This window comes from Pseudomonas sp. FW305-20 (genome assembly GCF_058788075.1).
Genome location: NZ_JBYTAJ010000022.1, coordinates 1 through 57,671 on the forward strand (window position 1 = coordinate 1; position 57,671 = coordinate 57,671).

Consider the following 57,671-nt stretch of genomic DNA (forward strand, 5'->3'; position numbering starts at 1 on the left):
CCCCACACACACACAAATTTTCGAAAGCCACTCAACAGTGCATCCTTTGACATTGTCATTGTTATAACGGGTTGATCGCAGTGGAAACTGACCGAACGAAATACGCAATCGCCCAGCATTGTGGTAAAGGAGGTCAAGAACTGACTCTTTGCGGAATCATACGGGCGAAAATGATTTTGGTCCCGCTGGTACCGCTCAATGGGCATGATCCAAATGTTTATTTGAAGGAGGCTCTAACTCGACTGACTACGCTGCGCGCGAGTGAGTGAGATCGAGTAATTGCTGTCGTTTCGATGATTTCCTGACTAACTTGAGCAAGCCGAGTTTAGCGGACGTTTACGTTCATGTGTTTGAGCGTGGCTACCGATAACGGCGCCGTGGTGTCGATGACGATAATCTGCGGGCCGATGTTGACACATTGCCAGCGGCATCCGCCACTTCCACGGTCAGGCTGTGATCACCATCGGCCAGGGCTGGAGGGTGAAGGTCCACTTGCCCCCCTCACCAATCACGACCTCACCAATCACTACGCCATTGTCGAGGTTCTGCATAGTGTCGCCCGGACGACCGCTACCGCTCAGGATAGGTTGATTGTTGCTACCGGAAGTATCGCTGATATTCACAGCGTCCGGAGTGGGCGGAGCAACCGGTGGTGGTGTGGCGTTACGGGCGCTTGTGCACTGCCGCCACCACCGCCCCCACCGGCCTTAGCGGCAACACCCAACAACCCCAGAGCACCAATCCCAAGCACCGAGGTCGAAAAATGACCGCCTGACGCAGACAACGAGCGCGGTTCAAATCCAGCAAGACTTGCACGATCCAGGGCGAGCGGCGAAGAAATGCCATCCTGCAGAAATGCAGCTTCGAGTCCGCCCTCCGCGTCGACCACCACATACGGGTGATAGGTGGAATCTTGAGACATGCCGATGAGCTGTCCTTCGAACTCATAAAAGTCCTCGATAATCCGCCGAGGAGCATCCGGGTCTTCCCCCTCAAGTGATACGTGCAGGTCCTTACCTACACGCTTGGCAACAATCTTCTCCGGTGCGGCCCCATGCTCGCCAGCGAAAAGAATATATTTGCCACCCTTGATTGCCTGAATTCGTACAGTCTTCTTGGATGGCGGCGGCAAATCTCGCGTCAATGTCACAGTTGCGCTATCAACCACAGAAATACTTACGTTAGTCAAGTTCACACAGAGTTACCTTTCTAAGGGGGGGGGCGGCCCACTCGAAATTTCCACCGAAATAGCCTGGAGCACTGAGATTTTCCAATCCCGGTCAGACTAAATTCCGCAGTTTTTTTGTCGACATAGGATCTGTCCCAAAGCCCCCCCCACTGGCTCTCCGTCCCAGAAGCAACTCGATAAACGGCAGTTGACCTGCCGGTGGTGGCACCCTTGGTCATTTCGAAGAGGAATGCGGCCCGGCCAACGATATCCGGAGAATGACGTTCGCTTACGAGAACTCGAGTTGTTGTGACTGCGCCACCTAGTGATTCAAGCGCCGTTGTCTGGAACAGCTATTTCACCTGCAAAAGCAGATGGAATGGGAGGTGTCTAGAGGCCGTCATCGCTCAGTACGCACAATTCGGGTGACCTGATGTACACGAGCGAGCATTGGAGAGGGACTATCAAAATTACCGATGACTCCATCGCCCTCACATCCTCATGGCGATGGACCTACATCAGTACAATAAAATACGGGCGCACGAGGCGCCTGTAATTTCCAGTGATGCCAACCACTCGCGCCACTGACTGTGAAGCGAATAAGCCTATCTGGACAGGCATCGCTTAAAAGCTGAAACTAGCTCCCAAGATCGGCCCGGAAAGCTTCAGATCATAAGCAACGCCGTCGCTCTCCCGATCGATATAGAGATGGCGATACCCACCACTGACAGACCATTGCTCACTCACTTTAAATGAGACAACAGAGGTAATTTGCCACGTCTCGCGTGAAGCATCACCGATGTCGCCGCCGCCTCCATCACCCCACAGAACGGCACGCCAACGGTCGCTCAATTGCGCACTCACGCGAACAGCCAACAAAGGGTCAACCCAGCTGTCGTGCACGCTAACGTCATAATCGGGTCGCGAAATACCCCGAAGCGATACATCGACATCATTTGAAACCCAGCGCAATCCCAAGCCCGCATCCAAACGAAAACGATCGAGACTTAAAACTTCATAAAGCCCATACCCTGCGACCGAAGCGAGAGAGGTCCCGGTGTCAATGTCAGAAAACAGCCTGGCGAATGGCGTGCGGTCGCGAAACGAAAGGTCCATGTAAAATACGTCTCCCACCAACGACCATCGCCCCTTGCGGGCGGACACGGTGCCCATGAGGGCGGCATCAAGCGAATCCACTGCATCACTGGCACTCAACTCTGATGTCGCTGTTCCAAAAGGTGTTTCCACACCAGTGGTAGTCTTGGGCAACCAACCATAGGAAGACACATCGATCTGCCATTCGCCCTCATCTGCACATACCGACGCCGAAGATAATGCAAAGCCAATAGCCAATAGCTGGAAACCGCTAGCAAACTTCATTCAAAGGTTTCCCTCAGGAGTTAATTTCAAGATAAGGTTTCGATGACCGGCGGCTGCCAGCGGCCATCCAGGGCAGAAGCTTTTGGCAAATAGAGACGCATCACCACCCCCATCGGTCCAGCGGGCGCTGGCAACCAATTGGATTCAAGCGTTTCACCCGGACTCGAATGCTGAAGGTAAATCACGATGTCCCCGTTATCATCAACCTTAAACTCTGGGAGCATCGAAGAGTTGATCAGATACCGATCCAAGGCGTTGTGCACCAACAGTCGCGCCACACCGTCATACATGGTGATAGACCAGAATGCCTCTACGGGGGGCAGGTTGCCCTTGATAAATCGCAAGGCGTAGCGCTTCTTCGATGTATCAAGTGGATTGCCATCTGAATCTACGAGGTAAGTCGGGTAGAACGCCTCTTGAACCGAGTTACCGTAGATCCCGGCCATCGCCCCCATCGCGCGCTCCATAAACCTGCCCCTCATCTCCTGGGGCGAACCAAACAGCCCCGCAGACGTTTTGAGTTTGAGAACGTTAGCCGCCAACTTCTGCTGCGCAGACACCCCTGCAGACTCAACTTGCAATGCGCTATCGAAGCCCGCCGAAGGCCAATGGGCGCCCGCTTGCAGGCCAAGCCTGGAAAACTGAACTCGTAACGCCTCATCTCCTGACAACGCGGGAGCGAATTGCAGCAGAAAGGCGGCAAGTGGCCAAAAATCAGTGACTATTTGCAACTCCGAAATCACTGGCCACACCACCGCAGGCGCCGAAACAGGCGCTGGAGTTGCGGCATAAGCGGAAAGCAGCTGAACCTTGTACCCCGCCTGAATTCGTTTTACCTCCTCCAGATCATTTGAGGAAAACAATTGTGTGCGAATAATCCCTAACCCCAACTCAGTGGTCATGCGCACTACGCGCTTGACCCCCTTGGGAATTGCCCCCTGCCAATCAGGACCTGCTATCAGAAAATCACCGCCACCATTTCCATCTTCTCGCGTCCCCAGATACCCGACATTGTGGGTATACAAATCAACGAGCTGCATGGAATAGTAGCGCCCCTCATCTATCTTCGGCAGGGTGACTACAAGCGGTTCCGTGCGTAGATCCATAACCAGGAAAGAGTACGGTGTGTCGGAGTTGGGCGTAATAATCCCGGTATCCGCGGGGGTGTATACGCGGGCAACGCTATTAAGCGTGTTGATACGGCCCTTGTACTGAGTTCCGCCAAGCTCTATCGCATATTGATATAGCGTCAGGTAATTTTTCACCATCGGGTAGAGATAGATAAACGCCTCGCGCGCAAGGCTGTCCAGACTCTCCTGTGCTTTAAGCGAGAATGCAGGAAGAGCCGCGGCCAACAGAGAAAGTTTCAGGAGCTCGCGGCGCCTCATTTGACTACCTCCACATCCGGAAAGCTCCAAGCCCCGTTGAGAATTTCAGCGCTCGGCCGATAAAGCCTTACCATCCAGTTCCACCCGGCAGGAACGGGCAAGCAGTTAGCTATTTTGCCGTCGCAACCACCAAATTGAACATTGACATTGCCATCGGCATCACGCGCGGCCGTCAGATTATTGAGCGCGTAGGCATTGTAATTATTGGGTGAGAGGTAACCGTCGGCGTTATAAACGGTGATCGACCAAAACCCGTCCACTGGCACCTTCCCAACTTTCAACCGGTACACAGTCTGTCCATCGTTTTTTGGGACTGTTCGGTTCAGATACAACGCATCGCGAGAAGGATTGCCGCCCCAGGCCATGGCCGCACCAATCAAATGTCGAACTGGCTGAACTTCGCTGCGCGAACCAAACATGCCCTTGGTATCGGGCAGTAGCGCCGCCAATTTCAACAGTATCGCGCGAGTGCGATCCTGGCTTGCCTTGTCCCACTTTGGAAGCTCGAGCTGACCGACACTAGCCTGCGAAACCTTTATGCCATCCTGAAGTGCGTAGACATGATCCAGATCCGCCGCATCATTCGGGTTCGCAAGAATGCGAATGCCTACAAAGCCATAACGTGTACCGATGGTTTCGCGACTGAGCGTTACCTTACCGGCGCCGTAGTGCACATCATGAGTGTAATGATCCTCATCGATGACCTGGAGCGAAAGGAAACGCTTGCCAGGATCCGGCAACGTGATAGTGACCGGCCCGGCATCAAGGTCGAACACACCACCCGAGTACAAGGTATCGCGATTCAGTCGAATAATGGTTTGATTGTCGATTGGCGCCATCGCGCGCTCATGCCCAAGCTTGCCGAACCCATATTTTGCCGCAACTCCAGAGAAGTAAAGATCGCTTTCAGCTCGCACAAAGTTATCGCTATTCACTTTGGTTTCTGCAGCTTCAGCAGACAAAATACCCACCGCTAGCAATGCAATCACAAGGGTGCTTTTTCCAAATAGAGCCATTCGATTATCGTCCTCAACGCTATAGGATTGTTCGGATAAAACCCGCCTGGGCGACGCCTTCCAGCCTGAGCCGGTCAACGATGCCAAAGGTTTTCACGGAGACTAGACGAAAACGCAGTACGAGGAAGAGATGCGAGTCGGCATGCCCCCCCCCCGCAGAACAAGATTTAACCGCCTTCGAGTATCCCTTCTCAGCCATTGGAAAACATGACATAAAAAGCCAAATATTTGACATTTAACGACACGCCCCAAAGAACAATCCCACAGACGACTACAGCTTGAATATCTCTTCTCTAGTACTTGATACAGAACTGCTACGTTCCCACAAAGGCGAATTGCTCGCCCTCAGGCCGCCGCTCCCAAAGCAGAGAATACTCGGATGTAATGGTCAACACCTTGTAACCCGGACTGTGTAGTTCCCGCTTACGACCTGAAGTAATATCTTCAGTATTGAGTTCGTAAATAGCTGCGACAATTGAAGTGACAAAAATCCCTAGAAATGAGGTCACACGCATACACACTGACAACACTGGAAATCGTCCCGCATCAGCCTCGGAAACGACAAAATGGACACAAACTCAATTACCACTTTCTAAAGCCACACTCCGCCCCCCAATTCTATTTAAGCCGAATAATTACACGTAAGTTATTCAGGGAGACAAGCAGTCACTACGAGATTCGTCTGTATTTCAATTGCGCCCATCCTTCAGAACGCTCAGGAAAGGGCTGCATGACAAGTAGTCAGCGCCACACAGCCTTTCATACTACAAAAATGCCAAGTCAGGCAGCCGCAACAGTAGCCCTTGCGAAACCTCAGAACACGTCTTTCGCACCTTCCGAATCCAGCGGCTCCTTCTCAATTGCTGCGACATGCACATCTTGATAAACACATTCACCCTCTACACCAGTGAATACCTGCCCAACCGGATCACTGAAATCAACTATCAGATCCTCCAGTTCCAACGAAACTTCAGAACTCCCCCCCGGCAAAAGAAGAAAATCATTAACCTCCATTAAAACCGACTCACCACCACTTTCGAGCACCTCCCCCTGCGAGAGGTTAGCAATAACATTCACCGATACATTCAACGCGGTCGAATCGGCAAGCTCGACTTGAGCACCAGGCATTAGCTCGGAACCGAGCAGCTGGTCGCTGGCGGAAGTGGCTCCAGACAAGCCGCCCACGCCCTGAACATCCTCAGCACTCACTTCCATCGACATCGCCTCCGGCATGGGATGAGGATCAAGCGACGCGGCAAGCGTCCCCACCCCAGGCAAGACCGCCCTCTGCACTGCCGTATCTGAACTAAAGGTCTCAGACTGACCCGTATTGCTCATCACCTCGGGCTGATCACTCAACCCCTCGCCTTCACTGACTGACTGAACAGTGCTTTCGCAGATTTTTACGATTTCAGCTGTATCAAGCAGCGCATCAGGAACGACTAATCGCAGGCTTTCATGTGAAACCAATGCCACATTTAAGACACCACGCAACAGGCGCTGAGCATCTGGATCGCTCGCCACCCCCTCACCGACATCCAACACAGCGCTATTAACATCCGCTATGAATGTTGCGGGATGCATTGACTCCAACTCGTTAAACGACCAAGCACTGAAGTCGATGCCTGTCACAGCCTGCTTCTGATTCAACAAAGCCGCCGCCACATCCGCAACAGACAAGGTGGGATTTTTCATATTTGCTCTCCTCTACGAAGGGAATTGCCACTCCACCACTACAGAGCGGAGCCAGAGGGATTCGCGCACCCTGTCAACGAATCCGGCGGTCTGAGACAGTAAATTCCTCATCCCGCACGAGACATGAGATCAGTCCGAAAAAGACCGACTGGCTGAGCCGAGCCTACAAAGGATCAGCAAAGCGCCAATAACGATCCACCTAACCAAACAACGAAAGGAAAACTGCGGACCAGATATCGATCGATAAATTTCTAACACCTCAATGAGATTCGTCCTAATCTCATGCTCAGGACCACACAAAGAGGAAGGGATCATGGCAGCTATCAAAATTGCAGCACTGGGCCTTACGCTTTCTGTACTGGTTGGTTGCAATGGGATACCTCAACCGACAGCTCCGGACGAAACATTCCCGGGTTACTTCACGGTCAGCTCCGGAATTCCTGTGCCTTACATGTTTCAGGGCAGTGCCGTGCAGTGGAACCGTCAGTACGCGGTCAGTGCTGCGCATATTCCGCTGCTCTCCGATGTTGTACATCGGTGCAGTACTGGCTGTGACCTTGTTTTTATTCGTCGCGATGCCGACGGGTCTGTACCGACGTGGCGCCCAACCATTGTTGGCGAGAAATTGCAAACGGTTGGGTTAAGTCCATTCCTTGTGACAGTCAAGGGCTCTGGTACCAGCAAGGGACCACGTGTCAGCTTGAATCGCGAGGGCGACAACACGCCCTACGCCCTCAATGACGCCCCTGTAGTACAAGGTATGTCTGGTGGGCCGGTTTATGGTGCCGATGGCGCCGTGGTTGGGATGACAGTAGGGATTTTCTTGCCACAAGCACCACTGCTGCCTTCGTTGAAAAACAGCAAAAGCCTGAGTGTTTATGTGCCTTACGACATTATTCAGCGCGAGTGGCGCTTGTTCTCGGAGCGACAAGCCGAGGTAGAAATGAAGCAGATCGACAGCAAAAACCAGATGGTAAAACTTTGAAGTTTCAGTTTAACTGGGAGCGGGCTTGATCGCGATGATGCTAACGATTACAAGCACTTCGTGACTGTACGAAGCGCTCTTGAATCCATCGTGAGCACGCTCACTCCTACATAACGGAAGTCAAACACGCTAACCGCCAATGGCCCCCACCTTCGCAATAAGGCGCTCAAGCTCCGCTTCCACTACTTCGGCCTGGGCCAGAACGGCAACCTGGTCGACAGGCAATTCAGTGCACAGTCGTTCGATATGATCACAAGCTTCGATGATTTCATTCGCCTGCAAGATACGCGCTGCACCTCTGATTCGGTGAGCAAGATTCGACAAGGAGTCTGGCGAAAAACCCTGTAATTGCACCTTGAGTTCTGAGAGATCACGCGTGTAGCTACTATGTGCCTCAGCTATCAACGCTTGAGTCATCGCGCTATCACCCCCCGTCAAATCATGAAGTATCGCTTCGATGCTTTGTCCGCCAGCAACATTCGTAGTTTCCCCTTCCAACTTCGGCTGAGCGATACCCTGCACTCCCGCTACAATCGTAAGCACCGTCGACAAAGCGCTCAAACTTACCGGCTTGAACAAACAATCATCCATCCCTACTTCATGACATTTTATCTTTTCATCGGGCTGCGCATTGGCCGTGAAACCGATGATTGTGCACCGTGGCCAAGCGTTATGTGCTTCCTCCAGGCGAATGGCTCGCACCATCTCGTAGCCGTTCATCACAGGCATATTGCAATCAGTAAAGATCAGATCGACGTTACCCTCCCGCCATAACCTGAGCCCCTCTTCACCGTTCTGCGCGCTCCGGACTGTCTGACCGTGGTATGCCAGTTGCTGGGTCAGCAGCACCCGATTGGTAGTCTGATCATCAATCACTAGGATATTCAGTGCTGGAAGCTCCTTCTCACTTGTCTCTTCCTGAATCTGCCCCCCCCTTGGTATCGCGGGAAGCACGCTGAAAGGCACAGCCAGAGAAACGCAAGTGCCTTTACCCAGCACACTTCGCGCAGATACTTCGCCGCCCATCAACTCGCACAGCGACTTGCAAATCGCCAGCCCCAAGCCAGTCCCCCCCCTGGAAGTAAGGCCGTGATTGGCCTGCACAAACGGCTGAAACAGCTTGCTCAGTTCCTCCGCCGAGATACCAATTCCCGAGTCCTCCACAGCAAGCTGCACCGACAAGTGCTCATCGTCAATCGGGGTGCCATTGACAGTAACCTTGACCTCACCGGTGTCAGTGAATTTGATGGCATTGCCAACCAGATTGGAAAGGATTTGCTTGAAACGCATTGGATCCACCAATACGTCGCAGTTTACGCTGGAGTCAATGTGCAAGCTTAGCGTCAATGCCTTCTGACGTGCCAAGCCGTCGAACACACGCGCGACAGACTCCACCAGCTCGCGCAAGTTGGCCCGTTTCGGACTGAGGCTGATATGACCGGACTCAATACGCACCACATCAAGAATGTCCCCGATCAATTCCAACAGCCCCCGAGCGGAATCGTAGGCTATCTCTATCGCAGGCCTGTCCAAACGGCCCTCATCGGCGTGCCTCATCGCCAGCTCCAGCATTCCGATCACCGCACTCATCGGCGTGCGGATTTCATGGCTCATCGTCGCCAGGAATATGGTCTTGGCTCGACTGGATTGATCCGCAGCCTCAAGCGCTGTGCGCAACTCTTCCATTAACAGACGCCGATCACTAATGTCGATCCATCCGCAAATCACACCCTTTACCACGCCTTGTGAGTCGCGATACGGATGAATCCAGTGATAAATATTCAGCAACCTCCCTGGCAAATGCAGCTCTCGGTCAATTTCCAAAGGCTCACCTTTCTCCATGACAGACATATAGTCATCATGAAATTGCAATGCCTCCTGGCGGTTGATTTTTAAACCCTCTAACGTCGACTTGCCGATAACTGCATTTGCTGTCGCACCAAACACCGCCAGATAATTTGAATTGCACGTAACCATACGCCCTGCCCGATCTCGCACATAAATCGGGTGCGGCGTTCCATTAATCAATGCGTTCATGAAGTTCAGTTGATCGTTCAGTGCAGTTTCGGCTTGCTGGCGAAGCTTGTACTGAGAGCGGATATAGAAATTCCAGGCAAACGACAGCAAGATAAAGGCAAAAGCTGCACCACCGATCTTGTAGATAAGCCCACGATAATCCCACCAAGACGCTTTCGACACATCGACCTTTGGACGCCAACGATTTTGAAACATGTCGATTTCATTAGGAGATATCTGCAACAATGCCTTGTCTAGGATAGAGGCCAGTTCCGTATCGCCCTTTCGCATCGCAAATGCCAAAGACGCGGGGATATCTTCAATAATATTGGAAATTTTCAAGTTACCATCGTGCAGCGTCATCGTGTAGTACTGAGCAACTGGCAAAAAGGCGGCCGTGGCATCCGCCTCTCCATTGACAACCATATCCATCGCATCTAGTAATGTCGCAGCCTCTACGAAATTAAAATCAGATGACGGCTGCATCAATTCTCGAAGCGCATGATTAAGCGGCAAGGCAATACGCTTGTGTTTCAACTCCTCCAAGCTAATTGGTTGACCCGGAGCATTTAACGTAATGATCGCGTAGGACGTAAACACTTGCGGCCGGGTGAAGCGCATCGCCATTTCTCGCCCAACGGTCGGAACCAGTGTGGCCAGATCAGCTTCACCCTTTTCGATAAAGTTGACATGGTCACTCAACTCATCCGCCAGCACAGGTTTGAAAGTAAGCCCAGTCCGCACAGAGATTGCCTTCAGCAAATCGGCGCTGACGCCACTGAAGCGGCCTTCTGTATCGAAGTACGACAAAGGTGCGGTGTCGCGTGTCACGACATACCGAACCAGCGGATGTCGAGTGATCCAGCGCTGCTCCGAGGGAGACAGCTCCACTTTGGAAGATATGATCGATGCCCCGCCACCCGACCAACGCTTGAGAATCTCCGCCGAATACACATCACGAACTAGTTTCAGGGTGGTGTTGAGAACTTTATCCAGACGATTCGCATCTGAACGAACGGCAAACGCAAAACCACCGGTAGGAATATCCAATGCAGCGTGCATTCGCACATAGTTGAAGTAGTTAAGATTTACATGGTAGTTGCTTGAGACCATGTCACCCAAATACATATCGGCATTTCCAAATGCCAATGCTGCCAGGGCTTTCTCTCGAGACGCATAGGTCACGAACTGTGCACTAGGATAAAGCGCTTTAAGCTGTCCAACCGGCAAATAATCTTCAGCCATCGCGATGTGCATGCCGTTGAGCCGAGAAGGTATAGCGCGCACCTCCGCCTTTCGCACATAGAGTACCGGCTGATCATCGATGTATTTTTGAGTCAGTTGAACCCTGTACGTAGCCAGTTCGTAATCATTCGCACTGCCTACAATATCTATCAAGTCCATCTCAAGGGCGCTCAACGCGGCCGAGCGATCCCTGAATTGAACAACGCGAACCTCAATATGCAGCAGCCTACCGATAATACCCAGCACATCGGCTGTCACCCCTTCGTAGTAACTGCCACTGGAGATAATCTCCAACGGAAAAAAGTTTGGAGGAGCCACACCCAATACCAGTTCCCGTTTGTTACGCACCCATTTCCAGTCTTCACTGGACAACTCCACCGTTCTCTCTTCCACGCTCGAACGGTCAATCAGCTTGAGATCGACCGAATCTTCAAATGGCGCAGAGGCCTGCACAGACTGAAAAACAGACAGAGAAAATAAAAAAAGAGAACACGTAAAACACTGTAGGCAACGCAGCAACTGAAAAGACATCTTGGATACTCAATAGAGCCCCCTCAAAATCCTTTGAGGCTTTGCTCGAGCTTAAATAATTCAGCATCAGTGCGAACACCTAGCTTGCGGAAAGCGGCCTGTTTTTGACCGCTTATCGTCTTCATGCTTCTGGAAAATTTGCGCGCTATCTGCGACACCGACATACCCTCCAGGCAGCAGCGAAGCACTTCCTGCTCCTTGGGTGAAAGAATCGGATCGCTCAGCAGGACATCACCACCGATAACATCATCCCTTGCTAGCGTCTCCCGAACGGCATTGGGGTCTCTCCCGAGCTCGTAAGCCAACATTGGTGAAATATACGTTTCACCTCCGGCGACTTTACGAATAGCGTCGACCAGCCCCTCCACGTCCTCCGACTTGCCAAAAAAGCCATTGGCCCCTGCATTCAAGGTCAAATTGACTACCGATGGTTTTTCAGCCGAGGAGGAAATGAGGATAAACATGCCTGGAAAGCGTCGCCGAATCAGACGGAGCAAATTCAAGCCATCAAGCTCGTCGTTGCCCAGTACATAATCGAGGATCAAAAGGTCTATTTCCATATTCTGCAAGGCGTCAAGCAGGTCCCGACTATTGCTATAGGCACCCACAACGTTGAGGTCGGCCTCACGAGAAAGGCGCGACTTGATTGCCAATTGAATTAATGAATGATCATCCAGCACAGCGATGCGCAAAGGTGTCACTACGGACCATTTCAAATGTTTTTTCTCCATGCTGCTGTAAACGCTAGCCACGGCAATACAACACACAGGAATACGTGGCCCCCCCTGCCCCGCTCACACGCCGGCACGCCCGCATCACCTGAACATGAAAACCAGAGACCAGCGTCAGACAGTGTCGTCGCGGTCCCCCGATCTTAGGAGTCTAGTTCAAAGCCGTGGATTCGCGTGAAATTGAATGCAATTGCCTATTTGGAACACCAAGCAGACACTAGCAAACTGGTTCATGCCAACTGACGCCAGCCCCACCCAACGACGCTGGCAACAATCCCCAAAAAGGCCAAAGACCAGCGTAGCCAGGCCAGCGATGTACCGTTCAACAATGCTTGAGGGGGAATGCTGGTCGATCTGCGCTTACCGCAGGTTATTAGCCCGCGTTTTGCCCCAATAGCTGGCTGGAAGCTTCATCGTCCAACGGATAGGTGAGAACGGCAATATTCATTTGCATTGAACCGTTGCGTTCGGCAAACAGCTGATCAATGTCAAGCACATAGATCTTATCTACGGCGGCAAGTGACTCGATAAAGCCATAGTGACGACAATTCTCGATTTGCGAAGCCCTGGACTGCAGGTGGATTTGCAAACGCCCGTTGGCCAGTTTCGACTCCGCGGTGCTTTTACCAACCACGAGCGGCAGAGTCCCCCCCCCCTGATCCCGAACTTTTAGATAGTACGTCATCCCGCCTTTTAACGTGGTGATGTAAAGATCTTCATTCTTTCCTGGATAAAGGGGGGGCCTCGTCAAGGTAGGCTCCCATCGTGTGGACACCAGATCGAGTGCACAAGGATGTATAGCCACCTGGTAGCAACGCGGTCACGAACTCCTGGTCAAGGTAAACGTAAGCCGGACTACTTGCAGGATTGCCGGCTGCCCGGTAATAGATCACCTGCGCCAAGAAGCGCATTCTGTTGTTCGGTAAAGATATAGCGTCCACTTTCAACTGCAGGAACGGTCAAACTTGAACTTTCCTGCTCATCGAACGGAAAGAAGTACAGCATATTTTGCTTATTGAGAAAGGCGAATTTCATTTGAAATGACCAAAGTTAGAACAACAATATCAAGTGCAAGACAAAACCGACGGCCTGCCTTACGCCATTCCACAGCGAAATCCCAGCTCTAAGCCTGATTCGCTGGCAGATCTCCCAGACGACGCGGGAGCGCTCGCCTGACCGAGTTACATTTATCTTTTATTCACTCTGCACAGACTTTGGCTGCCAAGAAGCGAGCGCCCCGCACAGCCATTAGTGTGACTCTCATCCACTGAATGAAACATAGGATTAGTCCCAAAGGCGCTTTAAGTTTGGAAAAAGTTGCGTTTACGAACGCCCGGAAAGAGACAAAAAAAGGGCTGCAGAGCAGCCCCAAAAGGAAGAATTAATAAAAGCGTGCTGATCCGCCGCGAAGCAGGTGGTAATGACTACCAACCTCGCGCAAGGCCACGGCGAATCGCCGTGGCTGAAGCCGGATGATCACTGAGCGCGTTATTGGAGTTGCACCATGACCCCGTCCTGCACCAGTAACTGCGCGTCCAACGCGGTGTGTTGGTAAACCTCGTAGACAATGCCCGAAGCCGTCAGTTGGCCAAGCGCCTCCCAGTCGCCGACATCCATGCCGTTAGGCAGCAGGTCGTTGAGCAACACCACGTCACCAACGTTCCCCTTCACCGCGAGCCGCGTGCAGTCATCGGTGTTGAACGCACGATGGTTACCCAACTCGAGCACATCGCCCAGGGAGACCTTCACGGTGTTGTCGCCGGTACCGGTGAGGTCGATGACCTCGATCGAACTCAGGCGCGCTATCACGGACGACAAGTTCAAGAACTGATCGGCACCAAGCAGGTTCAGGGCGTCTACGCCGCGGTTGCCGTCGATCCGGTCGATCTGGCCCAGTACGCTGACATCATGAACGGAGAACAGATCGTCACGGCGTAGCCCATAGACCTCGGTGATTTCTCCGGTCTGAACAGTAGTGGCCCCAACCGGAGCTTGGCCAATAGTGACAAAGTCGGACACATTACCGCCCTGGGTGACGACCGCAGCGCTGACGGAACCGATCGAACCTACCTCCAACTTGGCGAAGCCGGCAGCGACGTCTTCCTGAGTCAGCGTATATTCGAAGCGATGCGCACCATTGTCAGCGACCACGGCAATACGCTCCCCCACCCTGACATGGGACGGATCGAACCCCACCTGTAAGTGGGTATCCATCAACTCTATCGAGGCCAGTGCACGCGGCACCATGACGTCAAGCAGCACAGCTTGCTGAGTGACGGTACCAGAAGCACCGAACTGATCGACTACCCTAGTCTGGATCACCCAACTACAGGAGATATGAGCACTGCGATCCTGTATGACCCAGCTGGTGCCGGCGACCAAGGCATCAAACCAGGTTTTTCCGCCGTCATGGGAAACCTGAAGTTTCAGTCCAGGCGTCAACTCAGCACTCAGCACGCCTTGCAGCAGTCGCCCGTAGGACCGTTATTGGTGATGAAATCGTTACCGTCATGTCCCGATCCTTGCCCATATGCGACAGGTAGGCGACCTGGGTCGGGCCGGTTTTGATAACCAGATCAATCGGGTCGGATACCGGGCTGCGTTCACCACCCCGGCTCACGACGACTGCGCTGAAACTGTGTTCGCCATCAGCCAATGGCGTCTCTGGTATGAAGCTCCAGTCGCCTGAACCAGACGCCGTGACACGACCAATCTCGAAGCCCTTGTCCTCGACGACCACCGTACTGCCCGCTTCAGCCTTGCCGCTGAGAGTCGGTCGGTTGTCATCAGTGGTATCGCCGGAGATCAGCTTGCCTTTCTGCGCACCCTGGTCGTCATAGACCGACTCGATGCTTGGTTTGGTAGCTGCCGAGGTGGTGACGATCACCACATAAGCATCGGAAGGCGCAGACCTGTTGCCAGCCCGGTCTTCGCTGACCACGGTGAAGCTGTGCTCGCCTACAGTCAGCGCTACGTCCGGGACGAAGCTCCAGTTTCCATTGCTATCCACCTCTACACTGCCCAACAAGCCAGCATTGTCGGAGATATGTATGGTGCTGCCTGCCCCCCCTACCTGTCAGGGTCGGGGCGGTGTCGTCGGTCGAACCGCCATCGCCGACCGGACCTTGCAGGTCGCCGACATCGTCGGTGACCGCATCGATGCCAGGCTTGATCGGGGCTGTAGTGTCGATGATGACCACATACTCATCCGATGGCTCGGAGGCGTTGCCGGCTTTGTCTTCATTGACCACGGTAAAGCTATGCTCGCCTTCGGCCAGTGCTACGTCCGGGGTGAAGCTCAAGTTGCCGGCAGCATCCACCGGCGCACGACCGATCTCGACACCGTTATCGAAAATCACCACTTCGCTGTTAGCTTCAGCCTTGCCGCCGAGGGTCGGCTTGGCGTCATCGGTGGTATCACCGGCGAGCAGATTGCTTTGCTTGCTACCCTGGTCGTCGAATACCGACTCAATGCCTGGCTTGCCTGGCGGCGTAGTATCGACGATGAGCACATACTCATCCGATGGCTCCGACGCGTTACCCGCCGGGTCAGTGATGACCACTTCGAACACGTGCTCGCCCTCGGCCAGCGGTGCTTCAGGGGTGAATTCCCACTTGCCGTCTTCACCGATCTGCACTTCACCAATGACATTGCCATTGTCGATGATGGTCACGGTGTCACCTGGATTACGTTCGCCGCTAAGGGTCGGCTGGGTGTCGTCGGTGCGTTCACCACTTGCAACCGGGCCCTGCTCGTCGCTAACACCACCCATGCTCGGTTTTTCCGGGGCGAACCTGTCGACGATGACCACGTAACCAACCGAAGGCTCAGATTTGTTGCCGGCCTTGTCTTCGCTAACCAAGGTGAAGCTGTGCTCGCCTTCGGCCAGCGCTACGTCCGGGGTGAAGCTTCAGTTGCCATTCTCGTCCACCACTACGCTGACCACCAGATCACCGCTGTCCTAGATATGCACGGTGCTGCCTGGCCCACCTTACCCGACAGGGTTGGAGTGTTGTCGTCGGTCGAACCACCATTGGTGATTGCACCCTGGATTGCACCGATGTCGTCAATGATGGTGGCGAGGATCGGCTTGCTCAGCGGCAATACATCCGGATCAAGATCGCTCGCGGGCGGCACAATCGCCTCGTTGCTGCTCCCACCTCCGCCACCTCCACCGCTGCCGCCAAAAACAGCGCCGGCGCCCAACGCGCCCAAGGCACCGAGCCCAAGCCCGCACGTAGGAAGAATCCCGCCTGCCGACATCACCAGGCCAGCACCGAAACCTGTAAGTGCGTTAGAACCCAACGCCTGAGCAGAAGACACACCGTCAATCAGAAAAGCGACTTGGCTATCGTGATCGCCATCGACAGCAACATATCCATAGTAGGTAGAGTCCTCGGACATTCCCACCATCTGACCTCCATGCTCAAAAAAATCTTCGATGATCAGTTCTGGCTCATCTGGATCTGTGCCTTCCAGCGCAACATGCAAGTTGTTGCCAACACGCTTTACCGTGACATTCTCTGGAGCAAACCCATTCTCACCCTCCGAAGAATGTATTTGCCGTCCTTGATGGCCTTGATACGACCTGGTTTACCCTTGCTAACTTTCGACAAGTCCTGGGTTGACGTGATCGCATTACCGTCAACTACGGAAACACTGATGCTCATTGCTTCCACACCTTTCACCTTTGCATGTTAATGGCGTCGACCCAATTCTTGTCGACGTATGAGTTGAGGCGTACGCCCTGTCCTGGGCGATCCTTGACGCAATAAAAATTATCGACATGCAGCCCGAGCACCAGATATAGGACCTGTCTCAAAAATCGCTCGGGACCTGGAGGTGAAAGAGCGCGAGATGACAGATGCCGCGCACCGATAAAAAAACCCTGGCACAGGGCCAGGGCAAAGAAACGAGGGCACGGGAACAATCGCCCTCGGTAGGCGACTCAAAAAACGTATGCGACACTAGATCACGAATAACCAAGCATGAAATCAGGCCTTGAAAACGACAGGAAATTCAGCACTGCACAACAGTTGACTCTTAAGTTTGCCAGCGGACCGACTGCCCCTTATCGAAAAGCCAGGTGACCAGCTCAACGCTACTCATGGGACGTGCGAAGTAATATCCCTGACCAATCTCACACCCCATAGCCCTGAGACAGTTCAGTTGCTCCTCGGTCTCTATACCCTTGGCCACTACCGACATATCAAGATCGCGAGCAAGCTTGAGAGCACTGTTGATTACAGTTCTATAGCGGTTTTCCTGCACCATGTTACGAATCAAACCGGCGTCCAGCTTGATCTCACTGAAAGGCATATGACACAAATGCCCCGGGGAGGAAAACGCCACCCCAAAATCATCGACGGACAACCCGCAGCCCATCATCCTAAAGCGAACCATATTTTCGAGACTGACGGCCGACGCTGCGATCAACGAGCTCTCCGTCATCTCGAAGGTCAGACCATGAGCTGACAGTTCGTGACGCTGCAAACCAAGTCGAATAGTGCTCGCAAGCTCAGGATCAAGCATCTGAGAGGCATTGAGATTAAATGCCAAGTGAAAATGACGCCCGCGGGACTGGACCAACTTCTGTGTAGCCAAACCCTGATCCAGCAATTCAGCGAACATGGCATCGAGTAGACCGCAGCGCTCAATCACCGGCAAAAAAACACTGGGCGCCAGCACACTACCGCCATCACGCACCCACCGCACAAACACCTCAGCTCCGACACTCTCTCCCGTCTGCAACTGCACTTTCGGCTGGAATCTTGCCCGAAACTCTTGACGCTCGAACCCCATCTTCACTTCAGCCTCGGACGGTTGAGCCATATGCAATGGCGAATGCCGGATGGATACCCCTGACAACGCAAGGTACTTGTCGAGGATGCGCTTGAGCGGCCGGAACCTGATCGGCTTTTCGATACTGCCCAGCAACTGGAGACCCTGCAGAACAAGAATGCGCTCGACCACTCTACGAAGGCCTGGCTCCAGGTCACTGACGATAACGACAGCACGAACCAACCCAGCCTCTCCCGCCTTGCGAAGAAACATAAGCCCGTCCATACCAATCATGCGCAGATCGCAGAGCGCGACATCCACCGCCCCATGCCGATGCAGCAACGATAAAGCCTCGCCCCCATCGGCCGCCCGCAACACGTGGCAGAATCCGATTCGCTGTAGAGCCCTGACCGCAAGCTCACATTGAAAGGCATGATCCTCCAGCACTAGAAAACGCAGTTCAAACACACACAATGCCTCTCTCACCCCGAAATGTCCCCGGAACCACCTTACTCAGCGCTCACTAACACTAAGCCAACGCATGATCGCACCCGCGCTGGCGTATTGGCGAATGATTGCCGCGTACCCGTCGAAGCGATTGGTAACTTCACTGACCTGGTTGTTGTAGTGATCACTCTCAGAGATCAAAACATCCAACAAGGTCCGCCGCCCCAGGTGATACCACTGATCATAAAAAGCCTCGCGGACCTTGTTGGATTCCTGTGAAAGCCCGCGATAGAGCTCAGCCCGCTCGATGAGTGTCCGTGCATCGTGATTCGCAGTACGGATACGGTATTCAAGGTCCAAAAGCTGTTGCTCAGTCCCCTGCCGGGTAGCCTCGGCACGCTGGCGCGCCGCGCGCTCGGCTGCACGACTGGACCCGCCCTTGAACGCACTCCAGGACATGCTCAGGTTGGTCTGCCAAGCGGGCTCGCGCCCAAACGCATCCTCACCCGTAGATTTACCGACGACCCAATTCAATTGAGGCAAGGACGCCGAACGCACCACCTCCGCTTGCAGGTCAGCGGACTTCGCCTCAGCCTCGGATTGCTTGACCACTGGATGGCTTACCGCTTCAGCCAGCAACCAGTCGAGTTCAGGCAAGCGCAACTGCCAGTAGGAAGAGCCTGGAACGGGCGGCAAAGGCCTTTCACCGATCATCTTGCGCAAATTGATCTCGATATCGCGCACTTTTGACTCTGCCGTGCTACGTGTTGCCTCCGCCTGCAACAACCGGGCACGCGCCTGGGTCAGCTCGCTGACCCGCCCCGTATCGACTGCAACTATCCCCCGCAACATCTTTACCAACTCAGCCATCCGATCAACGTATTTCTGGCTGATGGTGACTACGATGCGCTGCTTGCCAAGCTCGACCAAATTCGATGTCACATCGAATGCCGACGCCTCCAGTTCAGCCTCAAGAGCAGATCCAGCTGCACCTGCCAGGTAAGACCGGCTTTCAATGGTCTTGCGTATACGCCCCCAGTCGAACAAGGGTGTAATAACGTCAACACTGAACGATTGCCCATTGGAGCTGCCACCGCTTCCGGAGCCGAACTCAACCGACTTACTGCGCGTACCAATATCAACCTGCGGCAGCCGCTGCCCTTTTGCCTCATCGATATCGGCTTGAGCTGCGGATTGCTCAGCCAACGCACGCTTTACTGTAGGACTGCGCTCAGCTGCAGCCTCCACTGCGCGTAAGAATACCCCTCGCAACTCTTCCTCTGAATGTGTCATCACTTGACCTGAGGGATTTACCGCTCCACGCCCATACTCCAGCGCCGATACCGAATACACAGCCTTCCCGGATGCCTCAGATACGTTTGGCACCTTGTTCGCGGACGACTGGGTAACCCGTTCGGAGCTCGACCCTGATGCTGCGAGCGTTTGGCGCGAGTTCACAGCGCCTGGGTTAACCCTCTCAAATTGCAGCAAGCCTTCTTCTGCAAAAACCTTTGAGCTAAACAGTCCCAAAAAAGCAAAGGCAATCGTCGGAAAGATACAAAACGGCCTCCTGGCCGCAACGCCTTCATTAAGCGTACTGTTTCGCTGGAAATAACTCATACATGACCTCTAAACCTCTTCCCGCTAGGAAGAAGTGGAACTTGGCATAGCACAGTGAAAGCAAAACCGGTTCAGCCTGGACACCAGGCAACCGTGTGCGGGATGGCCTCGGTTGCGCACTTTGGCCCCGAAGCCCCTGTTGAGCCATTTTGTGGCGCCACCCCCTTTCACTGAACAAGACTTGTCCCAAAAGCCCCGTCTGTACTTGCGCGCCTCCTACCCATGCGCATGCGCAATGTTTTAGGACAACTCTTGTTCTCCCGCCCCGCTTCGATCTTCAAAATTTCGCCAATACATTTACCAAGTCGGCCAGGTGGCACGCCGCCAGACTTCTAGCCAGCCCCAAGCGACGGGGAACCTCAGAGGAAACAGTCATGAAGGCTGCAACTGCACTTAAGCCTGGCGATGAAGCCATCGCGCTCGCCAAGGAACAAACCAACGTCGATGACACGCTATTGCAAAGCGTTTCCTGGATTTGCAACCACTATGGCCTGGGTAAAAGCCCTGAAGCACTCGTTGCCGGTCTGCCACGCGGTGGCGTGCTTACGCCATCACTTGCGCTAAGCGCATTGGAAAACATTGGAATGACCGGTGGCTTGATCAAGAGGAATTCGCGAAACCTGCCCTTGCAGGTGATGCCAATGATCCTGCTGCGTAAAGGCATGGCCGGCTGCATCCTGCTCTCCCGGAATCAGGAGAAGGACTCTGACGGCAAGTCACAGTCGGTTTATTCCGTCATTCTCCCTGAGGTTTCCGATGAGCCAGTCAAGCTCACGCAACAGGAGATGGATGAGCTTTACGCTGGCTACGCAATTCTCGTCAAACCGCGCGCCAAGCCTGACAATCGGGCAGGCGAAACCTTGCCTGCACCCACGGGGCACTGGCTTTTCAGCACCCTTTGGCGCTACCGCCGTTATTACCGCAGCGCAGCTATTGCTGCGATCCTGGCCAACGTCCTCGCACTCGCCAGCATCTTCTTCACCATGAACGTGTATGACCGCGTGGTCCCCAACCAGGCCTTCGTCACATTATGGTCGCTCGGTATAGGTGTAGCCGTAGCAATGGTCTTCGAGGCGCTGATTCGCTTCGTCCGTGCTCACCTGCTTGATGTAGCGGCGAAGAAGGCGGATCTAGTGCTTGGTTCAATGCTGTTTCGCCAGGCGCTATCGGTACAGATGGAACATAAGCCGGCCTCATCGGGCAGCTTTGCAAACCAGTTGCGCGAGTTTGAATCAGTACGCGACTTCGCTACCTCTGCGACCCTGGCAACCATTTCCGACTTGCCCTTTGTGCTCATGTTCCTTGGTGTCATCTTCGTCATTGGCGGGCCGCTCGGGTGGATCACCCTACTCGTGCTGCCACTGATCCTGATCATCTCCATCTGCATTCAATGGCCACTGGCTCGCACCATGCAGGAGAACCTGCGCGAGTCCTCTCTCAAGCAAGGCGTTCTTGTGGAGTCTGTAGAAGGTCTGGAAGTACTCAAGGCAACTGATGGACAGGCGCATATGCAACGCCGCTGGCAGCACTTCAGTGCTTTGCAAGCAAGCTCTTCGATGAAATCGCGCCGGCTATCGAGCGCCGCCACGGGTGCGGTTGCCTTCCTGCAACAGCTGCAGACCGTAGCCCTGGTTATCGCTGGTGTTTACCTCATCAGCTCAGGTGACCTGACCATGGGCGCATTGATCGCGACCGTTATGCTTGCAGGCCGCACTACCACTCCATTGGGTCAAGTGATGGGTCTAGCCGTTCGCTTTCAGCAAGCCAAGGCCGCCCTTACCTCGCTGAACAGGCTCATGGCACTGCCGGTTGATCGCGATGTCCAGCAGGACTACCTGCCAAACCCATCCTTAAGCGGGCAATTGTCCCTCAAGAGCATTGGATTCTCTTACCCGGCTCCACCCACGCAGCCAAACCCGCCGGTGCTGGAAGATATCAACCTGTCCATCTCCCCCGGTGAACGTGTGGCGATTCTGGGCCGTATCGGGAGTGGTAAGTCGACCCTGCTACGCGTCATGTCACGCCTGTATCAACCCGTGAAAGGCCAAATGTTCAGCGATGGCCTGGATGTCAACCAGATCGATCCCGCAGACTGGCGCAAGGTCGTGGGCTACGTGACGCAGGATGCGCGCCTGTTCTACGGCACCTTGCGCGAAAACATCATGATTGGCAGACCCGAGGCCAGCGCCGAAGAATTGCTGCGTGTATTGCGACTGACTGGCCTGGACCACATAGCAGCCGCACACCCGCGCGGCATCAACCTACCCATCGGCGAAATGGGTGATGGGGTTTCCGGCGGTCAACGCCAACTGATCTCCCTGGCACGCACGCTGTTGGCACGCCCAAAATTATTGCTCATGGACGAGCCGACCAGCTCAATGGATACCCAGACAGAATCGGTATTCCTGGAGCATCTGAAGCGCTCTACTGAAGGCCAGACACTCGTAATGGTCACCCATCGCGCGTCAGTTCTGAGCTTGGTACAGCGAATTATCGTGGTCGATGGCGGAAAAATTGTTGCCGACGGACCCAAAGACACCATTTTGGCCGCCCTCTCCGGGAACCCTGGCTCCAAGCAAGAGAAACCTGCCACAACCGCAGACAAACGCCCGATTCCGATTCACACGCCTGACTTGGCAGTCGTGCAGGCAACCCAACAATCGCCACAGGAGGCCCAGTGATGTTTGGCTGGATGAACAAAGATCGTCGTAACGCAGAGATATCCTCTTCGGACGCCGCATTCATGAACGACGTACAGGAATCGCTACTGGCCCAGACAACCCCTGGTTCACGACTGGTCCTCTATATGATTTTTCTAGTACTCGTCGTGGGACTGACTTGGGCATATTTCGCCCCGGTGGAGGAAATTACCCAAGGTGAGGCAAAGGTCATTTCCAAAAGCCGCGAACAAGTCATCCAGAGCCTTGAAGGTGGCATTCTGGCAGACCTGTCGGTACGTGAGGGCGATGTGGTGGACGCTGGCCAGGTGCTCTTGAAGATCGATCCAACGCGCGCCAAGGCCAGCTATCGCGAAGCATTAAGCAAGGTAATTGCCCTTAAGGCCGCAATTACCCGACTGCGTGCCGAAGCCTACCAGCAGCCGTTGGAATTCGATGAGCAAGTGCGCCAAGACCCGGCAGTTGTCGAACAGGAGATCAAGGCCTACAACGCACGCAAACACGCACTGACAGAAAGTGTCGCCTCGCTGGAGCGCAGCTATTCACTTTCTGCCAAAGAGATCAGCTTTTCTGAGCCTCTGGCTGCAAAGGGCTTGCTTTCAGAAGTGGAACTACTGCGAATGCGCCGACAGGCCAACGACATCAAATCGCAAATTGTCGAGCGCTATAACCGGTACAAATCTGATGCAAACTCCGAGCTTGCCAAACTTGAAATGGAGCTATCGCAGACGAGCGAAAACCTGGTGGGCCGCGCCGACGTGGTCGAGCGCACCACGATAATTGCACCCGTACGAGGTACAGTAAAAAATGTGCGGGTAAGCACGATAGGTGGGGTGATCCAACCAGGGGAGCACATCCTCGAGATCGTGCCGCTGGAAGATCAACTTTTGGTCGAGGGGAAGATTCGCCCTTCCGACGTTGCATTTTTGCACCCCGGACTTCCGGCCACCGTAAAGATCACCGCTTATGACTACGCAATCTACGGCGGCCTCACCGGCAAAGTGGAGCACATCAGTCCTGACACCCTGAAAGACGATCAGAAAGCCGCTGCTGGCCGACCGGACGATACCTATTATCGAGTGCAAATCTTGACCGACAAAAGCGTATTGCAAGCAGGAGGCAAAGATCTTCCAATCATTCCAGGCATGGTCGCTTCGGTGGAAATCCGTACGGGTGAAAAAACCATCCTCGACTATCTGCTCAAGCCTGTCTTCAAAGCACGCGAAGCATTTCGCGAACGTTAATCAAGCAAAAAATCGGCGCCTGTACCCAGATCGGGTACAGGCGCCTTTTGTTTTCCTGCGGAGAATAAAAAGCATGCAACATCTGGTACCCGTCAATATCCTTCGCCAACGCTGGTGCGCCGCGATTTTTTTCACCAGCAGCCTCATCTTGTTCAGCGCCCTGTCCATGGATTTGATTTTAGACAATCTATTGACAGGATTTATGGCCAGCGCCGCCGCACTTTGGAGTCTTGGCGAAGGAATGTGCTATTCGAATCAGTTAAAGATTCAGCCAGTTCCTTACTGGGTCGGGGGACTTGAGCCAACATCTAACTTTCGCGAGCGCAGCCGGAGGTCAATCGTGCTGCTCTCTCTTTCGGCAGCCTTCGTACTTGCCGGCTGCATTCGCCTGGCGCTGGTGATTACACGAACTTCTACTCCAGACCTGAGTGCTTGACCTTTACATAGCCAACCTCAGCTCCGGGAGGAAGTCCCTCAGTGGCATGATCGGGATACAGTTCCCACAGATACACCACATTGCTCGCTGCATTCCCGTAACTATTATCCGGCGTGCTACCAAAGTAACTGCCATCAAACTCCTTGAATCCGTAACTGTTGCACTGTTCTATGATGCTTGTCAGTTCACTCTGATCAAACAAGGCGAGGTCTTCGCGCTGGCATTGTTCGGTCGCCGCGGCATTGGCCTGGTTGTTACCAGTGCCATCGAAAAATAGCCCTAGCGCAGGGTGATGCCTTCGAGCTCTTCCTCCTCTTCCTCTTCTTCCATGTCGTAGCTCAACGACAATTCTTCGGGCTTGGCGGTGTAGACGCGCTCGGTGAAGCCCTGGCTGTCAGTTGTCCCTTTCCAGACCTTGCCCAAGGCGGCCGCGATCTTGTAGGGCACGCTGGCCCAGGGCTGTTCGCCATCGTTGACAAATATTCGGAATTGCTCGTGGAACTCAAGCGGTGGGTCGATGACCGCTGGCAATGGCATTATTCGTGCGGCCTGCGTAGCTTTGTTCTGAAAGTATTCGAAATGCGCCGATTTGATGTGGTAGTCGCCCGCCGTGCCCGATTCGATGCTGCACGGATCGAGGGTGATGTAGCTACCGCCGGCGTTGAGGGTGATTTTTTTCTTCGCCGTGATACGGATTTCGTCTTCGCTGCTGGTGATGTTCAGCCCGTGGCGGGCCATCAGTTCCAGCTTGTCGTTCTGCGCCTGCATGCTCACCGGCCCCTGATTGGCGATCAGGTTGATGCCCAGTTTGCGCACGAACACGCTCAGGCCCTGACCTACGCCCACAAACAGGCGCTGGACCACGCTGATGTCGGCCTCGGCCCCCGCGTTAATCATCAGGTTGTCCTGCGCCGCCAACTGCAAGTGCTGGCCGCTGGTCAGGGCGATGCCGGGGGGGAGCGCTGAGCAGCAGCACGGACGACTTGAGCTGCTCTATATCCTGACGAAGCAGATTCAGTTGCGCCGCAACGTCGGCGGGTTCGGCGTTAGCGGCCTGGGCATCGACGGAGAGCTTTTGCAGTTGTTCATCGGCCTGCTGCAATCGAGCTACGGCCGTATCCATACCGAGCACCGGCCCTTGCGCCGAGGGCTGCCCGTCAGCACTGATGAATAAACCCTTACTGCCGCGACCAAGATTCAGCTGACTCTTACCGCCATAGTCCGTACTAAGCTTGACGTGCTCCTGCCCCCGCGTGTCATCCATGCGCAATTTGTTATTGGCCGGCGTACGCAGCACGTTGCGTTTGTAGTTGCGCAAGGTCACGTGATCAACGTGCTGGCTGTCGTGCAACGCATGGGCAATATAGGGACGGTCCGGGTCGCCCTGCTCAAAGGCGATGGCCACTTCGGTGCCGGAAATCAGCGGCAGGTGCAGGCCATGGGTGTCACCGGCGTAAGGTCGGGCCAGGCGTAGCCACAGGCTTTCTTCGCCGGGCTTCCAGCTGTCGCGGTCGAACAGGAAGTTAACTTTGTAGCGCCCTTCGATATCGATATGGCCGTAGGGGTCGTGTTCCTGCGGGCTGGTGACACGGGCCGGGATGGTGCCGGCGATTTGTGGTTTGTTCTGCAGCGCAGGCCTGAAGCACACGGTTTCCGAGTACGGAATGGCCTCAAAGCTGACTTCAAAACTGCGATCGCGAGCAGCACGGGTGGTCAGGTGGGTAATCACCGCGCCGAGGGCAAAGGCTTGCGGGGCTCCGCCGGAGATTTTCAGGACCTGACCGGGTGCCAGGGTCGCGCTGCTGCTAATCCCGCTGAGCTGGGTCTGGCCATTGAGATAACGTTCGTGACGCAGGCGCACATAGAAAAAACCGCTTTCGCTTTGCAGGTCTTCGTCATGGGCGTAAGGGTCGCCCAAGGCCGTGTAAGGTTCGGCGTAGTGATAGGCCTCGTCGTAGGTGGTGCTTGCTCCACGGCTTTGATCGATGTCGCCGTTCAGTTGAGCGGTGGCGACGCGGTGATAGTAGGCGCGGATGTTGACGTGCTGCTCCACCACTTGATGGCTGGATTGCAGGTTCCACACGCCGTCCTCCCCGCTGCTGCCCAGCCCGGATTGCGGGCGGTAAGGCAGTTCGACGTCAAACTGGTAGTGGTCATCGTGAAACTCCACCACGTCAATGTTCAGGCGTTCGTCACGGGTAAAGCGGTACCAGATGCCAACGCCGGCCAGCAGGCGTGAGATGAAAGCCAGGTCGCTTTCGCCGTACTGCATGACCTGTTCGCGCTTGGGGTATTCGCGCACCAGGCTGAAAAGAAATCCTGGCCTTCAAAACCGTGACGGCTGCGCAGGATACTTTCGACGATCTCGGGCACCGATTGGTGTTGGTAGATACGATACTGTTGGCCCCGACCGAGCAGAGCCAGGCGCGGTTCCAGAGTAATTTCGTAACGGGCTTCATCAACGGAGCCTGACAGGCGTTTGAAACCGGTGATCACGCCGTGCAGCGTGCGCAATGGCTTAGCCTTGGGTGCATTCAGGCCCAGAAAGGGTAAGTTGTGCGGCGCACCGTGCAACTGAAACTGGCGTCCTGGCCGAGCGCTTTCCCGGCGTCGACATCACCGTCAAGGCAAGTAAATTCCACGCGGTAGTTGAACTGTTGCTCAGGCCCTCTGTGCCCTGGAAGGCCAGGACGTCAAGCCGTGCATCAACGTTGCGAACACTGAGCGAGTGGCGGCTGTGGTCCAAAAAAGTGCGCAGTTCATTAAGCATGATCAGGCCTCCATGGCGTTGGGCAACGTCGTGTCTTGGGCGTCGGTGAAGTGCAGGACGATGCCTTCCTCATCGCTGTAGCCCAGGGTCACAGCGGAGGTTTTCTGCCGGACGGCCTGACGTTGCAGAAGTTGCTGGCTGAGCACTGGCAGGATCTGCTGGTTGAGCAGGCTGTCGATGTTGCGCGCCCCGGTGTCAGGCAGCAGGCAAGCGGCCACCAGCGCCTCGTTTAAGGCGGCTTCGATCTGGCAATTGAGCCCGTAATGACGCTGCAAACGCTTGGCAACCTGGGCCAGCTTGAGCGCGACAATGCGCGTCAGGGCATCAGCTCGCAGCGGCCGGTAGATCAGGGTCTGGAAACGCGCCAGCAAGGCCGGCTGGAAGTGTTCGCGCAGGATCGGACGCAGCAACTCGTGCAGGGTGCTGTCCGGCGCATCAGGGAACTCTTGCAGGCAGGATTGCAGTTCATCACTGCCGAGGTTGGAGGTCATGAGAATAACGGTGTTGCGAAAGTCAATTTCCCGCCCTTCGCCATCGCGCATGCAGCCACGGTCGAATACCTGGTAGAACAGGTTGAGGACGTCGGGGTGCGCCTTCTCTACTTCGTCGAGCAGTACCACGCTGTAGGGACGTTGGCGCACCGCTTCGGTAAGCACACCGCCCTGGCCATAACCGACGTAACCGGGTGGCGAGCCTTTGAGCTGGCTGACTGTGTGGGCTTCCTGGTACTCCGAGAGGTTGATGGTAATGAGGGATTTTTCGCCACCGAAAAGCCTGTCGGCCAAGGCCAGCGCGGTTTCGGTCTTGCCGACACCGCTGGTGCCCACCAGCAGGAATACGCCCAGCGGGGCCTTGTCATCCGTCAGGCCGGTCTTGGCTGCGCGCAGGCGTTGGGCCAAAGCACCGAGGACGTGATCCTGACCGATCACCTGTTCACCCAGTTGTTGTTCCAGCTCCAGCAGGTTGGCTTGTTCATCCTTGAGCAAACTGCCCAAGGGCACGCCGGTCCAGTCGGCAATCACTTCGGCCACGCTGCGTGCGTCGACGTCGAGGGACAACAATGGCTGGCTGCCCTGTATGTCGCTCAGTTGTTGTTGCAGGTACAGGCAGGCATCCACCTGTGGCGGCTCTGCCTGGCGGGCGTCCAACAATTGCTGGGTGAGCTCGAGTTCATGCCGGTACTGCTTATCAAGTTCAGCTTGTTGATGGTGCAGATCGGCTTGTTGCGCGGCAATGATCGCCAGACGCTCGACGGCAGGGCCACCACTCAGTTGCTGGTCTTCCACCAGGGCTTGTCGCTCCAGTTCCAGAGCCGTCTGCCGGGCCTTGAGGCGGACCAACAGCTGCGGCTCGCAGTCGAGACTCATACGTACCCGTGCGCTGGCAGTGTCCAGCAGATCGACGGCTTTATCCGGCAGTTGGCGGCCTGTCAGGTAGCGCCGCGACAGATTGACCGCCGCCTGTACTGCCGCGTCCTGAATGTGCACGCCATGGTGACTGGCGTAGCGCGCTTTGAGGCCGCGCAGCATCAGACTGGCATTGGCGTCGTCCGGCTCGTCGACCTTGACCATCTGGAAGCGTCGTTCCAGGGCGGCATCGCGCTCGAAATACTGTTTGTATTCGCTCCAGGTCGTGGCGGCGATAGTGCGTAACTCGCCGCGCGCCAGGGCAGGCTTGAGCAGATTTGCCGCATCAGCGCCGCCAGCCTGGTTGCCGGCACCGATCAAGGTGTGGGCTTCGTCAATGAACAACAGCACCGGATGCAGCGATTGCTGCACGGCGTCGATAACGTTTTTCAGGCGTTGTTCGAACTCACCTTTTACCCCGGCGCCGGCTTGTAGCAGACCGAGATCGAGCGTGCGTACGCTGACTTGTTTAAGGCTGTCCGGGACATTGCCCTCGGCGATGCGTAAGGCAAGACCTTCGACCAGAGCAGTCTTGCCCACCCCAGGTTCGCCCACCAGGATCGGGTTGTTCTTGCGCCGGCGACTGAGGATATCGATGACCTGACGGATCTCATCGTCACGCCCGAACACCGGGTCGATCTGTCCAACTCTTGCCTTGGCGGTAACGTCCAGGGTGAATCGGTCCAAGACGGCCTGCAGAGCCTCGGACGTAACGGTGCCTGATGTGACTGGCATCTCGGTGCGTTCCAGTGCAGCTTCCTGCTGAATCCGAGGGCGCTCTTCGGAGTGTTGGTCGAGCAGTACAAACAGGCGCTCTAACTGGGTGTTACTGATACTGAGCAGCGGCCAAGCAGCTTCACAGTCGAGCAGGCCAGGAGTCTCCAACAGCGCACCGAGTAAATGTGCCGAACGCAACGTGTCATTGCTGCCGTCGAGGGATGCCTGTAACCAAGCGTTCTTGATCAGTTGTTGCAGCTTGCCGCACAGCTGCGGCTTGGCCTGTACACTGCGTGGCAGGATGTCGAGGTGATCAAGAAGGCCACGCCAGATCGCGTCCATATCCCATTCGTACCGACGGGCGATGAGGGACAGGTCCCCCTCGCCCTGCTCCAGCAACTTGAGCAGCCAGTGTTCAATGCTGATCACCCCATGGGCGCGGCTCTGGCACAAGGATGCCGCCGCACTCAGTGCCTGGGCGCAATAGGGGTTGAGGCGGCGGAGCAAACGGGTGGAGTTCTGGGCCATCGGGTACATCCCTGTTCTGGATTCTTGGCGTATCGTCAAAGAAACATGCAGTTCGATGTGTTTGGCTGAGCGCCCGCGAACGGACGCTCAACCCAGCACACCGAGAACCAACAGGCGGCAAGCCACCTGCCAGTCCTCTCGCTTCAGGCGCTTTGGCGTTCGTTCCAGGAATCGGAGTGAATGATGTTGCCGTCCTTATAGGTCCAGGTAATCTTCTCGTAGCGCAGTTCAACCTGTTCCAGGTGGTTGTGTTTTTCCTTGTTCGGGTCTTTGACGTCGTGCATTTTTGGCGCGACTTTTACGACCTTGACGTTTTCCAGTTTGGTGTTGAAGTACTCGACCTCCTGACCGGCGTCATCGATTCGGTACCACTTGAACTCTGCAGTCTTGAGGGTCTGACCGGTGGTCACTGCTTTGTACAGGTACGGGCTGGAGGCATCGATTTCCTTGGAAAACAGGAACGGGGTGTGCACCCGGGTGCCGGTCAGCTTGCCGGTGTTGTTGTCGGGAGGGATGTACAGGCTGTGGTCCTGGGCGATCACCTCGATGCTGCCTTCGCGCTTTTGTACGTCCACAGACCCTTTGATCTCAGCACCGCCGTCATCTTGTAGCCACAGGTAAACGGGAATAGCCATGTGAAGCTCCTTTTCTCAAAATATAAATGCCGCGGGATGCGACAGGGGGGGTGTGCCCAGTGCCGCAGCGGGTAGCAAGCACGCTCCCACCTCCGGCACCAGACGGATATCGACGCGCCTATTGGCGGCTCGCCCAGCCTCGGTGTCATTACTGGCCACCGGCTGTTTCGCGCCAAAGCCCTGGACGGCGAAGCAGCTGTCGGGGATGTCGCCCATGCGTTGCATCCAGTCGCGTACCGAAGCAGCCCGGGCTCGGGACAGCTCAAGGTTTTGCTCAGGGCTGCCGGTGAGATCGGTATGTCCGGTGATGACGATCAACCAGCCCGGCTGTGCCTTGATGGTGGCCAGAGCACCGATAAGCACTTTGGTCGAGCCTGGTTTGAGTTCGGCGCTTCCCGTGCCGAACAACGACAGGCTGTCGAGTCGCACCGGGTCGGGGATCTTCGTCATGATGAGTGCCTCGGGCGGTTGCGTATGGCTGGCGATGGTCGCCAGCAGCGGCAACCGCAATAACTCCCCGCGATACAGGCCCAGGCCCAGTGCCAGTGGTTCGCCCTGCCGGTAGTAGCCGTCAAGGCGCCCGGCGTCCTCGCGCAGCACGGCTACAGCGTCCTCGCGCATGAGGAATTGAGGTTGGTCACGATGTTCGACCGAGGGAATGGAGGTATAGCGTCGCAGGTCATCACTGACCTGGCGCAACAGCAGGTTGTTCTGCCAGGCTGAGCTGGCCAGGGCCACGACGCCGGCCACTGCGAACAGCCACACCGCTACGGCAATCGCCCACAGGACCGGGCGGCGTCGAGTGTGGAGCGGCAACAGGCTCAGCAAGGGGTCGGGAAACGGCAAGGCGGAACTGGGCACCGACAACGGTTGCCCGATGCCCATCAATCCCACTTTGTCACGTAGCCATTGCTGCCACAGATTGCCGGAGACCCGCTGGGGCAGCACCGGCACCAGGGTAATGACACATGCCAGTGGATGGCAGGCATCACGAGGCTCGAAATGCGGGAGTAGTGTTTCCTTCAGCCAGGTCGCAGCGCTGCTGACCTGAACGCTACTGCACAAACGTGCGGCGTAGGTTGCACCGTTGGCGGCCTGCCGCTGCCAGTCAGTGAGACTGACACAGGCACCGGCTTCGCGTACGAGAGGGTTAGGTTGGCCAGTGTCCCAACTGAACCAGGCCCCTTCGCCTTTTGCGGCTTGCAGATAGCTCATCAGCATCAGCGGTAGTGCGATACCACGCTTGCGTACCAGCGCGAGCTGATGACAAAAGGCGCGCAACCGACCGGCCAGTTCAGCTGAGTCGGTGTGTTCGCCCGGGCTGACGACGAACATCACGCTGAGCTGTCCACCCCAATCCGGGCGCTGAGCCTGTAGGCCCATGGTCACCGAGAGGAGTTGATCCAAGGCGGGTACGCACACGTAACAGCCCTGTGAAGTGGTGCGCAGGGCCAATTGCTCAGCGGGTACCGCGCCGAACAGGCCAGTCAGACCATCACCACAGACCAACACCACCGGCTGACGGTAGGCAGACGGCGGCAGGGATGTACCACCGGCCAGCACCAGCCACTGACTCTGCCGTGCAAAACGGTGCCCTGCCCGAATCCAAGCCCAAGCGAGCACGATCACGACGACCAAGGCCGTCACGATACGGGTCCAGACGGCGAACGGTATGACCATCAACAGCGTCAGTACCAGCACACCGGCCCACAAGCAGAGGCCACGTGTCAGCTTGAGCGTCATCACACCCCTCACGCCTGCTCAGGAACAAGCGTGGCGATCAGACCGCCCAACCAGTGATCCAAACCCCACCAGGCACCGACCAGCAGCAAGCCCGCGATGAGGATTTGAACCAGGGGCGAACGCAGCCCGCGCAGTGGGTTCATTCGCCGGTCAATGCCTTGTGTCATGACCACCTGTTTGAGTCCCAGGGGAGCGACCCGAGCATTCAGGGCGGCCAACACTTGCTCACGCTCGGGGTCATTCACGTCGCGGTAGCGGCCCCAGTCGGCATGGGCATCGCCCTTAGCGCAGTTGAGCGCGGTCTCATCCAGCAAGGCACACTGGGCGTGACTGATCAGCTCAATACTGCGGGCGTTTACGTCAGCCTCCTTGAGGCGCTGTTGAACCTGCTCGACCAACTGCTCACAGCGTTTCCACAGGTCTGGACTGTCTTGTACCGAAGCGCCCTGACGTAGCTCGACGACCAGCAGGTAGCTGTCTTGCAACAACGCATCGAGATCCTGCGCAGTAACGGTGTTTTTTTGGGGGGCGGTCAGATTCATGCGCGCAGTACCGCAAACAGATCAAGTTTGATGTCGAGCAACGTGCTCGGCACGTAGAAGGCGCAGGTCCCTTCGGCCAGCATGGCTTGCCCCTTGGCATGCCCCAGATCGAGGGCGAAGTACTGGTTCTCAAGGCGCAGCGGAATGGCCGCCGGCACATGACTGAGCGGCTGCAACGGAACGCCGTCGAGCGCGGCGTTGACCAGATGATCAACCTCGTCCGGCGTCCCCACCTTACACAGACGTGGGAACTGGTTCTGCAACTGCGGCACCGGCATGCGGCAACGTACCGACAGATAAAAATCGGCACCATCACGCTCACGCAGGCGTGCATCGTTGAGCGTGACTTGCCAGCGGTTGGCCCCCACCTCGTCCAGCTCCAGGGCGATAACCCGTGACGGCAGGCTGGCTTCGAGCAACGTGGAAATGGTGCGCATCAAGGGTGGGAACACGCTTTCCAAGTGTTCATGCCGGTAGACCGGAATCTTGTCGATATCGTGTTCCAGCGAAAAGGTCAGCAGGCTGCCGGCCAGCTTGATCAACTCCAGGTATACCTGCTCGGGGTGCCGTGCCGGGTGTGCCTTGAGGTCGGCCAATACTGGCTGATAGGTGTTCAATGCGTTGAGCAGCCAGAACAACGACACATCGGCCACGGCAAAATCGGCCATGCGCTGGTTGCTTTCGCGGCGCATACCCATCAGCCGTTGCCGCTTGGCGGACAACTGGGTCAACAGGTTGTCCAACTGGGTCAGCAGCCCTGGATGGGCGGCGAAGCTGAGCAACGGCGGCACATAGTCCGGATCAAGATGCCAGGCACCCTGTCCGTCGCGCACCAGGCGTGCGACCGGGCAGGTCAGGTAATCGGCGTTCTCGTCACTCTCCAGGCGCAGGGTCAGGGCGTACTCCAGCACCCCCATCGACTGCACTTCGTCGGCGTAGATATCCTGCACTTGCCGCCAATCCTGGTGATAGCGCGTTGGCCGGTCGGCCCTCGCACCTTCGAACACACAGTTGTTGCCATTGGCATGTTCCAGCGGTAACGCCAGTAACAACGTCGCGTCCTGGGCGTCATCGGGCAGCAGGCGGGTCAACTCCAGCGCGGGGGGCAGACGATCCACGTGATCGGTATCGACCAAGGTACCATCGGGCAGGCGTGCGCGTACTTGAGTGGCCTTTAGCTTGCCTAGGCGCAGGGCTTGCAGGTCAAACGCCACCCCCAAAACACCCCAGGGGTGTACCAGCGACAGATGTGCCAGACTCTCATTAGCCCACGCCTCCCAGCGCGCCTGCTGCTGGAATTGTTGCGGGGACAGCAATGCCCCCGCAGCCCAAAGGGGACGGTCGATCTTCATGCCATCATTTCCCTACGAAGTGGTTTAGGCTTTTGCCTTGGGCATCTGCGAAACCAGCGACAAGTTGACGTCCATGCCTTCGACCTGAAAGTGCGGTACGGCGTACAGCTTGACGCGGAAGAAGCCGGGGTTGTCCTCGATGTCTTCTACCGTCACCTTGGCATCGCGCAATGGGTGGGAGGCCTGCAGGTCGTCGCCGGGGTCGGTCATTTCGGTGACGAGGCCACCGATCCACTTGTTCAACTCCAGCTCCAGCATACGACGGTCCTTGGTGGTCCCGATGTTTTCGCGCTGGATCAGCTTCAGGTAATGGGCAATACGCGACAGCAGGAAGATGTACGGCAGGCGCGCATTGATTCGGCTGTTGGCCGTGGCGTCGGCGGTGTCGTACAGGGCTGGTTTTTGAGTCGAGTTAGCCGAGAAGAAACACGCATAATCGCGGTTCTTGTAGTACGACAAGGGAATGAAACCGAGATTGGCGAATTCGAACTCGCGGGTTTCCGGGATCATCACTTCGGAGGGGATCTTCACCTGGTTGCCCGTTCCCAAGTCATACAGGTGAATCGGCAGTTCGGTAACCGCGCCACCTGATTGCGGTCCGCGAATCTGCACACACCAACCGTTGTTGATAAAGCTCTTTACCATGTTGGCCGCGAAAGCGAACGAGGCGTTGGTCCACAAGTATTTCTCGTGATCCGGCCCCTTGACGCTTTCGATATAGTTGAAGCTGCGCACGGGGATAGTGTCCGGGCCATATGGCAGGCGACCCAACACACGAGGCATGAGCAGGCCGATGTAACGAGAGTCGTCACTTTCGCGGAATGCCTTCCATTTGATGTACTCGGCACGGTCAAAGTAGTTGCCGATATCTTTGATGGCGGCCACTTCTTCCATCGTCTGCTTGCCAAAAAACGCCGGACCGACAGAACCAATGAACGGCATGTGGGCGGCCGCAGACACCTTGGCAATGTTGCGCAGCAGGGCAATATCCTGCGGACTGCGGCTGAACTCGTAGTTGGAAATGGCCGCCGCAATCGGTTCCCCGCCCGGGGTATCGTATTCCTGGGTGTAGGTATGCAGGTACAGGCCGCTTTGGGCGATTTCCGGCGCATCTTCGAAGTCTTGGACCAGGTGATCCTTACTGATGTCCAGCAGCTCGATCCGCACGTTCTGGCGGAAATCGGTCTGGTCGATCAGAGACTTCACGCCGCGCCAGGTTGATTCCACGCGCTGAAAGTCCGGATGGTGCATGACCGCATCAAGTTGGCGACTGATCTGTGCATCCAACGACGCGATATGCTCATCCAACAGGGTTTTGTCCAGGCGCTCGACTTTATGCGAGGACTGCTTGAGCAGGCTCAAGAAACACTAACGGCCGCCGTTACCCGTTCATCCGCAGACGCCTCGGACAGGGCCTCGGCGTTTTGAAACGATTCGATGCCACTCAGCTGCGCAACCGGGCTGAGATTGATCTTGGCGAACAAGGCGCCATAGACACCTTGGCTGCTGTCTGCGTCGTGGGTCTTGGCCTGCTGCGAGGATGCGGATGATTGTGCTACGGACATGATGAGAACTTCCTTATTAACGAACCGAGGGCAATTAACATGCTTCTTGTGGCGTCAGAGCGGCCAGTTCGGCGCGTAGCTCGTCACTCAGCGCGTCGTCCTTGAGGATGCGTTCCAGTTCATGACGAAAGGTGGCGTTATCCAACAGGTTGGATTTGAGGTCGCGCAGCAGGTTGCGCATCGCCAGCAGGGCTCGCAGCTGTGGAATCTGCCGCGCTACCTGTTCAGGTTCGAAGTCTTTCATGCCCTGAAAACTCAACGCGACAGCGGTGTCGACGCTGGCATCGGTCAAGGTATTTTCCACCGTTAGTTTCAGGCTCGGCGAAAACTCGGCCAGCACACTGTCGAAGTTGTTTTTGTTGATCCCGACCTTGCCTCTTTCAGATAACGGACGCTGCTCGTGACCATTACTGTAATCACCCATCACCATGAGTTTGAGCGGCAATTCGACGTTTTTTTGTGCGCCACCGGTGTGCAAATCAAGCTTGATGTTGACCCGCGCCTTGGGCACTTCGTTTTGGAAGCTGTTCGATGCCATGACCACTCCAGATATCTCCCTAACGGGAGGTCAGATAGAACCCGTTAAGCTGGAACTCATGACCACAGCCGAGCCGACGCTCGTATCGCGAGTCCGAACAGAGTGCGTGAATTCCATTTCTTGTTCCTTGGATAAATGCGCCTGAACCTGCAGCACATTCAAAAATGCGGCCCAGGCTACTTAGCCACTCACTCGTTACGAAGGCGGCAACTAGATCCTATCCATGCGACCAAAGTGGAGGCGATGAGATTTGTCTCGAAAATCACAAAAGCGCATCAATCTGAAATTTTCCATCGAGCGTCACCGCCCACGACCAACGACAGGCGTAAGTGGATGTCGAATTTGGCTTACAGGTGTCAGCGCCGATACAAAACCGACCGACGGGTAAGCTTTCAAACAGCGCCTTCAGGCCACCGGTTTTTTGCGCTGACTTTTCGAAAGCTGTAGGCAGCACTCCCGACAATCTTGGGACAATTCCTAAAGACACGGTGCTGGCGCATCACAATAATTCAGGCACTCCCATCAAATGTATAGCTGCCATGTCTTTACTACCGATACGCAGTCTTGTCATCGAAGAGCATCCCCTCAAGCGAATCGTTGCGACTCGAGCCTTTCAGGACCTTGGATGTGATGACGTCATATCTGTGACCAACAGTGCCACTGCTATGGAAATACTCAAAAGCAAAGGGCGGGCCGATGTGGCCTTATGCAGTCTGAGGGAGAAGTGTATGCAAAGCCTCGCTGCCATCGAGGAGCTGTGTGCCAGTGGATTAGTCAATTCGATGATTATTTGCAGTAATCTTTCGGCTGACTTGCACAGTGCTATAGATCGGATGCTAACCATGCATAAGGTGCAGGTGCTGGGATACGTTGATGCTTCGGTTCGCCCAAACACGATTATGCCCCTGCTGGAACAGTTCGAGCGAAGCACAGAGTTACCCCGAGATAAAATTTCACAGCCGACCAGTATCAGGTCATTTAATGAAACGGATCTGAAGAAAGCCATTTCAGCTAACGAGTTCAGGGCATTCTTCCAGCCGAAATTCAATCTCGTCACGAATGCTGTCGACAGTCTTGAAGTTTTGGTGCGGTGGGAGCACCCACTTCATGGAATATTGTATCCGTCTGACTTCCTGCCGCGTCTGAACAGCTTCGATTTGATGGACGACTTGCTGTTTGCACTGATCGAGCAGGGTCTGTCTTTCCTGGAAAAAATCTCACATACCGAACCCTTAATGCGCCTTGCATTCAACGTGCAAGCGGAACAGCTTAGCAACCCAGAGCTAGTCACAAAAATCACCGACTTGCTTCACAGGTATCAATTACCGGCATATCGCTTGATCTTCGAAATCACCGAAAGTGGCCTGCTAGAGTCATCTCCGACTGTACTTAAGAACCTGATTCAATTACGAATCATGGGATCCGGGTTGTCTATTGACGATTTTGGCACCGGGTTTTCATCCTTGGAACGGCTTTGCCGCTTGCCATTCACAGAGATAAAACTCGACGCCAGTTTCATTCACGACCTTGATAACAGCGTTAACAACAGAGCAGTGGTCATCAACACGCTCGCTCTGGGTAAATCCTTGAATATGTCGGTAGTCGTGGAAGGGGTTGAAACAGAAAGTCAGCGCGAGTCATTGATAAAACTTGGATGTATCCACGCTCAAGGATACCTCTGCGCTCGACCTATGAGCGGTAAGCAATCACTACTCTGGCTGGATACAAACCGCGTAAACCTCAACAGCGTTTAATGTATGGGGTTGACTACTCGCTCGACTGCTTCCGCTCCACTTATAAAATATTTTTTCGCCAACCGAACGGATAGAGGAGAACAATGCATGATCAATCCACGGCTGCGTATCTTGCTGGTTGATGAGAAACACTCCAGGCGCCTGGGCATAGAAAAAAATCTTGCCAGTCTTGGCTACAGTTGTGTGGCCCCGTTTGCATCCCAACGTGATTTACTTCAAGTGATAGATTATGCGCTCAATGATTTTGATTTGTTGATCATTAACGAGTCCACCCTCAGGGGCGCGGGACAAAAATCTGAATACGCTATTCGAAACTGTCCATACATTAAGAATTTTCTGATTTATCAGTGTAATGAATTACATTTTGTCGCCCCTGCCAACGTTTCATCCGCATCATCATGTTTTGTCTTTCCCTACCTCCCTGATCGAGGCGTTATCAGGAACGTCCTGAATTTTGTAGACGGAGGGAATGCCCACGCTCCGCAGGTGATGCGGCCCGCAGTTGCGGCCTTGTTCGCAGCCACTGATGTCGTTGCCTGATCAAATGAGAATGTCGTCGCAGCCCAACTGGCGAGCGATCGCGGCGATAGAGCCGGCATCAACAGGTTCGCATGCGCATTGCCAAAGGAAGCGCGTCGCCCGCAACCAAGACTTTTCTTTGCTGTTGTGCTTGTTGGCGTTCTGCTCAGCATGACGACGTTAAAGGTCTTGTTCATGTCGCGGAATGTCAATTAATTCGCTGACAATTTCATTAGTCTCGTCGAAGCATTTAGCCGCTATCCGGAGTGCACGGCATGAAATCCTTCACAGACAAAGTTGCAGCCATTACGGGAGCTGGATCAGGTATTGGGCGCGCACTTGCATTGGCCTTGGCCGAGCGGGGTTGTCACCTGGCACTATCCGATGTCAACGCGCAAGGGCTGGAACGCACACGGCAGGCACTGGAACTCACCGGCGTTAGCGTTTCCACTTCGGTAGTGGACGTCGCCAATCGCGAGCAGATGCACGCCTGGGCAAATCGGGTTGCTGAGGAACATGGCAAGGTCAACCTGATCATTAACAATGCGGGTGTCGCACACGCTGGCACCGTCGAAGGCAGCAGCTATGAAGAGTATGTCTGGATAACCGACATCAATTGGTGGGGGGTGGTACACGGCACCAAGGCATTCCTGCCGCACCTCAAAACTTCTGGCGATGGACACATTGTAAATATCTCCAGCATCTTCGGCCTGTTTGCCCAACCTGGCATGAGCGCCTACAACGCCACCAAATTTGCCGTCCGCGGCTTCACTGAGTCTTTGCGTCAGGAACTGGACCTGGAGAATTGCGGTGTATCTGCCAGTTGCGTGCATCCAGGTGGGATCAAGACCGGAATTGCTGCACACGCCCGCATGAACCAGAGCATGGCCAGCATCACAGGGCAGGATGCGGACGACGCCCGCAGTAGATTCAATGACAAGCTGCTGCGAACCACGGCGGATAAAGCCGCCGAAGTCATTCTGCGCGGTGTGCAACGCAACCATCGACGCATTCTGATCGGATCGGACGCTCGGAGCATTGATCTGATGCTGCGTCTGCTGCCGGTTCTCTACCAACCGCTGGTGACAATCGGCATGAAGTTGGCCGCTCGCTTCGCCTGACACAACGGCTCTGACTCGTTATGCGTTCGAACTCCGACCCTCCATCCCGTAACACTGCTTAATGCCAATGTGCGAAAAGAGAAGCCGTCAGCCGTTATGCATTATCCGACGCTAAAACCGAGCAAGTTGCGCCCACCTGCCATACCAACTACGGCCATTTCTCGACCACAGCTTTTGCAGATGCTAAACGAGGCAACCGAACGGGATTGCTTGCTGAGCCTGCTCAGCACCCCAGTTGGTTATGGCAAAAGCATCTTACTGGCCCAGTACGTCGCAAACCTCAGGACACCCTGGGCCTGGCTCCGTTGTGATAGTGGCGACAACCGGCCCCTGATTCTGCTCATGCATTTGCATCAAGCAATGGGCCTAGCTACGCCAGTACCCGGTTTAAACACGGTCAACGAAGAAACGCTGTGGGCTGCGATCATCGACGGGTTGGAAAAACGAAAGACTCCCTACACCCTGATCATCGATGACTTGCATTGCTTACGCGCACCGGCCGCCTGCCGTTACTTCGACGAACTGCTGCGCCACGCTCCCGAGAATCTGCACATTATTGCCGCCAGCGAGGGCCTGCCAGCACTCCGGCTCAGCCATCTACGCCGGGATGGACGTTTGCAATTATTGGACACGCACTGCTTGGCATTGGACAGCAGCGAGATAAAGACACTTGCGTCTGCTCGCGGAGTGAAACTCAGCGATGATGCGGCGTACCTGCTGCGTGCCAACAGCGAGGGCTGGATCAGCAGCGTATTGCTGGGTCTCAGCGCACAGACCGAGCAGCCGACTTTGTCGTCTTCTGACACACAGATTTCAGCCGCTACCGCCAGACGTTTTCATGCTCTCACCGCACAATTTTTCAATGAAGAAATTTTAGGTTCATTGCCTCACGAGATTTTGCGCTTCCTTGAACAGCTGTCCGTGGTCAACACCTTCAATGTCGAACTCGCCACCTGCTTGACGGGGCGCTCCGACGCCGCGACGCTCCTCGACCGACTGGTGCGAAAGCACCTGTTTGTCCAGCAATGCGACGATGAACAATTGCATTACAGGCTTCATAAACAAATGCGGCAGGCACTCTATCAACAGCTACGCCTGCGCACTCCCGGTGCCCTGACGCAATTGCATCAAAAGGCAGGTAAGCATCTGCTTCAAAAGCAATGTTACGCCGAGGCTGTGTACCAGCTCGGGCGCGCCCTGGACTTTGACGCCCTGCTGGCTGCCATCGACCGGCACAGTTTTGATCTGCTACGGGAAGGCCAGGTCAACGCGATGGTCGACTTTCTTGCCGATATGCCTGGGCAAAGCATGGAAGATCATTTCACCCTGGCAATTACCGAAGCCAGCACCGTCATCGTCACTAACGATATTGACCGCGCTGCGGCGTGCCTGCGTCGACTTCAACGCCTGTCAAGAGACCAAAAGACGCCCGAACAGCGTAACGAGCGATCACATCAGACGTTCGCTTTCCTGCGTAGCCGGCTGGCATTTCTCGGCGGCAATTTCAATCACGGTATCGCCCTTGTCGATGAGGCGCTGCGGCGATACCCGCAGATGAATGCCGCCACTACCGTGCTGTTGTTCAATCGAGCCAGCTGCTTGTTTGCGCTGGGCCAGCTGCATCGGGCCCGACATGACACAGAGCAGGCACTTTGCGAACTCACTGCCATGAACTTCAGTGGCTACACCAACCTGCTTCATTTACAACTGGGCATGATCGAACTGGCTCAAGGTCACCCCCTCAAGGCTGAGGAGCGCTTTACCCAGATGATTCAAAATCGTGCCACAGGGGCGTCGCACGGATTTTACGACCTTTTCCAATACCTGGGCAAAGGCGTCTTGCTGTTGCAGCAAAACAAATTGCAATCAGCGGCAGAGCATCTTGCTCATGCCAAGACCATTGCCTTCGACATTACCCACAGCGCCGGTCTGCCTTGGGTACTGCATTATCAAGCGCTTTGCCTTGCTGCCCAAGGTCGGCTTTCTTGCGCACGAGAGCGCTGGGATGAAGCACGCAAAATCGCCCGTCAATTGAAACTATTCACCCTCTATCGTCTGGCTGGCGCCTCTCGCGTGCGCCTGGCCGTTCGCGAACACGATCAGGGCTTCATTGATGATTGGCTCAAGGAATGGCGCTGGTGCAATCGCCTTTACGGTACGAACCTGATGCCTGAAGAATGGCAGGCTTATGCCTGGGTTCAACGTCATCTGGGCCAACGCGCATCGGCAACGAGCATCTCCCACTACCTATGGTCGCAATCCATGACTGAGGACAATCTCCAACTCAGCATCGACCTGCATTTGCTCGATGCCAGCCTGTATCTGGACGCTGCGAATCACACAGCAGCCCTGCGCAGCCTGGATGCGGCGTTGCAGCAGGCAGCGAAGCACGGTTTTACTAACTTGCTGCACTTGGAGGGGCGTCAGCTACTTGAACTGTTCCGCCAACTGATCTCTCCTCAGATCCGCCGTCAACACGGTATCGAAGCTTCATTACCCTCGCGCGCGCAACTCGCACAGCTATTGCAAGGATTGACGCCAAAGAGTCAGTCCTACCAACCATTACTCGACCCGTTGACTCGCCGTGAACAAGACGTACTCCAGCGCATGGTCAATTGCCAAAGCAATCAGCAGATTGCCGACAGCCTGTACATCAGCCTCAGTACAGTGAAAAGCCACATCAATAATCTGTTCCGCAAACTCGATGTGGTCGATCGCAAAGGCGCACTTCAAGTGGTGCGAGAGACAAAACTGTTGAACTGAGGCGCTTCGGAGCTTCGCTCCACCCTCCCCGCTTTTTCCCCACCTTGCTCCACCCCAATTTCCACCCGTGGTTGGGCGCGCATGGTCATCGGTCTTTGTTACAAAACCGCCTGGTTTATTCCGCCAAACGAGAACGCTATGACCGACCAGTTGCTCAACGACCGCGACCTTCGCTTCCAGCTCTTTGAAATACTAGACACCGAGGGTCTCCTGAAAAGGCCCCGTTACGCGGAGCTGGACCTGACAGTACTTGATGCAACACTGCAGACGGCACGCGACGTTGCCGCCCAGTACTTCGCACCTCACAACCAGAAAGGTGATGCTAACGAGCCGACCTTCGATGGCGAGAAGGTCACCCTCATTCCAGAAACCAAAGCTGCCTGGGACGCTTTTGCCTCGGCAGGTTTTCTCGCCGCTCACCATGACTTCGAAGACGGTGGGCAGCAGTTGCCGGAAGTGGTACTGCGCGCCTGTATGGCCTATTTCAATGCAGCCAATATTGCGACCCTTGGTTATTCGTTTCTAAGTATTGGCGCTGCCAACCTTATAAAAACCTTTGCCAGTACCGAGCTGCGTCAGCGCTTCCTGCCGCCGATGCTAGAGGGGCGTTTCAGTGGCACCATGGCGATGACCGAACCAGGTCAAGGCTCGGCGCTCGGGGATCTGCGCACCAGCGCTCGTGCGGCCGAAGACGGCAGCTATCGCATCAGCGGCAGCAAAATGTTCATTTCCGGCGGCGATCACGAACTGACCGAAAACATCGTGCACCTGGTGCTGGCCCGCATTGAAGGTGCACCTGCCGGCGTGAAAGGCATTTCGTTGTTTCTCGTGCCCAAGTACCTGGTCAATGCCGATGGCAGCGTCGGAGCGCGCAATGATGTGGCCTTGGCGGGTTTGTTACACAAGATGGGCTATCGCAACGCCACGTCCACGGTGCTCAACTTCGGTGAAAAAGACGGGGCCGTCGGGTATCTCGTGGGTGAAGCCAATAAGGGCCTTGGCTACATGTTTCAGATGATGAACGAGGCCCGCATCGGGGTCGGCCTTGGTGCCGCAAGCCTTGGGTATCAAAGCTACATCCATGCACTCGACTATGCCCGCAACCGGCCACAGGGACGTCTTCCTGGCAATAAGGATCCGCTAGCCCCGCAGGTACGCATTGTCGAGCACGCCGACGTTCGGCGAATGCTGCTGCAACAGAAGGTGTACGCCGAAGGCAGCATGGCGTTGTGTCTGTATGCCAGCACCCTGGTCGAAGATAGCCACACCGCACCAGACGCAGACCAACGCCATCAGGCCGCCGAGATGCTCGACCTGCTCACGCCCGTGGTCAAATCATGGCCTTCACGGTACGGCCTGCTGGCGTCCGAGATTGGTATTCAGGTGCTCGGAGGTTCCGGTTATACCCGTGAATACCAGCTTGAACAGTTTTATCGGGACAATCGCCTCAACCCGATACACGAGGGCACTGAAGGCATTCAGGCCATTGATTTGCTCGCACGCAAGCTGGGCCCACAGGGTGGGGACGGTTTTGCATTGTTCCTCACACGTCTCCAGGCCAGCCTGAACGAGGGGCATGCGCGCCACGACTGCGCCTCGCTCGCCACTGCACTGCGCACAGCAATGCAGATCATCGAAAGAGTCACGATCGAAATGCAGATCAGGGTATCCGCCAACCCCGCTCTTGGCCTGAGCAATGCCACTGCCTATCTCGATATGTTCGGCAAGCTGGTCGTCGGCTGGATCTGGCTGCGTCAGGCACTTGCCGCCAGCCGTGCGCTGACATCCGGTGCCGTGGGCAGCGAGGCCGACTTTTACAAAGGCAAGCTCCATGCAGCGCGTTACTTCATGGAGTGGGAACTGGCCGGTTTACAAGGCCAAGCACGATTGCTCAGCACTGGCAACCGCGTCTGCTTCGACATGCAGAACGATTGGTTCTGACCCTCCCCTACCCCACGACATAACCAAAAGGAATTTTATGAGCGACCTCATCCACTACCAATGCGACGACGGCCTGGCCCTGATCGGCCTGAATCGCCCCCCGGTCAATGCCTTGGGCCAAGCGCTTCGTGCCTCCTTGAACGAGGCCTGCGAGCGTGTCGTCGCCGACCCGACCGTACGGGCGGTTATCCTGCACGGTACGCCATTCAGCGCCGGTGCAGACATCAGCGAGTTTGGCAGCGCTGCCAGTCATGCCGATCCCTCCTTGCCTGACATGCTGGTACGTTTGAGTCAAATCGACAAGCCGCTGATTGCAGCAATTGGAGGCGCTGCACTCGGTGGCGGCCTTGAGCTAGCCCTGGCCTGCGCTTATCGAATTGCAACGCCTGATGCACGCGTCGGCCTGCCGGAAATCAACCTTGGATTGCTCCCGGGAGCAGGAGGCACCCAACGACTGCCGCGCCTGATTGGCGCCAAAGCAGCACTGGATCTCATCATCTCAGGACAATCAATCACCGCAGACAAAGCTGCAAGCCTCGGCATTCTCGATCGTTTATCCAAGGCTCCCTCCAGCCTGCTGGAAGATGCCTTTGACTTTGCCCGCGAACTGCTCGAATCCGGCGCTCCTGTGCGTCCGATCGATCCGAACGCTGCACCGGGGAAACATCTCGAAGTCGATTTCTTCAAGGATTTCCAAGCAAAAAACGCCTCGCGCTGGAAGGGGCGCCAAGCCCCGCAACGCATTGTTGCTGCAGTCCAGGCGGCTTGCGAACTGCCGCTCAACGAAGGGCTAATTCGCGAAAGCGAGCTATTTAAAGAGGCTGAAGCCTCGGCCGAATCCAGCGCGCTGCGTCATGTATTCTTCGCCGAACGCGAAGCGGGAAAGATTCCAGGAATAGACGCCACCACCACGCTGCGGAAGGTCTCCCAAGTAGCAATCATCGGTGCTGGCACCATGGGTGGAGGCATTGCGATGAACTTCGCCAACGCCGGTATCCCGGTCATCTTGCTGGAAGCCAGGGCTGATGCGCTGGACCGTGGACTGATGCAGATCCGCGACAACTACGAAATCAGCGTACAGCGCGGAAAGATGACCCACCTGCAGCTTGAGCGGCGAATGGAACGAATCCAGGGCACGCTTGATTATGGCGATCTGATCGATGCCGATCTGGTGATCGAAGCTGTATATGAATCACTCGAGATCAAACAGAAAGTATTCCGTACGCTGGACAAGGTTTGCAAACCAGGCGCCATTCTTGCCAGCAACACGTCGACACTGGATGTTGACGCCATCGCTGCCGTCACCCGGCGCCCCCAGGATGTTATTGGCCTGCACTTCTTCAGCCCGGCCAATGTCATGCGTCTGCTCGAGGTGGTGCGTGCCCGAGAGACTGCACCTGATGTGCTGTTGACCACACTGAAGCTGGCACGCCAGATCGGTAAAATTGCGGTGGTGTCGGGGGTGTGTTTCGGTTTCATCGGCAATCGCATGTTCGAGCCTTATGGCCGTGAGGCCTACCGCCTGGTGCTGGAGGGCGCTACCCCCTCTCAAATTGACAAAGTACTCACCAATCACGGTTTAGCCATGGGCATGCTGGCGGTGCAGGATCTCGCCGGCATTGATATCGGCTACTTGATCCGCGAATCACGTCGCAGCGAAATCAGTCACGACCCTAGCTACTGCAAATTGGGAGACGAACTCTACGCGTTGGGCCGCTACGGACAGAAGACTGGCGCCGGGCTTTATCGCTATGAAGAACGAGACCGTCAGGATGATCCCGAAGTCATTTCACTCGCCGCGCGACTTGCGAATGAACTGGACATTCAACGTCGGCATATTCCGGATCAGGAAATCCTTGAGCGGTGCTTGTTCAGTCTGATCAATGAAGGCATCCAGTTACTCGACGAAGGCATCGCCTTACGCAGTAGCGACATCGATCTGGTGTTCATCAATGGCTACGGCTTCCCTGCCTGGCGAGGCGGTCCGATGCATGAGGCCGAATGCATCGGGCTGAGTCATTTGCTGTCACGCCTTGAACACTACCGCCAAGCGCTGGGCTCGCACGGTGAGATGTGGTTCCAACCCGCACCGATGCTCGAACGCCTTGTCGCTGCTGGCAAGACCCGCATCGAAAGACTCTGACCCCTAGAAAAGGAGGGTGTCCCCAATGGGGCATTACCTCCTGAAGACCAAAGACAGGACATCGACACCATGAAAGAAGCCGTCATTCTCTCAACTGCTCGCACCCCGATTGCCAAGGCATTCCGCGGAGCTTTCAACAACTTGAGTTCGCCGAGCATGGCCAGCTATGCGATACGCGCAGCTGTGGAACGCGCCGGTATCGAGACCACGGAAATTGAGGATCTGGTCATGGGCACCGGCATGGCAGGTGGCACGGCCGGCTGGAACCTCGGACGCATGAGCGCACTGGCTGCCGGGCTACCGCTGAGCGTGAGCGGGCAAACCATCGACCGCCAATGCGCCTCGGGGCTCATGGCAATTGCCACCGCTGCCAAGCAGATCATGGTCGACGGTATGAAAGTTACTGTCGGTGCAGGCCAAGAGCATATCAGCCTGGTGCAGGGCCATTATCTTGAGTGGGCGATGACCGAGAAAGACCCCATGGTCATTGGCCATGCGCAACATGCCTACATGCCGATGCTGCAGACAGCAGAGATCGTTGCCCAACGCTACAACATCAGCCGCGAAGCGCAAGACGCCTACTCTCTTCAATCGCAGCAGCGTACCGCAAGCGCCCAGGCCGCAGGGTTGTTCAACAATGAAATCGTGCCGGTCACTGCGTCCAGGAAAGTGGTCGACAAGGAAACCGGCTTGGCCAGCTTCATCGATGTGACTCTTGATAGCGACGAAGGCAACCGGCCATGTACCGTGCTGGAGGACCTGACCAAACTCAAGCCAGTGATTGAAGGCGGCTGTATCACTGCCGGTAACGCCAGCCAACTGTCCGATGGCGCGAGTGCTTGCGTGATGATGGATGCGCTACTGGCTGAAAAGCGCAACCTCGAACCACTGGGCTTGTACCGTGGCATCAGCGTGGTCGGTCTGGCGCCGGAGGAAATGGGTATCGGTCCGGTGCTTGCCATACCAAAATTGCTCAAGCAGCACGGTCTGACTGTCGATGACATCGGCCTGTGGGAACTCAACGAGGCCTTCGCCTGCCAGGTCCTTTATTGCGCCGAGAAACTCGGTATCGACCCGGCGAGGCTAAACGTCAACGGAGGCGCCATCTCGATCGGACATCCCTACGGTATGAGTGGTGCTCGCATGGTTGGTCATGCCCTTCTGGAAGGTCAGCGTCGGGGTGTCAGATTCGTGGTGGTCACCATGTGCGTTGGTGGCGGCATGGGCGCCGCCGGGTTGTTCGAGGTGCTCTGATGGACGTTCGGTCGATATTTTCGCTCTCCGGTAAAACCATACTGGTCACGGGTGCCTCCAGCGGAATTGGTGCCCACCTGGCTCGGCTTGCGAGCCAGGCGGGAGCACGCGTGGTGATTGGGGCACGTCGCATTGAGCGCTTGGAACAACTCGCTCAGGACATTCGGTGGCTCGGTGGCGAGGCGCTGGTCGTTGCTCTCGATGTTACCGACCGTGCCAGTGTCGAAGCTGCTTTCGATGCGGCCGAAGTGCATTTCGGTGTAGTCGACGTCGTGCTCAACAATGCCGGAATCGGCAACGCTATGGGCGCGCTGAACATAAGCGAAGAACAATGGCGCAACATGCTGTCGACCAACCTCGACGGCGTCTGGCGCGTTGCCCAGTGCGCTGCACAACGACTGGTCAAGGCCGGTCGTGGTGGCAGCATCGTCAATGTCGCGTCGATACTCGGGCTGCGTGTTGGTACGGGTTACAGCCACTACTGCGCAGCGAAGGCTGGTGTTGTGCAACTGAGCAAGTCATTGGCACTGGAATTTGCACGCTACCAGATCCGCGTCAACGCCATCGCTCCCGGTTACTTCAAGACGGAAATGAACGACGCCTACTTTGACGGGGACAACGGACAATCCTACATCCGCAATGCTGTTCCGATGCGCCGCCTGGGTTGCCTTGAGGAGTTAGAAGGACCTTTCCTGTTACTCGCCAGCGAAGCTGGATCATTCATGACAGGTGAGGTGCTGGCAGTAGATGGAGGGCATCTGGTCAGCAGCCTGTAACCGCGCAGGCAATCCCGGCGGTTTCCAAAAGTCGGGAGACACCGATGCTGAATGTGCAGGTGCGTGGCCGGCATATACAGCATCGGTGTGTGCTACCAGCAGAGTATCGCCTGGTGCTCATCGAAGTGATGGACATTTCCAGACCATTACTTGACATAAAACGACAGTCCGCAAAGCGATAGTTCGCGATCTCACGCAATAGAAGACTGTCGTTCAACTTGTCGCAAAATGTCAACTGCAAGTCATATTTGGTCAGGTTATGTATACCTGCACTTCGCAATACTCCTGAGCTCAGAATAATAGCAATGAGAGTGTTCCATGCAGAATCAATACGACGTCTTGATCATTGGTGCCGGTCTTTCGGGAATTGGTACTGCCTGCCGCATGGCTATGGAAATGCCCGGCGCCAAAGTCGGGCTAATTGAGCGCCGTGAAGCAATCGGCGGGACATGGGACCTGTTCCGCTACCCTGGTATCCGATCTGACTCGGACATGTTCAGCTTCGGCTACTCGTTCCGCCCATGGCACGATTTGAAAGTCCTTGCCGATGGACCGTCAATTCGTCGCTATGTCACCGAGACCGCCCGCGAGTACGGGGTCGATAAAAAAGTTCTGTTCGGCCTTAAAACTACCGACGCCTCCTGGTGCAGTGAAAAGCAACGCTGGACCGTGAGTTGCCTGGAAGAAGCCAGCGGCAAAACCGATACCTTTAGTTGCAAGTATTTGATCAGTTGCACCGGTTACTACGACTACGACGCAGGCTATCTACCCGATTTTCCAGGAGAGGAGCGCTTCAAGGGCAAGCGCGTGCATCCACAACATTGGCCAGAAGACCTGGACTATCGCGGCAAGCGTGTGGTTGTCATTGGCAGCGGCGCTACTGCGGTAACGCTGGTGCCAGCAATGGCACCTGACGCTGAGCACGTAACGATGCTACAGCGCTCACCCAGCTATGTATTCAGCGTACCCGGCCATGATCGTTTGTCTGAAGTGCTACAACGATTCCTGCCAAAGCGAGCGGTGTTTGCCTTAGCTCGCAAGCGCAACATTGTCTTGCAGCGCTTTATCTACAAGATGTCCAAACGTTGGCCCGGACTCGTACGCTCCTGGCTGCTTTCTGGTGTGCGCAAGCAGGTTGGCGAACACGTCGACATGCGCCACTTCACTCCACGCTATCAACCTTGGGACGAACGCATCTGCGCGGTCCCGGACGCAGATCTGTTTAAAGCCCTGAAGGCTGGCAAGGCGTCCGTGGTCACCGACCAGATCGAAAGCTTCACGGAGACCGGCATCAAGCTCAAGTCAGGTCAGGAACTACCGGCGGACATCATCATCACTGCCACTGGCTTGAAACTTCAAACATGCGGGGGCATGGATCTAGTGGTGGATGGTAAGCAGAAACAGCTTAACGAGCTGATGACTTACAAGGGCTCCATGCTTCAGGACGTTCCGAACATGGGGTTTGTCTTCGGTTATACCAACGCACCCTGGACGCTTAAGGTCGACATGACCGCCAGCTATTTGTGCCGTCTTTTCAATCATATGAAACAGAACAACATCGGCGTGGTGATTCCCCGAGCCCCCACTGGAGAAATGCAAGCTGACGAGACGGTCCTCGGCTCGATGCAGTCTGGCTACATCCAACGCTCGGCAGCAGTACTACCGCGCCAAGGACGCCAACTGCCCTGGCGCGTACTGCATAACTTTGAAAGCGACCAAGTGATGCTACTCAAGCAATCAGTCGTAGACCCAAGTCTGGAATTCAGAAGCGCTTGAAGCGAACAGAAGGGGCTCCCCGCCCCTTTTTCGAACCATGGCCCGTCGTCTCGTCAATGCTCGTCGCGACGGGTTTCTTTTGAGCTGCCAGGCGGACGGTCAACAATTGAATCCAGACATTATCTTTATCCATGGTATGTGGTCACGTCATACGGTGTGGCGTGATTGGGAAATTTTCTTCAGGGCTCGGGGCCTTAATTGTTTGACGCTTGATCTTCCGGGCCACGTGGAACATGGCTCGGATACGTCGCTTGCGAGAGTTGCACTCAATAGTTACGTCGATGCAGTGGTCAAAGCGGCGGACGGCAAGAAACGACCGGTATTGATCGGCCATTCCCTAGGAGGACTCATTGGCCAACTGGCTGCCCAACATCTGGACCTTGCCGGGTTGATACTGATCAACAGCGCGGCACCCGCCCAGATATTTCCGATGCGCCTGCGCATGCTACCCGGGTTGTTTCGGCACTTCTGCAAATGGGCGTTATGGAGGAAGACGTTCCGTTTGTCTGCCTGGGAAGCGGACTACCTTATATTCAATCGGGTGCCTCAGGGAGAACGGGCGGGCTACCGCAAACTGCTAATTGCTGAGTCCGGAAAAGTGGCCTACGAAGTGGGGTTTGGTGTACTCAACCTGGCGCGTACCAACCGGGTCCAAAAGGAGCAAATCGGTTGCCCAATGTTGGCCTTGGCAGGGGGGAAAGATCGAATTATTCCCCGCTCGGTGAGCCGTCGAATGTCACGCTGGTACGGCGACCAGCTCGAGTATCGCGAATACCCAGTACAGGGTCACTGGCTATTAGGGGAGCCAGGCTGGCAAGGCCATGCCCAGCAAGTCGTCGACTGGATTGAGACCTTGGGCGGCAGCCAGGGTGTCAGGGAAAATCTGACACCCTGAACGCTCAAACCTCTGGTGATCGGCGACGCTGCAGATGCGCACGCAGTCGTTGCCGGGATTTACCAGTCGGGTGTTGTTGCGCCCGCCACTCCCGCGGGCTGCAACCAAACCACCGTTGAAAGGCACGGGAAAACGCGCTCAACTCCGAGTACCCCAACATGGCAGCCAGTTGGGTCAGATTGATGGTCGAGTCTCCCAGATAGCGCTGAGCCATCGATTGACGCGTCTCATCCAGCAGCACTTGGAAAGAGGTACCCTCCTCTGCCAGATAGCGTTGCAGCGTACGATGACTCAGGTCCATAAAGCCTGCGATCTGCTCAATCGTAGTGCGACCGCTGGGAAGCAGGTTACGCAATAATTGGCGAACATAGGCCGGTAACTCCTGTACCGACATTTGATCCAGCGCATCCAGGTGGTGCTGAATCAACCTGTACAACTCCTGATCACCGGAGCTCAAAGGCGTGTCCAGGAGTTTGGCATCAAAAAGCCAGGCATTACACGGGGCATTGAACTGCGGTGTCAGCCCGATCAACCTTGTATAGGCCTGCGTATCGCACAGCGGTGCCGCCCGCAGCATCAAAGCTCGCGGCTGCCAGCGACTACCCAGCAAGGTACGCATCAGCTGCATGGCGGCGCCCACGACCAGTTCCACCGTCAATCGATGGCTGACAACATCCTTGACGTCAGCTGAGTCATAGTGAAACAGCGCGTGGTCACCCTCTACCTCCAGTCGTATTTGTGCGACGCTCGCATGCAAATGGAAATAGTGGCTTAACTCGTTGATAGCGACACCCACGCTACCTGCGTTTCGGATGAGATAAAGCAGAGGCCCCAAAGAACTGACGCCTTGATGCATACCGAATCGCATGCTGAAAAGCGGATTGCCTGAGCGCTGTGTGCCAAGCGCCAGCAGTGCCGCAAACTTGCGATAAGGAACGAGACTCTCTGGATGCTCAAGCACGTCATCTGGAAGGCCCACCTCTTTTATAAGATCCTGCGCGCACAGGTTCTGGGTGGCGGCGAACTCGGCAAGCCCATGTAAGGCAGAAGCGCGTACGAAATCGGTTGCAGGGATCATCTTGTTGATATCCATCAGGCTAATGTCGTCGAACCATCATTCGCGCCTTCTTGGCAGTAACTGACTACTCGTAGACGCATTCTGTCAACTTTCACAGAATGACGCGATCCCATTTTACCTGTCAGGCCCTCTGGTTAATGACTCCGTTCAAGGTCTCTGCAAAGGCTCTATATAGGCTCATCCACGTATGAATATTTACGGGAAGTGAGACCTGTCGTGAGTAAAAAAAACCTTTGATAGCGGTTACAAATTTACATAAAGCATTGTTTTATCGCGATTTTATTGAGGGAAATCACAATTCTGATCAAGGGTCACAAATCAAAACGGGCACTGTACAGTGCCCGTTTTTTTTCTGCTGAAGACTCACCCAGGTATCGATAGCGTCTGTCCTAAAACCGATAAAAAATCCTAATAAAGGTCTAGCAAACGCTTACCTTCCCATCCAAAGTCTCAGGAACCTCTTTTCCCGTGAAATTCTTGAGCAGAAAGTGCGAAAGCGCAGGAATGAGTACCAGTGCCCCAAGCATGTTCCAGATAAACATGAAGGTGAGCAGGATGCCCATGTCCGCCTGGAATTTGATCGGTGACCAGGCCCAGGTGATCACGCCGGCCGCCAAGGTAATGCCGACCAATGCCACCACTTTGCCAGTAAACGCCACGGCATTGCGATAAGCCTCAGTCAATGACAGCCCGGCACGCTGCTGCGCCAATTGCACGCTCAGCAGGTACAGCGCGTAATCCACGCCAATCCCCACACCCAATGCGATCACTGGCAAGGTCGCGACTTTCACGCCCATCCCCAGCCAGACCATCAGCGCCTCGCACATGATCGAAGTCAGCATCAACGGCAGCACCGCCACCACCACCGCGCGCCAGCTGCGGAAGGTGATGAAGCACAACACGATCACCGCGCCGTACACGTATAACAACATGGTTCGATTAGCCTCGCGCACGACGATATTGGTCGCCGCTTCGATCCCGGCACTGCCGGCGGCCAGCATGAACTGACGTTCGCCATTGCTGTGCTCACGGGCGAAGGTTTCGGCCACCTGCACCACACGGTCGAGGGTTTCGGCCTTGTGGTCCGACAGGTACGCGATGATTGGCATCATCGAGCAATCGTTGTTGAACAGGTCCGGGCTGCTGACCGACGCCTGTTGCGCGCCGTAGTTGAGCACGTTCTGATTGCGCGAGATGGTCAGCATTTTCGGGTTGCCTTCATAGGAACCCGCAGTGATCTGTCGCACGGCGTCGACCAGCGACACGGTGGTCTGGACACCCGGTTGCTGCTGCAACAGCCAGCCCAGGCGATCGGCTTCCACCAAGCTTTCGTATCTCAGGCAGCCTTCGCTCGGCGTCTTGAGCATGATCGCGAACTGGTCGCTGGACAGCGAATAATTAGCGGTGATGTAGGCGTTGTCGCGGTTGTAGCGCGAATCGGCGCGCAGTTCCGGAGCGCCGGGATCGAGGTCACCGATCTTCAACTGATGGCTGACAACCGTCGCACCTACCGCCAACACTACTGCGATGATGATGGCGAAGGTGGCCCAGCTGCGCTCGGTGAACCTGTCGAGAAAAATCCAGATCGCCCCCATGCCTTTACCGTGCGACTCTTTGTTCTCGGCCCGCAGGCTGCGCTCGGCGGCCTTTTGACTGACGCCCCAATAGGACAGAAGTACTGGCAGCAACACCAGGTTGGTGAAGATCAGCACCGCGACACCCAGGCTAGCAGTCATCGCCAAATCCTGAATGACAGGGATATCGATGAGCATCAACACTGCAAAGCCAACGGCATCAGCCAGCAATGCTGTGAGGCCCGCAAGAAACAAGCGACGGAATGTATAACGTGCAGCCACCAATTGATGGGTGCCGCGCCCGACGTCCTGCATGATCCCGTTCATCTTCTGCGCCCCGTGGGACACGCCGATGGCGAACACCAGGAACGGCACCAGGATCGAGAACGGATCAAGCGCGAAACCGAACAGTGCCACCAATCCCAATTGCCAGACAACGGCGACCACTGAACAGAGAATCACCAAAACTGTGCTGCGCACACAACGGGTGAAGTAAAAAATGATGGCAGTGGCGATTAGCGCGGCAGCGCCGAAATACAACATCACCTGCATCAGACCGTCGATCAGGTCACCCACCAGCTTCGCGAAACCGATCACGCGGATCTTGATCGGGCCTTTGCCCTCTTCTCCCGCGACGCGAACGCTGCTTTCGAACTCGTACTTGTCGCGCAGCTTCTCTTCGAGGGTTTTCGAGAACTGGTGGTAGTCAATGCCCAGGCCGGTAACCGGGTCTTTCTCCAGCAGCGGTACGAAGATCATGCTCGACTTGAAGTTGTTGCCGACCAGGCTGCCGACAATTCCCGAACGGGCAATGTTCTGCCGCAACTGCTGCACGCTCTGCGTCGAGCCATCATAGGAGTCGGGCATCACCGGTCCGCCCTGGAAGCCCTCTTCGGTCACCTCGGCCCAGCGCACGGCCGGGGTCCACAGTGACTTCATCCAGGCACGGTCCACGCCCGGGGTCACGAATAGCTCGTCGTTGATTTCCTTCAAGGTATCGAGGTAATGCGGATCGAAAATATCACCGTTACCGCTCTCCACCACTACCCGTACCGCGTTGCCCAGGCCACGCAAAGCCTGGCGGTTTTCCAGATAGTTTTTAATGAAGGGCTGGCTTAGCGGGATCATTTTTTCGAAGCTGGCGTTGAGCGTCAGCCGCGTAGCAGCAAAGTAGCTCAGCGTCAGCGTGACCATCAGGCAGGCCAGCACCACCCACAGGCGGTTATTGAAAATCAGCCGTTCCAACAGGTTTCCGGAGCACGAATCAAAGCTCTTGAGCTCGCGCACCACCGGCATTGTTTGGAGTTCGTAGTGACCCATCATGTTGTTCTCTTTGTGAAGCCGGGCTCAGTCGAGGGGCAGTTGCCGCAGGCCACGAGTGCCCGCCAGTACCAATGAGCCGTCGCTAGCCACCTGTGCCGCGGCGACTGGAGCAGGTGTTGTGTTGGGCTGGAGTTGAAAACTGGCGCCGTCATCGGCGCTGACCAGCACATGACCGGCCTGACTGACCAGGACGATGCGCCCATCGACGGTGACGCTGCTGGCGGTGATGCTCAGCGGCAGGCCAAGGTTGACCTTGTTCCAGCTTTCCCCACCGTCGGTGCTGCGAAACACATTGCCGCGCAGGCCAAACACCAACGCGGCGCCGGGTGTTCCGGTGACACCGAAGAAGCTGCCGTTGTACGGCGTTGGCAGCGCTTCGAAACGACCGCTGACGCGATCGAGCTTCATCACTAGGCCCTGCTCGCCGACGATGAACAACTCGCCACCCACCGAGCGCAATGCGTACAGATTCAGGGCACCAGGGTTCTCGGTCAGATCAAGCAACGGCGTCCAGCGCAGGCCTCCATCGTCCGTACGGAAAATCAGGTTGAATGCGCCGACGATGTAGCCGACCCGCTCGTTTTCGAACCAGACATCCAGGAACGGTTTGTCGGCCCCCTCATCGACCATGCGCTGCGCCTCGGCGACCCGCGTCCTAAGGACAGCGTCATCCGGATGGCTATCGAGTTGGTGTTGGTAATAGGCGAGCATGATCGGGCCGACCTGGCGCCCATCCAGTTGGCGGTTCCAGGTCTGACCACGATCGCTGCTGTGCAGAACCACGCCGTCGTGACCTACGGCCCAACCCCGTTCCGGGGTCGAAAAGTACACGGCCACCAGATCGGAACTGACTGGTACTTCGGCCTGTTGCCAGTGCTGGCCAGTGTCATCGGAGTACAGAATGTGCCCCCGTTGGCCCACGGCAACCAGCCGATCGCCGGCTCGAGTGACCCCGGTCATCAGTGAGTTTACGGCCAGCTCGCTGCGCAGTGCCGGCGTATCGAGCACATCGGCAATTTCGCCGGCAATCACCGGTCGGGTAAACGGCACCGCCATGGCAGCCGCCAGTGTGGCGAGCAGAAACCATTTGATCATCGTCATTATTCTTATCTCGGGTGCCCTGCGGGAGCTGTCGAGAGAAACGAGGCTGCGATCTATTGATCTTTAAAACATCAAAAGATCGCAGCCTGCGGCAGCTCCTACAGAGGGATCGCGGGTGCTAGCGGATGCCGCTGCCGGCCAAAGACTCGGCGGACCACTGAGCCTTGGACAATGGATCGGTGTATTTCAGGCCGCCATAAGGGCCGTAAAAGCCACTCAGGCTGTAGGAGCCGGCGACAAAGTCATAGATCATGTGGTTGATCGTGTCCGGCGCCTGCACGTCATAGCTATAAGCCAAGTGAGTAAAACCTCCCCGGTACAACTGTCCACGCGCGTCATATTCATCCGAGGCCAAAATAGTCCAACTGTCCTCGTCCAGATAGAAAGTACGTTTGCTATAGATGTGGCGCTTGCCGGGCTTCAATGTTGCCTCGACCACCCATACGCGATGCTGCTCCCAGCGCAGCAGATCAGGGTTCAAATGGTGCGCGGTAACAACCTCGGCAGCGTTCTTGTGATAGTTCAGCTTGTAGGTGTTGTACGGAACATACATTTCCTTCTTGCCAACCAGTTTGAAGTCATAACGGTCCATGGCGCCGTTGAACAGGAACGCGTCGTCATAAGTCATGACTCCGGAGGTGCCTGGATTCGGCGTGTCGTACGCCAGGTCAGGCGCCAGCTTCACTCGACGCTGCCCTGGCAGGTATTGCCAGGCACGGCGTGGCTGCTTCATAGGATTGACTGAGTCGATGAGCAAGAGTGCTTCACCGACACGGCGAGCCGGCCCGGTGTATTGCAACTTGACCTTGTAGATAGCTTCATCGATGGCAGCCGGACCTGCTGGACGCTTGGGATCGAACAGAGGAAATTCGATATCGATGACACCCGTGGAACTGAGGTTTACGGCGCCAGAGCTATCGCCAAGCCAGGTATCGTATTTATTACTCATGGCCACCCCCTGATAATGCAAAAGGTGGTTCCACATGGCTTCATTGCCATTGGAAGGAATTGGGAACGGCACACCCGGCAGAGCATTTTCCAGCGTCAAGCCGCCCTCACCCGTTGTTGCTCCCACAGCGTTTGCCACACTGTTTTCCAACACGTTGCGCGGCAACACCACAGAACGGTGAGTTGGATAAACATCCACGCGATAAGTCGGGTAGCGCTTGAGCAGTTCCAATGTAGAAGCAGACATTTTGTCCGCATTCTCCGCAGCGTTTTTACCCGTGATAACCATGCGCGGCTTGTCATTGGCGAATGGGTCGGGGCGGAACGAGTCGCCGGGTTTAAAATCGGCCGGAGGCGCGATTAGACTTCCTGTATAGGCAGGAATACTTCCATCAGCATTGGCGGCTTTTTCTGCGCCTATGGCAGTCAGGCTGGTGCCCAGTTTCGCAGCCTGTTCGGTGTTGACCGCTGCATACGCGGAGCTTGCGATCGTCAACGCCACGGCAGTGGTCAATAGTGATTTTACGAAATTCATGGGGTGCCTCCA

General features: G+C 55.8%; 41 protein-coding genes and 2 pseudogenes. 15 read left to right on the plus strand and 28 right to left on the minus strand.

Translation table 11 applies throughout. The features are described 5' to 3' along the window. Positions 1-360: 360 nt before the first annotated feature. From AC3WP4_RS18820 to AC3WP4_RS18845, 6 genes are all read right to left on the minus strand, one after another. Positions 361-492, minus strand: coding sequence for an Ig-like domain-containing protein (locus AC3WP4_RS18820; protein WP_219732485.1), 132 nt, complete (start codon positions 490-492; stop codon positions 361-363). Between the two features lie 127 nt (positions 493-619). Then, entirely contained in the window at positions 620-1,195 is a 576-nt protein-coding gene (locus AC3WP4_RS18825; protein ID WP_102615090.1) for a hypothetical protein, read from the minus strand. Positions 1,196-1,792: 597 nt separating this feature from the next. Beyond that, complete coding sequence (locus AC3WP4_RS18830) at positions 1,793-2,548, minus strand: hypothetical protein (RefSeq protein WP_102615091.1); 756 nt, start codon at positions 2,546-2,548, stop codon at positions 1,793-1,795. A gap of 26 nt (positions 2,549-2,574) precedes the next feature. Next, on the minus strand, positions 2,575-3,936 hold the full coding sequence (locus tag AC3WP4_RS18835) for a DUF1254 domain-containing protein (RefSeq protein WP_102615092.1): 1,362 nt from the start codon (positions 3,934-3,936) through the stop codon (positions 2,575-2,577). After that, positions 3,933-4,952 carry a DUF1214 domain-containing protein gene (locus AC3WP4_RS18840; protein WP_102615093.1) on the minus strand — a complete coding sequence of 340 codons (1,020 nt, stop codon included), beginning with the start codon at positions 4,950-4,952 and terminating at the stop codon, positions 3,933-3,935. The genes AC3WP4_RS18835 and AC3WP4_RS18840 overlap by 4 nt, the downstream gene beginning before the upstream one ends. An 813-nt stretch (positions 4,953-5,765) precedes the next feature. Then, the gene (locus AC3WP4_RS18845) at positions 5,766-6,647 is read right to left on the minus strand and encodes a hypothetical protein (RefSeq protein WP_102615094.1); all 882 of its coding nucleotides are present in this window, start codon (positions 6,645-6,647) and stop codon (positions 5,766-5,768) included. A gap of 313 nt (positions 6,648-6,960) precedes the next feature. Between AC3WP4_RS18845 and AC3WP4_RS18850 the strand changes: the two genes are divergently transcribed. Continuing rightward, positions 6,961-7,632: a S1C family serine protease gene (locus AC3WP4_RS18850; protein WP_178081744.1), complete on the plus strand. Its 672-nt coding sequence runs from the start codon at positions 6,961-6,963 to the stop codon at positions 7,630-7,632. Between the two features lie 129 nt (positions 7,633-7,761). Here AC3WP4_RS18850 and AC3WP4_RS18855 read toward each other — a convergent pair whose 3' ends face one another. The 8 genes from AC3WP4_RS18855 to AC3WP4_RS18890 form a co-directional block, all read right to left on the minus strand. Then, the gene (locus tag AC3WP4_RS18855; RefSeq protein ID WP_102615095.1) at positions 7,762-11,424 is read right to left on the minus strand and encodes an ATP-binding protein; all 3,663 of its coding nucleotides are present in this window, start codon (positions 11,422-11,424) and stop codon (positions 7,762-7,764) included. Positions 11,425-11,447: 23 nt separating this feature from the next. Next, positions 11,448-12,140: a response regulator gene (locus AC3WP4_RS18860; protein WP_102615096.1), complete on the minus strand. Its 693-nt coding sequence runs from the start codon at positions 12,138-12,140 to the stop codon at positions 11,448-11,450. A gap of 388 nt (positions 12,141-12,528) precedes the next feature. Then, positions 12,529-12,906: a hypothetical protein gene (locus AC3WP4_RS18865; protein ID WP_146011920.1), complete on the minus strand. Its 378-nt coding sequence runs from the start codon at positions 12,904-12,906 to the stop codon at positions 12,529-12,531. Between the two features lie 104 nt (positions 12,907-13,010). Next, complete coding sequence (locus AC3WP4_RS18870; protein WP_146011599.1) at positions 13,011-13,190, minus strand: hypothetical protein; 180 nt, start codon at positions 13,188-13,190, stop codon at positions 13,011-13,013. 453 nt (positions 13,191-13,643) lie between these two features. Then, entirely contained in the window at positions 13,644-14,597 is a 954-nt protein-coding gene (locus AC3WP4_RS18875; RefSeq protein WP_102615098.1) for a hypothetical protein, read from the minus strand. Between the two features lies 1 nt (position 14,598). Next, positions 14,599-15,165: an Ig-like domain-containing protein gene (locus AC3WP4_RS18880; RefSeq protein ID WP_102615099.1), complete on the minus strand. Its 567-nt coding sequence runs from the start codon at positions 15,163-15,165 to the stop codon at positions 14,599-14,601. Next, the gene (locus tag AC3WP4_RS18885; RefSeq protein WP_102615100.1) at positions 15,158-16,018 is read right to left on the minus strand and encodes an Ig-like domain-containing protein; all 861 of its coding nucleotides are present in this window, start codon (positions 16,016-16,018) and stop codon (positions 15,158-15,160) included. Before AC3WP4_RS18885 ends, AC3WP4_RS18880 begins: the two co-directional genes overlap by 8 nt. A gap of 71 nt (positions 16,019-16,089) precedes the next feature. Beyond that, the gene (locus AC3WP4_RS18890) at positions 16,090-16,479 is read right to left on the minus strand and encodes a hypothetical protein (protein WP_146011601.1); all 390 of its coding nucleotides are present in this window, start codon (positions 16,477-16,479) and stop codon (positions 16,090-16,092) included. Between the two features lie 21 nt (positions 16,480-16,500). Here AC3WP4_RS18890 and AC3WP4_RS18895 point away from each other — a divergent pair, with 21 nt between their 5' ends. Next, positions 16,501-16,857, plus strand: a complete 357-nt coding sequence (locus AC3WP4_RS18895; RefSeq protein ID WP_146011602.1) for a hypothetical protein — start codon at positions 16,501-16,503, stop codon at positions 16,855-16,857. Positions 16,858-17,199: 342 nt separating this feature from the next. Here AC3WP4_RS18895 and AC3WP4_RS18900 read toward each other — a convergent pair whose 3' ends face one another. After that, positions 17,200-18,405, minus strand: coding sequence for an EAL domain-containing response regulator (locus tag AC3WP4_RS18900; protein ID WP_102615103.1), 1,206 nt, complete (start codon positions 18,403-18,405; stop codon positions 17,200-17,202). Positions 18,406-18,450: 45 nt separating this feature from the next. Beyond that, positions 18,451-20,004, minus strand: a complete 1,554-nt coding sequence (locus tag AC3WP4_RS18905; protein WP_102615104.1) for a TolC family protein — start codon at positions 20,002-20,004, stop codon at positions 18,451-18,453. A gap of 374 nt (positions 20,005-20,378) precedes the next feature. Here AC3WP4_RS18905 and AC3WP4_RS18910 point away from each other — a divergent pair, with 374 nt between their 5' ends. From AC3WP4_RS18910 to AC3WP4_RS18920, 3 genes are all read left to right on the plus strand, one after another. Then, a complete protein-coding gene (locus tag AC3WP4_RS18910) occupies positions 20,379-22,685 on the plus strand; it encodes a type I secretion system permease/ATPase (RefSeq protein ID WP_102615105.1) in 2,307 nt (768 codons plus the stop codon). Then, positions 22,685-23,926, plus strand: coding sequence for an HlyD family type I secretion periplasmic adaptor subunit (locus AC3WP4_RS18915; protein WP_207250605.1), 1,242 nt, complete (start codon positions 22,685-22,687; stop codon positions 23,924-23,926). The genes AC3WP4_RS18910 and AC3WP4_RS18915 overlap by 1 nt, the downstream gene beginning before the upstream one ends. A 73-nt stretch (positions 23,927-23,999) precedes the next feature. Continuing rightward, complete coding sequence (locus AC3WP4_RS18920; protein WP_102615106.1) at positions 24,000-24,362, plus strand: hypothetical protein; 363 nt, start codon at positions 24,000-24,002, stop codon at positions 24,360-24,362. 279 nt (positions 24,363-24,641) lie between these two features. Here the strand turns inward: AC3WP4_RS18920 and AC3WP4_RS18925 are convergent. The 8 genes and pseudogenes from AC3WP4_RS18925 to tssB form a co-directional block, all read right to left on the minus strand. Continuing rightward, positions 24,642-27,132: pseudogene (locus AC3WP4_RS18925) on the minus strand (type VI secretion system Vgr family protein). Between the two features lie 2 nt (positions 27,133-27,134). Further along, complete coding sequence (gene tssH, locus AC3WP4_RS18930) at positions 27,135-29,783, minus strand: type VI secretion system ATPase TssH (protein ID WP_102615188.1); 2,649 nt, start codon at positions 29,781-29,783, stop codon at positions 27,135-27,137. A 143-nt stretch (positions 29,784-29,926) separates the two neighbouring features. Continuing rightward, entirely contained in the window at positions 29,927-30,418 is a 492-nt protein-coding gene (locus AC3WP4_RS18935; RefSeq protein WP_102615108.1) for an Hcp family type VI secretion system effector, read from the minus strand. Positions 30,419-30,433: 15 nt separating this feature from the next. Then, positions 30,434-32,161 (minus strand): OmpA family protein, encoded by a 1,728-nt coding sequence (locus tag AC3WP4_RS18940; protein WP_173860485.1) that lies wholly within the window; start codon positions 32,159-32,161, stop codon positions 30,434-30,436. Positions 32,162-32,169: 8 nt separating this feature from the next. Then, the gene (locus AC3WP4_RS18945) at positions 32,170-32,703 is read right to left on the minus strand and encodes a DotU family type IV/VI secretion system protein (RefSeq protein ID WP_102615110.1); all 534 of its coding nucleotides are present in this window, start codon (positions 32,701-32,703) and stop codon (positions 32,170-32,172) included. Next, positions 32,700-34,055 carry a type VI secretion system baseplate subunit TssK gene (gene tssK, locus AC3WP4_RS18950; RefSeq protein WP_102615111.1) on the minus strand — a complete coding sequence of 452 codons (1,356 nt, stop codon included), beginning with the start codon at positions 34,053-34,055 and terminating at the stop codon, positions 32,700-32,702. The genes AC3WP4_RS18945 and tssK overlap by 4 nt, the downstream gene beginning before the upstream one ends. A 24-nt stretch (positions 34,056-34,079) precedes the next feature. Further along, positions 34,080-35,620: pseudogene (tssC, locus tag AC3WP4_RS18955) on the minus strand (type VI secretion system contractile sheath large subunit). 34 nt (positions 35,621-35,654) lie between these two features. Beyond that, a complete protein-coding gene (gene tssB / locus AC3WP4_RS18960; protein ID WP_102615112.1) occupies positions 35,655-36,158 on the minus strand; it encodes a type VI secretion system contractile sheath small subunit in 504 nt (167 codons plus the stop codon). Between the two features lie 329 nt (positions 36,159-36,487). Between tssB and AC3WP4_RS18965 the strand changes: the two genes are divergently transcribed. The 10 genes from AC3WP4_RS18965 (at position 36,488) to AC3WP4_RS19010 (ending at position 51,100) form a co-directional block, all read left to right on the plus strand. Then, positions 36,488-37,912 (plus strand): EAL domain-containing response regulator, encoded by a 1,425-nt coding sequence (locus AC3WP4_RS18965; RefSeq protein WP_256581159.1) that lies wholly within the window; start codon positions 36,488-36,490, stop codon positions 37,910-37,912. 87 nt (positions 37,913-37,999) lie between these two features. Then, entirely contained in the window at positions 38,000-38,452 is a 453-nt protein-coding gene (locus AC3WP4_RS18970; RefSeq protein ID WP_178081745.1) for an ANTAR domain-containing protein, read from the plus strand. Between the two features lie 254 nt (positions 38,453-38,706). Beyond that, a complete protein-coding gene (locus tag AC3WP4_RS18975) occupies positions 38,707-39,552 on the plus strand; it encodes an SDR family NAD(P)-dependent oxidoreductase (RefSeq protein ID WP_102615114.1) in 846 nt (281 codons plus the stop codon). A 210-nt stretch (positions 39,553-39,762) separates the two neighbouring features. Further along, complete coding sequence (locus AC3WP4_RS18980) at positions 39,763-42,315, plus strand: winged helix-turn-helix domain-containing protein (RefSeq protein WP_158242631.1); 2,553 nt, start codon at positions 39,763-39,765, stop codon at positions 42,313-42,315. A gap of 138 nt (positions 42,316-42,453) precedes the next feature. Beyond that, positions 42,454-44,256, plus strand: a complete 1,803-nt coding sequence (locus AC3WP4_RS18985) for an acyl-CoA dehydrogenase (protein WP_102615116.1) — start codon at positions 42,454-42,456, stop codon at positions 44,254-44,256. A gap of 37 nt (positions 44,257-44,293) precedes the next feature. Next, the gene (locus AC3WP4_RS18990; RefSeq protein ID WP_102615117.1) at positions 44,294-46,399 is read left to right on the plus strand and encodes a 3-hydroxyacyl-CoA dehydrogenase NAD-binding domain-containing protein; all 2,106 of its coding nucleotides are present in this window, start codon (positions 44,294-44,296) and stop codon (positions 46,397-46,399) included. A 69-nt stretch (positions 46,400-46,468) separates the two neighbouring features. Further along, on the plus strand, positions 46,469-47,653 hold the full coding sequence (locus AC3WP4_RS18995) for an acetyl-CoA C-acyltransferase (protein ID WP_102615118.1): 1,185 nt from the start codon (positions 46,469-46,471) through the stop codon (positions 47,651-47,653). Beyond that, entirely contained in the window at positions 47,653-48,429 is a 777-nt protein-coding gene (locus tag AC3WP4_RS19000) for an SDR family NAD(P)-dependent oxidoreductase (protein WP_102615119.1), read from the plus strand. Before AC3WP4_RS18995 ends, AC3WP4_RS19000 begins: the two co-directional genes overlap by 1 nt. 318 nt (positions 48,430-48,747) lie before the next feature. Next, positions 48,748-50,205, plus strand: coding sequence for a flavin-containing monooxygenase (locus AC3WP4_RS19005; RefSeq protein WP_102615120.1), 1,458 nt, complete (start codon positions 48,748-48,750; stop codon positions 50,203-50,205). Between the two features lie 37 nt (positions 50,206-50,242). Next, positions 50,243-51,100, plus strand: coding sequence for an alpha/beta hydrolase (locus AC3WP4_RS19010; RefSeq protein WP_102615121.1), 858 nt, complete (start codon positions 50,243-50,245; stop codon positions 51,098-51,100). Between the two features lie 4 nt (positions 51,101-51,104). Here AC3WP4_RS19010 and AC3WP4_RS19015 read toward each other — a convergent pair whose 3' ends face one another. From AC3WP4_RS19015 to AC3WP4_RS19030, 4 genes are all read right to left on the minus strand, one after another. Further along, on the minus strand, positions 51,105-52,193 hold the full coding sequence (locus AC3WP4_RS19015; protein ID WP_256581160.1) for an AraC family transcriptional regulator: 1,089 nt from the start codon (positions 52,191-52,193) through the stop codon (positions 51,105-51,107). A gap of 404 nt (positions 52,194-52,597) precedes the next feature. After that, the gene (locus AC3WP4_RS19020; protein ID WP_102615190.1) at positions 52,598-55,072 is read right to left on the minus strand and encodes an efflux RND transporter permease subunit; all 2,475 of its coding nucleotides are present in this window, start codon (positions 55,070-55,072) and stop codon (positions 52,598-52,600) included. Between the two features lie 27 nt (positions 55,073-55,099). Further along, a complete protein-coding gene (locus AC3WP4_RS19025) occupies positions 55,100-56,176 on the minus strand; it encodes a WD40/YVTN/BNR-like repeat-containing protein (RefSeq protein WP_102615122.1) in 1,077 nt (358 codons plus the stop codon). Positions 56,177-56,294: 118 nt separating this feature from the next. After that, complete coding sequence (locus AC3WP4_RS19030) at positions 56,295-57,659, minus strand: DUF1329 domain-containing protein (RefSeq protein ID WP_102615123.1); 1,365 nt, start codon at positions 57,657-57,659, stop codon at positions 56,295-56,297. Between the last annotated feature and the right edge of the window lie 12 nt (positions 57,660-57,671).

What these genes read in the sequence shown, in the direction of transcription:
- AC3WP4_RS19015 (WP_256581160.1), bottom strand. Translation starts at nt 52,193, where the DNA reads ATGGATATCAACAAGATGATCCCTGCAACCGATTTCGTACGCGCTTCT.
- AC3WP4_RS18910 (WP_102615105.1), top strand. Translation starts at nt 20,379, where the DNA reads ATGAAGGCTGCAACTGCACTTAAGCCTGGCGATGAAGCCATCGCGCTC.
- AC3WP4_RS18985 (WP_102615116.1), top strand. Translation starts at nt 42,454, where the DNA reads ATGACCGACCAGTTGCTCAACGACCGCGACCTTCGCTTCCAGCTCTTT.
- AC3WP4_RS19005 (WP_102615120.1), top strand. Translation starts at nt 48,748, where the DNA reads ATGCAGAATCAATACGACGTCTTGATCATTGGTGCCGGTCTTTCGGGA.
- tssB (WP_102615112.1), bottom strand. Translation starts at nt 36,158, where the DNA reads ATGGCATCGAACAGCTTCCAAAACGAAGTGCCCAAGGCGCGGGTCAAC.
- AC3WP4_RS18850 (WP_178081744.1), top strand. Translation starts at nt 6,961, where the DNA reads ATGGCAGCTATCAAAATTGCAGCACTGGGCCTTACGCTTTCTGTACTG.
- AC3WP4_RS19000 (WP_102615119.1), top strand. Translation starts at nt 47,653, where the DNA reads ATGGACGTTCGGTCGATATTTTCGCTCTCCGGTAAAACCATACTGGTC.
- AC3WP4_RS18915 (WP_207250605.1), top strand. Translation starts at nt 22,685, where the DNA reads ATGTTTGGCTGGATGAACAAAGATCGTCGTAACGCAGAGATATCCTCT.
- AC3WP4_RS18970 (WP_178081745.1), top strand. Translation starts at nt 38,000, where the DNA reads ATGATCAATCCACGGCTGCGTATCTTGCTGGTTGATGAGAAACACTCC.
- AC3WP4_RS18845 (WP_102615094.1), bottom strand. Translation starts at nt 6,647, where the DNA reads ATGAAAAATCCCACCTTGTCTGTTGCGGATGTGGCGGCGGCTTTGTTG.
- AC3WP4_RS18935 (WP_102615108.1), bottom strand. Translation starts at nt 30,418, where the DNA reads ATGGCTATTCCCGTTTACCTGTGGCTACAAGATGACGGCGGTGCTGAG.
- AC3WP4_RS18840 (WP_102615093.1), bottom strand. Translation starts at nt 4,952, where the DNA reads ATGGCTCTATTTGGAAAAAGCACCCTTGTGATTGCATTGCTAGCGGTG.
- AC3WP4_RS18940 (WP_173860485.1), bottom strand. Translation starts at nt 32,161, where the DNA reads ATGACGCTCAAGCTGACACGTGGCCTCTGCTTGTGGGCCGGTGTGCTG.
- AC3WP4_RS18870 (WP_146011599.1), bottom strand. Translation starts at nt 13,190, where the DNA reads ATGAAATTCGCCTTTCTCAATAAGCAAAATATGCTGTACTTCTTTCCG.
- AC3WP4_RS18855 (WP_102615095.1), bottom strand. Translation starts at nt 11,424, where the DNA reads ATGTCTTTTCAGTTGCTGCGTTGCCTACAGTGTTTTACGTGTTCTCTT.
- tssH (WP_102615188.1), bottom strand. Translation starts at nt 29,783, where the DNA reads ATGGCCCAGAACTCCACCCGTTTGCTCCGCCGCCTCAACCCCTATTGC.
- AC3WP4_RS18830 (WP_102615091.1), bottom strand. Translation starts at nt 2,548, where the DNA reads ATGAAGTTTGCTAGCGGTTTCCAGCTATTGGCTATTGGCTTTGCATTA.
- AC3WP4_RS18835 (WP_102615092.1), bottom strand. Translation starts at nt 3,936, where the DNA reads ATGAGGCGCCGCGAGCTCCTGAAACTTTCTCTGTTGGCCGCGGCTCTT.
- AC3WP4_RS18920 (WP_102615106.1), top strand. Translation starts at nt 24,000, where the DNA reads ATGCAACATCTGGTACCCGTCAATATCCTTCGCCAACGCTGGTGCGCC.
- tssK (WP_102615111.1), bottom strand. Translation starts at nt 34,055, where the DNA reads ATGAAGATCGACCGTCCCCTTTGGGCTGCGGGGGCATTGCTGTCCCCG.
- AC3WP4_RS18975 (WP_102615114.1), top strand. Translation starts at nt 38,707, where the DNA reads ATGAAATCCTTCACAGACAAAGTTGCAGCCATTACGGGAGCTGGATCA.
- AC3WP4_RS18945 (WP_102615110.1), bottom strand. Translation starts at nt 32,703, where the DNA reads ATGAATCTGACCGCCCCCCAAAAAAACACCGTTACTGCGCAGGATCTC.
- AC3WP4_RS19025 (WP_102615122.1), bottom strand. Translation starts at nt 56,176, where the DNA reads ATGACGATGATCAAATGGTTTCTGCTCGCCACACTGGCGGCTGCCATG.
- AC3WP4_RS19010 (WP_102615121.1), top strand. Translation starts at nt 50,243, where the DNA reads ATGGCCCGTCGTCTCGTCAATGCTCGTCGCGACGGGTTTCTTTTGAGC.
- AC3WP4_RS19030 (WP_102615123.1), bottom strand. Translation starts at nt 57,659, where the DNA reads ATGAATTTCGTAAAATCACTATTGACCACTGCCGTGGCGTTGACGATC.
- AC3WP4_RS18905 (WP_102615104.1), bottom strand. Translation starts at nt 20,004, where the DNA reads ATGAGTTATTTCCAGCGAAACAGTACGCTTAATGAAGGCGTTGCGGCC.
- AC3WP4_RS18995 (WP_102615118.1), top strand. Translation starts at nt 46,469, where the DNA reads ATGAAAGAAGCCGTCATTCTCTCAACTGCTCGCACCCCGATTGCCAAG.
- AC3WP4_RS19020 (WP_102615190.1), bottom strand. Translation starts at nt 55,072, where the DNA reads ATGGGTCACTACGAACTCCAAACAATGCCGGTGGTGCGCGAGCTCAAG.
- AC3WP4_RS18990 (WP_102615117.1), top strand. Translation starts at nt 44,294, where the DNA reads ATGAGCGACCTCATCCACTACCAATGCGACGACGGCCTGGCCCTGATC.